Here is a 52580-nt window from a genome sequence, read left to right on the forward strand (position 1 = left end):
CGCGAAAGCCGCCACGGCGGCGACTGTACGGCACGCCACCACCGAGGCGGCGGGGTGCGTCACCGAAGGTTCACGGAAGATCGACGCAGCGCATATCCTGTGCCCCGAGCGAGCACCGGAAGGGACGTCATGCCGTCGCGGCAGGACCAGCTGCACTCGTACCAGTTCACCGTCCAGCGGGCCGTCGCCGCGCTGGTCATGCGGGAGACCGATCCGGCGCAGTCGCCGTTCCGGCGGCTCGCCGGGGCCGCGCTGGCCAGCGTGCTGGTCGCCGCGATCGGCCTGGGTGGCTTCGCGCTGTACGGGCTCTTCGCGGGCGGCGGGAGCAACTGGCGGGACACCGGCGCGGTCATCGTGGAGAAGGAGTCCGGCGCCCGGTACGTCTACCGGGACGAGAAGCTGCACCCCGTCCTCAACTACGCCTCGGCGTTGCTGATCGTCGGCGCCGAGCAGCCGAGGACGGTGCTGGTGTCTCGCCGGTCCATCGAAGGTGTGCCGCGTGGCCTGCCGCTGGGGATCGCCGACGCTCCGGATTCGCTGCCCGCGCCGGCCCGGCTCGCGAACGATCCGTGGACGGTCTGTTCGGTCACGCCCACCGACGTCGACCGCGCCGTCCCGCGCTCGGTGCTGCTGATCGGCGAGGACGCGCGCGGCGGCCGGCAGCTCGGCGACGAGGCACTGCTGGCACGGGATCCCGACGGCGGGTTGCACCTGGTGTGGCATGCGCGCCGCTACCTGGTCCGCGACTCCGCCCGCGTGCTCGCCGCGCTGGCCACCACCCGGGCGCGGGCCGTGCCGGTGGCGGCTGCGCTGCTCAACACGCTGCCGGCCGGGGCCGATCTCGCGCCGCCGCTGCTGCCTGGTCTGGGTCAGCGGTCCACCCGGGTACCGGGCGCCGAGATCGGTGACGTCTACCTGGTGCGAAACTCCGGCGGGGGCCGGCAGTACGCGGTGGCCGTCCGCGACGGACTGGCCGGGATCACCGAGTTGCAGGCGAGTCTGCTGCTGGCGCGCACCGGTCAGGGCGAGGCGGAAGCGATGACCCTCGGCCGGTTCGCCGAGCTGCCGGAGGTGGCCGACCTGGCCCCGTCCGGCCCGGCCGCCCCGCCGCCGGCGCCACCACGGTTGGCCACCGTCGACGGGGGCGGATTGTGTGCCCGGGTGGCCGACGACGCCGGGGTGGCCGAGCTGCGGGTGGGCGTACGCCCACCGGATTCCGCCGCCGCGCCTCGTTCGGGCCCGACGGGTGGCGCGGTGCGCGCCGACCAGGTCGTGGTGCAGCCCGGCCGGGGCGCCATCGTCGAGGCGGTCGCGGCGCCCGGTGCCACCGGCGGGGCGGTGTCGGTGGTGACCGACCTGGGCCGGCGGCACGTGGTGGCCGACCGCGAGGTGCTGGCCATGCTCGGCTACCGCGACGTGCGCCCCACCCGGCTGCCGGCCGGCGTGGTGAGCCTGGTGACCGCGGGGGCCACGCTCGATCCGGCGGCGGCGCGGGCCGTCGCCGCGCCGGGCTGACCGCTCGCAACCCGTCCGGCCCGAGCCGATGGGCCGCGCCGGCCTGCTCCTCGGTCGGCAGGCCGGTGCGCGGGGTCAGGCGGCGGGGCGGCGCAGCAGTGTGACGGCGAAGTCCGCGTCGTCACGCCAGGGGCGCAGGTCCCAGGTCGCGAAGCGGTGCTCCAGCCGCAGTCCGGCGGCGACCGCGTCGGTGTCGAAGTCGTTCAGTGGGTAGCCGCGGCCGGTGCCGAAGCCGACCGCCAGCACGCCGTCGGGACGCAGGTGTGCGGCGATGCGGCGCAGCACCTCCCGCTCGGTGCCGGGCGCGACGAAGGTGAGCACGTTCCCGACCAGTACCGCCGCGTCGAAGGGCTCGGCCTCGCCGACCGCCGGCAGGTCCAGCTCGGCCAGGTCACCGACCAGCCAACGCGGGCCGGGATGATCGGCCCGGGCGGCCTCGACCAGCGCCGGATCGGCGTCCACCCCGATCACCGTGTGACCCCGGGCGGCCAGCGCGGCACCCACCCGGCCGGTGCCCGAGCCGGCGTCGAGGATCCGGGAACCGGGCGGCACCAGCGCGTCCACCAGACGAGCCTCGCCGGCCAGGTCCGCCCCCTCAACGGCGAGTCGGCGGAACCGGTCGATGTACCACTGCGAGTGCTCGGGCCCGGTGTCGGTCTCCCAACGCGTCGCGCTTCCCATGCCGCTACCGTAACCAGCCCCACTCCCGCCCCCTCACGCAGACTGGGCCCTCTTTCACGGAAAGAGTGGCTATTCCGCGTGGAATAGCCACTCTTTCCGTGAAAGTGCGCGCCTCTCGGTGGGGTCAGGCTTTTTCGGCGCCGGTGGTCAGGCCTTCGGTCAGGAGGCGTTCGGTGGCGAAGAAGAGGAGCACGATGGGCAGCGTGAGGACCACTGAGCCGGCCATCAGCACCGTCTTCGGCACCTCCACCCCGTCGGCGAGTTGCGCGAGTCCCAGCGACACCGTCCACCGGTGTGGTTTGTCGACGAGGAAGAGCAGCGCGAACAGGAACTCGTTCCAGGCGATCATGAAGTCGTAGAGAGCGACCGCCATGATCGATGGGGCGGCCAGGGGCAGGCTGATCCGGCGGATGATGCCGAGCCGGCCGGCGCCGTCGATCGCGGCGGACTCCTCGAGGCTGACCGGGATGGTCTCGAAGTAGTTCTTGAGCATGTAAACCGAGACGGGCAGGGTCTGCGAGATGTAGACCAGCACCAGCCCGACCAGCGAGCCGCGCAGCCCCGCCCGGGTGAAGACCACGAACAGTGGGATGGCGATCACGATGGACGGGAAGAGGTAGACCGCCAGGAAGAGGAAGTCGACCTGGCGGCGGCCGAAGAAGCGCAGCCGCGACACCGCGTACGCGCCGGGGATCGCCACGACCAGGGTGAGCAGGGTCGCGGCGAGGGCGACGAGGCCGCTGTTGCGGATGAAGGCGAGGAAGCCCTGGCCGCCGTCCTCGGTGGCCTTGAGCACCTCGGCGTACGTGCTGACGGTCAGCTCGCCGAGGCCGACCACCAGCGCGCCGGGGTCGAGCAGGAGCCGCTCGATCGGGCGTACCGAGAGCACCAGCATGTAGTAGAAGGGGAAGACGGTGACCAGCAGGAATGCGGCGATGACCAGCCGCCGCAGCCAGCGCAGTCCCACCGTCTCGACCCGGTCGCGGTCCATCAGTCCACCCTCCGGGCGAAGAAGCGCAGGTAGATCAGGACGAACACGACGAGCACCACGGCCAGCACCACCGCCTGCGCCGAGGCCGCGCCGATGTCGGTACGCGCGGTGAGGAACTCGTAGACCCGGATGCTGACGACCTCGGTGCCGGCGGCGCCCCCGGTGAGCAGGTAGACGTCGTCGAACTTGTTGAACGTCATGATGAACCGCAGCACGCCGAGCAGCGCGATCACCGGCATCAGTTGGGGGAGCAGGATGTGCCGGAAGCGCTGGGTGGGGGTGGCGCCGTCGACCCGGGAGGCCTCCTCCAGTTCACCCGGCACCGCTTGGAGGCGGGCCAGCAGGAAGAGGAACGCGAACGGGAAGTAGCGCCACGCCTCGAACGCGATCACGGTGGCGAGCGCGGTGGACTCCTGGGACAGGAACGGCACGGCCGTGTCCCAGCCGAGCAGCCGCTGACCCCAGTGGTTGACGATGCCGAGCTGCGGGTCGAGCATCACCTGCCAGACGAAGGTCATGGCGACCACCGGCGCCACGTACGGCAGCAGCATCGACGCCCGTACCAGGGTGCGGCCCCGGAACGGGCGGCGGACGACCAGCGCCGCGACCAGGCCGAGCGCGATCGACCCGGCGGTGCTGCCGACGCTGTAGATCAGAGTGGTGACCAGGGTGTCCGCGAAGCCGGGGGTGTGCAGCACCCGTTCGATGTTGTCCAGGGTGAACTCGCCGAAGAGGCCGGTGCGGCGCAGCGTGGCGAGCCGGACCCGCTGGAAGGCGAGCACCACGGTCCAGACGATGGGGATGCCGATCACGGCGAGCACGACGAGCAGGGTCGGCGCGACCAGCGCGAGCCCGGCTCGGGACTCGCGCCTGCGCAGGGTCAACGGGCGGCGTGGCCGCCGGCCGGCAGGCTGCTCCAGGGTGGGGGAGCGGCCGGTGCCGGGTGCGGTGGTGGTCAATTGACGCCCGCCTTGATCGCGTCCACGTCCTTCTTCGCGCGGCCGGCGGCCGCTGCGGCGTCGGACTTGCCGGCGATCACGTCGTTGAGCGCCTTCGGCACCGGCAGCTCACCGAGGATCGCGCCGACGAGCTTGCCCTGCCCCTGGGTCAGGCCCCAGCGTTGGAACGTGTCCGGGCTGGTGCGTAGCGCGTCGAGGACCTGGTCGCCGTACACCTCGGCGAGCGGCTTCTTGGCGTCGACCCCGGCCTGGCTGGTGTTCCACGCGGTGAGGAACTTCTCCGGCTCGCTCAGGGTGCCCTTGCGTACCGGGAACCGGCCCTCCGGAGACATGCCGAACCAGCGTGGGTAGGCGTCGTCGAGCAGGTACTCGACGAAGCTCTTCGCCGGGTCGGCGGCGGCGCCGTCGAGCACCGCCCAGGAGCTGATCTCGCCGTACTGGGCCGGCGCGGTGCCGTTCGGGCCCTTGATCGCGGTGACGAATCCGCTGTTCTTCGCGAGGAAGGCGGGGTCGGCGGCGCACTGCGGGCAGGTCGGTTTGGCGTCGTTGCGCAGACCGGCCAGCTCGTCGAGGACGAACGGCGACCAGATCAGCATGGCGGCCTTACCGGCGAAGTATGTGGCCCGGGTGGTCTCCACGTCCTGCGCGCCCTTGACCGAGTGGTCGCGCATCAGATTGCCGTAGAAGCGGAACGCTTCGACGCACTCCGGCGAGTCCAGCTTCACCGCCCCCGAGTCGTCGGTGAGCTGGCAGTTGTTGGCCAGCGCCAGGTGTTCGAAGGTCTGCTGGGTGAACACGTCGCCGGGAGCGGTCGCCGCGGTGATCCCGGCGATCCCGCCGGTGTTCAACCGGGCCGCCGCGGCGGCGATCCGTTCGTACGTGTCGGGGGCGGGCAGCCCGGCCGCGGCGAAGAGGTCCTTGCGGTAGACGAGCAGCTGGCCCCAGCCGTCGCTGGGCACGGCGAGCTGCCGGCCGTCGTCGGAGGTCAGTTCGACGGCCCGGGCCGAGAACGTCTGCCGTCCCAGCTCCTCGACGACCTCCGCGTTCGCCGAGGGGTGCAGCAGTTCGTTGCCGGCCAGGGTGCGTACGCCGGCCAGCGACACCGAGCCGACCACGTCGGGCAGTTCCCCGGCGGCGGCGCTGGACGCGATCAGGGACGGGAACTGGTCCTCGTTGACGGTGACCAGCTCGACCTGGATCCCGGTCCGCGCGGTGAAGTCGGCGATGATCGCCCTGGTGGCGGTGACCCGGTCGGCGACGTCCTCCAGGCTCCACACGGTGATTTTCTTGTCGTCGCTGCCGGGCTCGTCGTCGCCGCAGGCCAGCAGGGTGGCTCCGGCGAGTGCCAGGGCCAGGGTGGCGGTGAGCGTCCGCATCGGAGCGAATGACATCGGTGGCACTCCTCTCGAAGGGTACATCGGGGATTCAACCCCTTCGATTGATCAATTACAAGACATATGCCGATTTTTTGTTTTACGATGGAGCCCGGCGCTACCGGGATGTGACTCATGGTCAATTGGGTTGTCTCTCTCGCCGGGCCCCGACGGATCAGCCTGGAGCCCTGCCCCGTGGACCCACTCGGTCCGGGCGAGGTCCGCGTCCGCACCCGCTACTCCGGCATCTCCGCCGGCACCGAACTCACCCTCTACCGCGGCAGCAACCCGAGGCTGAGCAAGGACTGGGACGACGTCACCCGGATGTTCGTCCCCCGTCAGACCACCGTGCCGTACCCGCTGGTCGGCTTCGGTTACGAAGAGGTCGGCGAGGTCGTCGAGGTCGCCCCCGACGTGGTCGACCGGCAACGCGGCCAGACCGTCTGGGGCATCTGGGGGCACCGCGCCGAGGCGGTCCTGCCCGCCGACGCCGTCCAGCCCCTGCCGCCCGGTCTCGACCCGCTCGCCGCCGTCTTCGCCCGCCCCGGCGCGATCGCCCTCACCGCCGTGCTCGCCGGCGACCTGCACCTCGGGGACTGGGTCGGGGTCTTCGGGCAGGGCGTGATCGGGCTGCTCGCCACCCGGCTGGCGGTGCTCTCCGGAGCGCGCGTCGTGGCCGTGGACCGGGTCGCCGCCCGGCTCGGGCACGCCTGTCGCTACGGCGCCCGGGCGACCGTCGACGCGGGCGTCGAGTCTGCCGCGGACGTGCTGCGTGGCGCCACCGGTGGCCGGGGCGCCGACGTCTGCCTCGAGTTGTCCGGGGCGTACCCGGCACTGCACGAGGCGATACGGGCCACCACCCACGCCGGCCGCGTCGTGGCCGCCGGCTTCTACCAGGGGCAGGCCGCTGGCCTCGGCCTCGGCGAGGAGTTCCACCACAACCGGATCCAGTTGGTGGCGGCCCAGGTCTCCGGGCCGACGCCGGCGCCCGGCATGGCCGGCCGGTGGACCGGGACCCGGGTCGCCCAGACCTTCATGGAACTGGTGGCCGAGGGAGACGTGGACCCGCTGCCGCTGGTGAGTCACGTCGTCGACGCCGGCGCGGTGGCCGATGCGCTGGCGTTGCTCGACCGCGGTGACGGTGACGTCCTCCAAGTGGTGCTGAGGTTCGCATGACCATCCACATCGCCTGCCAGGAGCAACTCCTGCCGGGCACCGACCTGATCCAGAAGTACGCGTTGGCCACCTCGCTCGGCTACGACGGGGTCGAGCTGCGGGGGCGTGGCGATCTGGCGTTCGCTCGCCGGCTGCCCGAACTTCGCCGGGCCCGCGCCGCAGGCGTGGTGATGCCCACCGTCTGCGTCGAAATGGACCATTTCATCGGCGACTTCGACCCGGCACGTTCCGCCGACGCCGTGCGGAACCTGCGTTCCCAGCTCTCGGTGATCGCCGAGCTGGGCGGGACCGGCGTCATGACCCCCGCGGCGTGGGGGATGTTCTCCCGGCGGCTGCCGCCGTTCGAGCCGCCCCGGCCGCCGTCCGGCGACCGCCAGGTGCTGGTGGACGCCCTCGGCGCGCTCGGCGAGCACGCCCGCGCCGAGGGGGTCACCGTCTTCCTGGAGCCGCTCAACCGGTACGAGGACCACATGGTCAACCGGCTCGACGAGGCGGTCGCGCTCTGCGCCGCGGTCGGGTTGCCCTCGGTACGGGTGGTCGCCGACACCTTCCACATGAACATCGAGGAGGACGACGTGCACCGGGCGCTGCGCTCCGCCGCGCCGTACCTCGGGCACGTCCAGGTGAGCGACTCCAACCGGTACCAGCCGGGCGCGGGTCATCTCGACTGGCCGGCGCTGGTGCGCACCCTGCTCGAGATCGGCTACCGGGGATGGCTGGCCCTGGAGTGCCGGCTCCGTGGTGACCCGGTGCGGGCGTTGCAGCAGGCCGTCACGGTGCTGCGGCACGCCGAACCCCGGCAGGCGGCGGCGTGAGCACCGGCGGCCCGCCCGACGGTTCGCCCGACGAGGTGAGGAGCGCACCGCCTGACGGCGGGGCCGTCGACGGGCCGGGTGGCGACGTCGAACGGCTGCGCCGGGTCGCCGTGGCCACCCTCGAGGCCAACTGGGAGCACGACCACACCGTGCCGTCCCGCACCCTCTATCCCCACCAGTGGAGCTGGGACTCGGCGTTCATGGCGATCGGGTGGGCCCACCTTCGCCCCGAGTACGCCTGGCGGGAGCTGGAGAGCCTGTTCCGGGCCCAGTGGGCCGACGGTCGGGTGCCGCACATCGTGTTCAACCCCCGGCTGCCGGTCGGGGCGTACTTTCCCGGGCCCGAGTTCTGGGCATCGGAGCGGGCCGAGGCGGCGCCGACCATCGCCACCTCCGGCCTGGTCCAGCCGCCGGTGCACGCGCTCGCGGCCTGGCTCGCGTACCGGCGGGCCCCCTCGGACCCGGCTCGCGCGGCGCTGCGCCGGCTCTATCCCCGGCTGGTGGCCCAGCAGCGCTACCTGGCCACCCGGCGGGATGTGGGCGGCGCGGGGCTGGCCTGTGTGGTGCACCCGTGGGAGTCCGGGCTGGACAACAGCCCCGCCTGGGACGCCCCGATGGCGGCGGTCGCGGCCGACGAGGCGGTGATGCGGGCGTACCGCCGGCACGACACCGCCCACGCTCCGGCCGCGCACCGGCCCACGGACCTGGACTACGCGCGGTACGTGACGATCGTCGCCTCGTACCGGGACGGCGGCTACCGGGACGCGGAACTGGCCCGGCGGCATCCGTTCCTGGTCGAGTGCCCGCTGTTCAACGCGGCGGCGGGGGCGGCCGAGCACGCGCTGGCCGCGATCGCGCCGCTGGTCGACGCCGACCCGGGGCCGCACCGCGAACGAGCCGCTCGGATCACCGAGGCGCTGGTACGCCGGCTGTACGACCCGGCCACCGGGACGTTCCAGCCCCGGGACCTGCGGACCGGGCGGCTGGTACCGGCGCGGACGGTGCTGGGCCTCGCGCCGTTGATCCTTCCGGACCTACCGGCCTCGCAGGTCACGGCGGTCGTCGCCGAGGCGTGTTCGGCCCGGTTCGGGGTGGCGGGGCGGATGTCGCGGCCGCTGCCCAGCTACGACCGGACCGCGCCGGACTTCGAGCCGCTGCGCTACTGGCGCGGTCCGAGCTGGATGAACATCAACTGGCTGGTCCGCCGTGGCCTGCTCGGCCACGGGCGGGCCGACCTGGCAACCGGACTGGGGCGGTCCATGGCCGAGCTGGTGGCGACCGCCGGCTGCCACGAGTACTTCCACCCGGACACCGGGGCGGGGCTCGGCTCGGCAGCGTTCGGCTGGACCGCCGCGCTCCTGCTCGACCTGCTCGCCGACGAACGCGCGCCGGCTCCCGCGATCTGAACCGGCAGTCACCCGTGTCGGCGCGTGCCGGTCGGTGCACCGGGTGGGCGCGGGCCCCCAGCGCACGCGCCCACCCGGTGGTCTCTGTCGCGGGCCGACGGCCCGGACGACGACCGGTGTACGCGATGGAGCATCGACCAGATGGCCGCTGCCGACGGTCGAACAGCCGCGGCGGACTTGCGTCGTGTCGCACTTCCGCCACCCCGGCTGCCGCCGGAAGCCGGCGCGGGCGGGTGTCTACGATGTGCGCCGAGGGCGGAGGGGGCGTCATGACCGGAATCGACAAGGTCGCCTGGATTCTGTTGACGGACGGGCAGATCCTCAGCACCCGCTCGCAGGGCCGGGATGTCTGGTACCTGCCCGGCGGTAAACGGGAGCCGGGCGAGAGCGACCGGGACACTCTGCGTCGCGAGATCGCCGAGGAGCTCAGCGTCGAGGTGGACGTGGCGAGCGCGGTGCACGTCGGGACGTTCACCGCGCAGGCGCACGGTCACGCCGCCGGTGTCGAGGTGCGGATGACCTGCTACACCGCCGGCTATCGAGGTACCTTGCGTCCGGCCGGCGAGATCGCCGAGTCGGCCTGGCTCGGGTACGCCGACCGAGACCGGGTCTCCGCGGTCGACCAGATCATCTTCGATCACCTGCACGCCGCGGATCTGCTGCGCTGATCCGGCTCTGGTTTGCCGGTCGTGGGCAGGGGTAAGCGCCGGGCCGGTGACGAAGGAGGCGCGGCGTGCGGTTTCCCCGCTTCATCGACGCGGTGTCCCGGCGGTCCGGGCTGCCGCCGGAGCAGGCCGCCACGATCGCCCGCGCGGTGCTGCAGACGATGGCGGAGCGGGTCACCGGGCGCCCGGCGGACGATCTGGCCGGGCGGCTCCCGGACGAGCTGGACGGCTACCTCTCCGGACCGGATGCGGACGCGGGACCGACGCCCGCCGGCCCCGGTGAGTTTCTGCGCCGGGTGGGGGAGCGGGCCGGGGTGGACGAGGTGACCGCCCAGGTGGGTACCGGCGCGGTGTTCGCCACTCTCCGGGAGGCGGTCACGGTCGCCGAGTTCCGGGAGATGGTGGCGCGACTGCCGATGAGCGCCGACGGTGCGGTCGAGCCGCTTCCTCCGTCGTACGATGGTTGAGCGCGGACCACCCGCGCGTTCCTGTCCAAGGTCCGACATCCGGCGAAGTTCCGGAAATTTGTCGGCGACATGGCACGCGAGCCGGAAGATTGACCGTTTCTTGCGCTCTATGCCCCAATTACTCTGGGTGCTAGAGGGATGATCGGTCTGTTTCCCCCGCCCCTCGTCTGAGGCTCCGGTCGGCTCTTCGGTCGAACTCTCATCGACGAACTCTTCTCCCAGGCATCGAGACTTATGCTGCTGTCAATGTGAAGTCCTGGGGGGATCATGATCACGGCTGTCTATTGCCGCGCGTCTGTCCATAGTGGACATAACTCCACGTCCTGACATGAGCGACGAGACGCTGATCCATCGCTTCGGCGATGTCGCCGCCGCCTGTGCCGAACATGCCGCAGTGCTCACCGAGACCCGGCGGCTCACCTACGCCGAGCTGGCCGGCCTCGCCGGCGGGTACGCCGAGGCACTGGTCGCGGGCGGGGCCCGGGCGGGCGACCGGGTCGGGCTGCTGACCGCGCACGGGCACCACACCATCGCCGCCGTCCTCGGCACGCTCGCCGCCGGCTGCGCGTACGTGCCACTCGATCCGGGCTACCCGCACCACCGGTTGCGGCACATGCTCGACGGCGCCGGAGTGACCACCATCCTCTGCGCCGCCGAGCACGAGGAACTCGCCGCGGCGCTCGCCGCCGGTCGGCCGGACACCCGCGTCCTCGTCGTGGCGGACCCCCGCCCCGCCCCGCTGCGCCCGCAACCGGTCGACCCCGACGCGCTGGCGTACGTGCTGTTCACCTCGGGCTCGACCGGCGTGCCCAAAGCGGTCGGGCAGACCCACCGCAACCTGCTGCACGTGGTGCGCAACCAGATCGACACCCTTCAGATCGGACCCGACGACCGGCTCAGCCTGCTCGCCTCGTTCAGCTTCGACGCGGCCATCCCCGACCTCTATCCGGCGCTGCTCACCGGCGCCGCGGTCGTCCCCGTCGACCTGCGCCGGCACGGGCTGGCGTACGCCGTCGAGCAGCTCGCCCGCCACGGCGTCACCATCTACCACTCGACGCCCACGGTCTACCGCTTCCTGCTGGACGTGCCCGGCGTCGAACGGCTCGACCGGGTACGGGTGGTGCTGCTCGGCGGGGAACAGGCCAGCCACGCCGACGCCGCTCGTGGACGGGGACGGTTCGCCCCCGGATGCATGCTGGTCAACGGCTACGGCGCCACCGAGATGACCTTCGCGGCCCGGTACGCGCTGCCGCTGGCGCAGGCCGACCCGGCCGCCACCGGGGCGTTGCCGATCGGGGCCGCGCTGCCCGGCTACCAGCTGCGGCTGGCCGAGAACGGCGAGATCGTCGTGCGTAGTGCCCACCTCGCCCCCGGCTACCTCGACCGGCACAGCGACCGGTTCTTCACCGACCCCGACGGCGTGCCGGCGTACCGTACGGGCGACCTGGGCGAGTGGCTGCCCACCGGCGAGCTGCGCTGCCTCGGCCGGCTGGACCGGCAGGTCAAGGTGCGCGGCTTCCGGATCGAACTGACCGAGATCGAGGCGCTGCTCGCCGCCGAACCGGGCGTCGCAGGCGTCCGGGCCGTCGCCCGCGACGGCGAGTTGCTGGCGTACGTCCGACCCGCCGCCGGGCCGCTCGACCCGGCCGCGCTGCGTACCGCGCTCGCCCGCCGGTTGCCCGAGTACGCGCTGCCCCGCGCCGTGGTGCCGGTCGACGATTTCCCACTCACCGTCACCGGCAAGGTCGACGAGCGGGCGCTGCCGGACCCGGAGCACACCGTGCCGCCCGGACCGGGACCGGCCACACCGACCGAGCGGGACGTGCACGACATCTGGCGCGCGGTGCTCGGGCGCGACCACGTCGGGCGCACCGACAACTTCTTCGACGTCGGCGGGCAGTCCCTGCTCCTCGGTCAGGTGCAGCAGCGCCTCGCCGAGCGGTTCGGGGTGCGGCTACCCATGCTGCGCCTCTTCGAGCACCCCACCGTGGCCGCGCAGGCCCGGCTGCTCGACGAACCGCGGCCTGCCGACCGCGTACCGGCTTCCGTGCCGGACGTGCCGGCCGCCGATCGGGCATCGGCTCCCGTGCCGGACGTGCCGGCCGCCGATCGGGCGCCGGCTCCCGTGCTGGTCACGCCGCTCGCGCCGTCGGTGGCCGCGCGCGCGTACACCGGCGACGAGATCGCCGTGGTGGGTCTCGCCGGCCGATTCCCCGGCGCTCCCGACGTGACCACCTTCTGGTGGAACCTCTGCGCCGGGGTGGACTCGATCCACGATCACACCGACGCGGAACTGGCCGAACTCGGCATCGGGCCGACGTTGCGCGCCGATCCCCGGCACGTACGGGCCGCCGGCCGGCTCGACGGTGTCGCCGACTTCGACGCGGAGTTCTTCTCCTTCGGTGCGCAGGAGGCGGCCCGCACCGACCCGCAGCACCGGCTCTTCCTCGAGACCGCCTGGGAGGCGCTGGAGGACGCCGGGCACGACCCGACCCGGTTCCCCGGCCTGATCGGCGTCTACTCGGCCACCTCCGCCAACCGTTACTTCCTGTTCCACCTCATGGACAACCCGGTGGTGGTGGGTGAGGTGGACCCGGACGACTGGGAGGCCCGGCTGATCGGCCGCCAGTTCACCGACCACCTGCCCGGGCAGGTCTCGTACCGGCTGGGGCTGACCGGGCCGGCGGTGGCCGTGCAGAGCGCCTGCTCCAGTTCCCTGGTCGCGGTCTGCCTCGCCGCGCAGAGCCTGGCCGACTACCAGTGCGACATCGCGCTCGCCGGCGGCGTCAACGTCACCTGGCCCCGCTACCGGCACACCCCTGGCGGGCTCGCCTCCCCCGACGGTCGGTGCCGCGCCTTCGACGAGGCGGCCAACGGCTCCGGGTTCGGCTCGGGCGTCGGCGTGGTCGCGCTGCGCCGGCTCGCCGACGCCCAGGCCGACGGAGACCGGATCTACGCGATCCTGCCCGGCTGGGCGGTCACCAACGATGGCCCGGACCGCGCCGGATACGCCGTACCCGGACCGGCCGGGCAGGCCGCCGCGGTGGCGAACGCGCTCGCCGCCGCCGAGGTGGCCCCCGGCGAGGTCCGCCTCATCGAGACGCACGGCAGCGGCACCCCGCTCGGTGACGCCATCGAGGTGGCCGCCCTGCACGAGGTGTACGCGGGTGGGCCGGCCGAGAGCTGCGCGCTCGGTTCGGTGAAGACGAACATCGGCCACCTGGACGCCGGCGCCGGGATAGCCGGCCTGATCAAGGCGGTGCTCGCCGTCCAGCACGGCACCATCCCGCCGAACCTGCACTACACGCGCCCGCATCCGGAGATCGACCTGGCCAGCGGTCCCTTCTACGTGCCCACCAAGGTGCGGGACTGGCCGGAGGCGCCGCGCCGGGTCGCCGGCGTCAGCTCGTTCGGGCTGGGTGGCACGAACGCCCACGTCGTGGTCGAGCAGCCGCCGCCGGTCGAACCGGTCGACGGGCAGCCGTCCCCGACGGCGCACCTGCTGCCGGTCTCCGCGCGTACGCCGGCCGCGCTGCGCGACGCACTGACCCGGCTGCGGCGGCACCTCACCGGCGCCGCCCCGGCCCTGGCCGAGGTCGCCGCCACGCTCGCGCTCGGCCGACGGGCGTTCGGGTGCCGGGCCGCGATGGTGGTCAGCGACCCGGCGGGAGCGGTCGCCGCGCTGGACGAGCTGCTGGAGACCGGCGCCCGGGTCGCGGGCGAGCCCGGAGCGCTGCGCGAGCTGGCCGGTGCCTGGGTGGCGGGGCAGGACGTGGACTGGGCGGCGCTGCATCCCGAGGGTCGCGTCCGCCGCACCGGCCTGCCCACCTACGCCTTCCAGCGGCAGCGGTACTGGATCGATCCCCCTCGGAAGGGCACCCGGTGAACTGGTTCGTCTCCGCCGGCGGCCGTGGCGTGGCCCCGGTGCAGCTCTTCTGCCTGCCCTACGCCGGTGCCGGTGCCAGCGCCTTCCGGCGCTGGCAGGCCGGCCTCGGCCCGGGCGTGGAGGTGCTGCCGGTGCAGCTGCCGGGCCGGGAGAACCGGATCACCGAGGATCCCCGCTTCCAGGTGGTGGACGTCGCCCGGGCCATCGCCGAGCGGGCCACCGGCCCGTACGCCGTGTACGGCCACTCGATGGGCGGTCGGCTCGGCTTCGAGGTGGTCCGCGAGTTGAGCCGCGAGGGGCGACCGCTGCCGTTCCGGCTCTACGTCGGTGGGGCACGCGCCCCGCATGTCACCGCGCCCAGCCTCTTCGACGGTCTCTCCAGAGTGGACGACGACGAGCTGCTGCGCCGCCTCGGTCAGGGCGGCGGCCTGCCCGCCGAGGTTCTCGAGCACCCCGAGCTGGTGGAGCTGTTGCTGCCGCTGCTGCGTGCCGACTTCGGCCGGGTGGACAGCTACCGCTACATACCCGGTGATCCGCTGCCGGTGCCGATCGTGGCGTACAGCGGCCGGCACGACCGGGCGGTCACGCGCGAGCACAGCGAAGCCTGGGGCCGGCACAGCGCGGTCGGCTTCACCCTGCACGAGATCAGCGGCGGGCACTTCTTCCTGCACGACGCGTTGGACGAGCTGCTCGCCGCGATCCGCGCCGACCTGGCAGCCGTCGTCGCGGGGACCGCCGCCGGGCCCGGTCCCGTCCCGGCCGCCGCGCCACTCGGCGCGCACCGGGTGCCGCTGGGCGACACCGGCTGGTCGGTCTGGCGGGACGCCATCCTGCGTACCACCGGCTTCCCGGCCGATGGGCTCACCAGGTTCTCCGCACCGCAGGCCGCGGCCGCTGCCGACGAGCTGCTGGCGACCAGGTCGGGAGCCGAGCACTTCGACAAGGAGTTCGCCGCGGCGGTGGCGGTCGGTGCCGAGCGGCTGAGCGAGCTGGCCGACGACCGGCTGTTGGCAGAGGCGATCACCTGGCAGAACCGCAACATGCTGACGGCCCTCGACGCGTTGCGGCGAGACGGTGCGGACGCGCCCCGTAACGCGCGCCGACGGGAGCGGGAGCGAGTGCTGCTCAGGTACTGGCAGCGTTACTGCGGCAAGAACGAGACGATCGGTTTCTTCGGGCCGGGCTGCTGGGTGACGCTCGACCCGACCCGGCCGGCGACCGTCGAGGTGCGCCCCGGACCCGCCCTCACCCGCCGTCGCCGGGTGTGGTTCGAGTCGTGGGCGCTGGCCGCGTACGCCGACCGGATCGGGCGGGACCTCGCCGTGCGCGCCTGGTGGCCGCCGTGCCTCGCTGCGCACCTGCGCCTGGTCGGCCGTGCCGTACATCGTCCCGGTCGACCACCGGTGCCGCTCACCCCGGTCGAGGCGGCGCTGCTCGCCGCCGCCGACGGCCGGCGCAGCGCCCGGGAGTTGGTCGCCGACCCGGCGATCGGGCTTCGCCGCCCCGAGGACGGGTACGCGCTGCTCGACCGGTTCGTCGAGCGGGAGCTGGTGACCTGGGACGCGGCACTGCCGGTGAGCCCCGCCGCCGAGGATGTGTTGCGGCAACGGATCGAGTCGATCGGCGACGGCCCGGCGCGGGAGTCGGCCCGAGCCGGCTTCGACGCGCTGTGCGCCGCCCGCGACGAGGTGGCCGTCGCGGCCGGTGACCCGGACCGTCTGCGGGTCGCGCTGGACGCGCTCGACGGGACGTTCACCGCGCTGACCGGTATGCCACCCCGACGGCGAGCCGGTCAGATGTACGCCGGGCGGACACTCTGCTACGAGGACACCGGCCGCGACCTCGACGTGGTGTTCGGCGCGCCCCTCCTGGACGGGATCGCGGCACCGCTGGACGTGCTGCTGCGGGCCGCCCGCTGGCTGGCCGGCGCGCTGGAGCAGGCGTACGTGGCGGCGTGCCGCGCACTCTACGAGGAGCTGCGGGCCGAGGCGGGCGGCGGGCAGGTGGCCCTGTCCGACCTGTGGTTCCTGATGCAGGGGCTCTTCTGGGGCGACGGGGAACGCCCGGTGGACACGGTGGCCGCCGAATTCGCCGCCCGCTGGGCGGGACTGTTCGGGCTCGCCGACCTGCCACCGGGTACGACACATGTCCGGCTACGGGTGGCCGACCTCGTCGACCAGGTCGCCGAGGTGTTTCCGGCCGTTCGCCCGGGGTGGAGCGGCGCCCGGGTGCACAGCCCGGATCTGCAGATCTGCGCGACCGACGCGAAGTCCCTCGCCCGAGGTGAATACACCGTGGTGCTCGGCGAGATGCACACCGCCTGGCCGTCCTTCGACTGCGAGGCGCTCGCCCTGTCCCATCCCGACGGGGAGCGGCTGCGCTCGGCGTTCACCGAGGACCTCGGCGAACAGCGGATCCGATTGCTCTTCCCCACAGACTGGCCGCGCCGCACCGGGCGGGTCGCCGAGGCGCTGACCGGCCCGACCGACCGGCAGTTGGCGTTCGGGCCCGCTCCCGGCGCCGACCCCGCACGGGTGCTGCCGACGGTGGCCCTGACCGTCGGCGAGGTGGCGGGAGAGCTCGTCGCGACGGCACCGGACGGGCAGCGCTGGCCGCTGATCGAGATCTTCGCCGGCGTGCTCGCCGCGCACGCCGTCGACGGGTTCAAGCTGGTGGCCACCGCGCCGTACACCCCCCGGATCACGCTGGACAGGTTGGTGGTGGCCCGGCAGACCTGGCGGACCACGGTGGGGGAGAGCGGGCTGGCGGCGGTGACCGGAGAGCGGGAGCCCTTCCTGGCCGTCCGCGCCTGGCGTAGCCGGCTCGGCCTGCCCGAACAGGTGTACGTGAAGTTCGCGACCGAGGCCAAGCCCTGCTTCGTGGATCTGAGCAGTCCGGCGTTCGCCGCCATGTTGTGCGCCATGGCCCGGGCCGCCGGCGACGAGGTGTCCCTGGCGGTCAGCGAGATGCTGCCGACCCCGGACGACGCCTGGGTCCCCGACGCCCAGGGACGGCGCTACTTCAGCGAGCTGCGTCTGCAGATCACCGATCCGATGAGTTACCGGGGAGAGAACGGGTGACCGACATCCTGACCATCAGCGCGGCGCAGGGGGAGTCGCTGCCCTGGCCCGACGCGACGCTGGCCGAGTTGATCGTCGCGCAGGCCGCCCGTACCCCCGACGCGGTGGCGGTGCGCCAGTGGGACGACCGGCTCAGCTACCGCGAGCTGCTGGACAGGGCAGGCGGGGTGGCCGCGGCGCTGCGAGCACGCGGCGTCGGCCGGCAGAGCCGGGTCGGTGTCTGCGGCCAGCGGCGGCCGGAGCTGGTGGCGACGGTTCTCGGCGTGCTGCTCGCCGGGGCGTGTTACGTGCCGTTGGAGCCGGGCGGTCCGCGCCGGCGGCTGCGGGAGATCGCCGCGGACGCGGGCGTGACCGTGGTGATCGGGGACGCGGCCGAGACCGAGTTCGCCGACGTCGCGGGTATCGAGGCGCTCGGCCTGCCCGGGCCGGCGCCCCTCGTACCCTGCCCGGCGCGGCCCGAGGACCTCGCGTACGTGCTGTTCACCTCCGGCTCGACCGGCCGCCCGAAGGGGGTGCTCACCACCCACCGGAACCTGGTCGAGTTCCTGCACGGCGTGGTGTCGTTCAGTGGCGCGGACGCGGGGGTGCGCAGCCTCGGCATCGCCTCGCTGGGCTTCGACACGGTCACGATGGACCTGTTCGTTCCGCTGCTGCTCGGCGGCTCGGTCCAGCTGATCGGCGCGGCGGACCGGGCCGACCCGGTCCGGCTCGGCCGCTTCATCGCCGCGCACGAGGTCAACTGGGGCTTCATCACGCCCACCGTGCTGTCGATGCTGGACCCGGACGAGCTGCCCGGCTGGCGGGTGGTGTTCTGCGGCGGTGAGGCGGTGCCGGCCGAGCTGGCCGCCCGGTGGGCGCCGGGGCGTACGTTCCTCAACGGCTACGGGCCGACCGAGACGACCGTGCTGGCGCTGAGCTGCCGGTTGACCGCCGACGAGACCGATCCGGTGCCGATCGGCCGACCACTGCCCAACCACCGCGCGTACGTGGTCGACGCCGACCTGCGTCCGGTGCCGCCGGGGGCGACCGGCGAGCTGCTGATCGGTGGACCCGGCCTGGCCGACGGTTACCTCAACCGGCCGGGGCTCACCGCCGAGCGGTTCGTCCCGGACCCGTTCTCCGAGGTGCCGGGGGCGCGGTTGTACCGCAGCGGTGACCTCGTCCGGCAGCTTCCGGACGGCCGGATCGCCTACCTCGGCCGGGCCGACCGGCAGGTCAAGGTCCGTGGCCAGCGGATCGAGTTGGGCGAGGTGGAGGCGGTGCTGGCCGAACTGCCCGGGGTGGACCGGGTGGCGGTCGAGGCGATGCCCGAGCCGGCCGGTACGGAACTCGTCGCGTTCGTCACCCCGGTGGACGCGCCCGACGACGAGCGGCTGCGTGACTACGCCGGCCCGCGGCTGACCGCCGCGATGCTGCCGGCCCGGGTGCTGCGCCTCGACGATCTGCCGGTCAGCCCGATCTCCGGCAAGCTGGACCGGTCGGCGCTGCGCGCCCTGGCCGCCGCCGCCCGTGCGGACGGCCCGGAGCAGGCGCCGGACGAGCCGCTCGACGCGGCGGTACGTCGCATCTGGACCCGGCTGCTCGGCAGCGCCCCCACCCCGGAGACGGACTTCCTCACCGCCGGCGGCAACTCGATCGCGGCGATGCGGCTGGTCGCCGCGATCCGTGCCGAACTCGGCCGGCACGTCGACACTCGGGACGTCCTCACCGACCGGACGTTCACCGGCCTGGTCGAGCGGGTCGCCGCCGCCCCGACGGCGGACGGCGACGGGCTCACCACCGGCAACCCGCCGACGCTGTCTCCACCCCAGCGGCGGCTGTGGTTCGTCGACCAGCTCGCCCCGTCCAGCGCGCCGTACAACATCGCGTTGGCCCATCGGCTGCACGGCCCGCTCGACGTCACCGCGCTCGGGGCGGCGTTGCGGGCGGTCGTCGAGCGGCACGACGTGCTGCGCTGGCGGATCCCGCAGACCGGCGGCGTGCCGTACGCCGTCCGTGAGGAGCCGACCGACGTGGCCGTGCCGGTGGTCGACCTGGCCGGCGACGACGACCGCGAGCGGAAGCTGGCGGGGATGCTCGCTGCCGGCGCCGGGCACACGTTCGACCTGGCCACCGGGCCGCCGTGGCAGGTGACCGTCTACCGGCTCGCCCCGGCCGAGCACGTGTTGGCGATCACCCTGCACCACGCGGTCTTCGACGGTTGGTCCGAGACGGTCCTCTACGACGACCTCGGGGCCGCGTACGAGCAGGCGGTGGCCGGGCGGACGCCGCGGCTGCCCGCGCTGACCGCCGGCTACGCGGACTACGCGGTGTGGCGGGCGGAACGGGACCGGCGCCGGGGCGAGGCCGACCTGTCCTGGTGGACGGCGCATCTGCAGGGCGCGCCGACGGTGCTGGACCTGCCGCGGGACCGCCCGCGCCCGGCCGTGCAGACGTACACCGGGGCCGAGGCCGCCGTGCGGTTGCCCGTCGCGACCGATCGGGCGGTGCGCAGCCTGGCCGAACGGCTGGGAACCACGGTCGCCGCGGTGCTGCTTGCCGGTTTCGGCGAGCTGCTCGCCCGGCTCACCGGCGGCGACGACCACGTGCTCGGCGCGATCGTCGCCGACCGGAGGCTGGCCGCCTTCGACGACGTGGTCGGCCTCTTCATCGACACCGTGCCGGTCCGGGTACGCACCGGCGGGGCGAGCTTCGCCGAGCTGGTCGACCGGTGCGCCACCGAGCTGCACGAGGTGACCAACCATCCGGCCGCGCCGCTGGAGCGGATCGTCGAGGCGCTCGGCGTCGGCCGGGACACCTGCCGCGCGCCACTGGTGCAGGTGCTGTTCAACGTGCTCAACTTCGTGCCGCCGAGGCTGGCGCTGACCGGACTCGCCGGCGAGGCGGTCCCGGTGCCGAAGCCCGGCTCACCGTTCGACGTGACCGTGTACGTGGTCGAGGGCGCCGGCCGGATCGGCGTCGAGGTGGTCCACAACCCGGACCTCTTCGACGGCGAGCGCATCGACGCGCTGCTGGCCGACCTGGCGGCCCTGGTCGGCGCACTCGCCGCCGACCCCGACGCGCCGGCCCGCGAGGTCGCCGCCGGGCTGCCCCGCCCGGCCGTCCGGATGGCCCAGCTCGGCGCCATGACCGTGGCCGCCACCGAACCGCCACGCGCCGTCCTGCCCGCCGGACCGGACGGGCTCACCGAGACCGAGGAACTGGTCGCCGGCATCTGGCGGGAGGTGCTGGAGCGCGATCGGATCGCCGTCACCGACAACTTCTTCGACATCGGCGGGCACTCGCTGGCGCTCGCGGAGGTGCACGCCCGGCTGGCCGCCGCCACCGGTCGCTCGATCAAGATGCTCGACCTGTTCCGCCACCCCACGATCCGCGCGCTCGCCGCCAGCCTGGACGGCGCCACCGACCGGCCGGAGCTGGCCCGCGCCGCCCTGCGAGCCGCCGCCCGGCGCGGCCGTACCCGTCGAAACCCACCCCGCCGCCCCGGCGGCACCACGCACTGAAGGAAGCCGTGATGGACGTTCCGACCGCAATCGACAGGTCCGGCGACGGCGACGGCATCGAGCCGATCGCGATCGTCGGGATGGCCGCCCGCCTGCCCGGCGCGGCGGACGTGAACGAGTTCTGGCGCAACCTGGTCGACGGGGTGGAGTCGGTCACCGAACTCAGCCGCGAGGAGCAGCTGGCCCGGGGCGCCACCGTCGAGGAGGTGGACGATCCGGGCTGGGTCAACCGGGCCCCGCTCATCGACGGGTACGACGAGTTCGACGCCGCGCTGTTCGGGATGACCGAACGGGAGGCGGCGATGACCGACCCCCAGCACCGGCTCTTCCTGGAGTCCTGCCATACGGCGCTGGAGGACGCCGGCTACGACCCGTCCCGCTACGACGGCGCGGTCGGCGTGTACGCGGGCACCGGCGGCAACACGTACCTGCACCGCTACGTGCTGCGCAACAAGCGGGTCGGAGGCAACCCGCACAGCGCGGTCTCCATCGCCGCCGGCAACTCGCCGAACTACGTGGCGACCACCGTGTCGTACCGGCTGGACCTGCGCGGCCCGAGCCTCACCGTCCACACCGCCTGCTCGACGTCGCTCGTCGCGTTCCACCTGGCCTGCGAGGCCCTGCGCAACGGTGAGTGCGACATGGCGCTCGCGGGCGGGGTGAACGTCGAGCTGCCGCACGTCGGCTACCTCGGCATGGACGGCTTCACCTCGCCCGACGGGCGGTGCCGGCCGTTCGAGGCCGGCGCGAACGGCACCGTGTGGGGCAGCGGCGTCGGCGTCACACTGCTCAAGCGCCTCTCCGACGCGATCGCCGACGGTGACCCGATCCGCGCGGTGGTGCTCGGCAATGCGATCAACAACGACGGCGCCGGCAAGGTCGGTTTCACCGCGCCGAGCGTCGACGGGCAGATGGAGGCGGTCGCCCAGGCGGTCGCGATGGCTCGCGTCGACCCGCGCACCGTCAGCTACATCGAGGCGCACGGCACCGGCACCGCCATGGGGGACCCGATCGAGGTGGCCGCGCTCTCCGCGGTGTACGGCAGCGAGACCGACGACCGGGGCTGGTGCGGCATCGGCTCGGTGAAGTCCAACATCGGCCACCTCAGCCAGCCCTCCGGCATCGTGAGCGTCATCAAGACGGTGCTCGCGATGGAGCACGGCCTGATCCCGCCGACGATCAACTACGAGACCCCGAACCCGGCCATCGACTTCGCCGACACCCCGTTCTACGTGGCGAACACGCTCACCAAGTGGGACACCGACGGTGGTCCGCGTCGGGCCGGCGTCAGCTCGTTCGGGATCGGTGGCACGAATGCCCACGTGGTGCTGGAGCAGGCGCCGGCGGCGTACCGGAGCGCCCGGCGGGTGCGTGCGGCGCAGTTGCTGCACGTCTCGGCGCAGACCGCCACCGCGTTGGAGAGCGCGGTGCGGCGGCTTGCGGAGCGCCTCGGTGAAGCGGCCGACGCCGGCCCGGAGTACCTCGCCGACGTGGCGCACACGCTGCGGGTGGGCCGGCGGGAGTACCCGCACCGGGCGGCGGTGGTGGCCGTCGACCTGCCCGGCGCGGTGGCCGCCCTCGGCGATTCGCGGCGCCTGCAGCGCGGTGTGACCGACGGTCCACCCCCTCGGGTGGGCTTCCTGTTCTCCGGTCAGGGCGCCCAGTACGCCGGCATGGGCGCGCAGCTCTACGCCGAGGAGCCCGGCTTCGCCGCGGTCGTCGACGAGTGCGCCGAACTGCTGCACCCCGAGTTGGGGCTGGACATCCGGGACCTGATCCTGGGCCGGGAGCCGGATTCCGGCGAGAAGCTGACGCAGACCCGCTACACCCAACCCGCCCTCTTCGTGGTCGAGTACGCCCTGGCCCGCCTTTGGCAGGACGCCGGGGTGAAGCCGGCCGCGATGATCGGGCACTCCATCGGCGAGTACGTGGCCGCGACCGTGGCCGGCGTGCTCAGCCTCCCCGACGCGCTGCGGGTGGTGGCCGCCCGCGGCCGGCTGATGCAGTCCCTCCCGGCCGGCTCGATGCTCGCCGTCGCGCTGGACGAGTCGGCGGTCGCCGAGCGCCTGCCCGAGGGGCTGGCCGTCGCCACGGTCAACGGCCCCGGCACCTGCGTGGTGGCCGGCGAGACCGAGGCGGTCGCCGCGTTCGCCGAGACGCTCAAGGGCAGGAGCAAGCTGCTGCGCACCTCGCACGCCTTCCACTCGCCGATGATGGAGCCGATCCTGGGCGAGTTCACCGCCCTGATGGCGTCGGTGACCCTGCGTCCGCCCACGGTCCCGTTCCTGTCCAACGTCACCGGCACCTGGATCACCGACGAACAGGCCACCGACCCGGCGTACTGGGCGTCGCACCTGCGCCGGCCGGTGCGCTTCGGCGACTGCGTGGCCACCCTGCTCGGCGAGGGCACCTGGCAGCTCGTCGAGTGCGGTCCCGGAACGCAGCTGGCCAACCTGGCCCGGATGCAGGTCGCCAAGGCCTCCGCCGAACAGCGCAAGCTCACCCCGCTGGGCAGCCTCCCCGGCCCCGGCGACTCCACCGGCGACCTGGCCACCCTGCTCGGCGCCGCCGCCGTGCTCTGGTGCGCCGGCACGCCGGTGCGACTCGGGGCCGATCCGCAGGCGCGGCGGGTGCCGCTGCCCACCTACCCGTTCCAGCGGCGTCGCTACTGGGTCGACCCGGACCCGGAGCAGCAGGCGGCGGCCACGGTGGAGACCGGGCCGCGGCCGCTGCCGGAGTGGTTCGCCGTGCCGGTCTGGCGGCAGGCCGCCCCGCAGCCGCGCACCGAGCCGTTGGGTCGCTGCCTGGTCCTCGTCGACGGGCCGCGCGGCGAGGCGCTGCTCGCCGGGCTGCGGGCCGGAGGCGCCGACCCGATCGAGGTACGCCCCGGCGACGACTTCGCCGCCACGCCGACCGGTTACCGGCTGCGCCCCGGATCGCGGGAGGACTACGACGCGCTGGTCGCCGCGCTGACCGCCGACGGCGTACCAGCCCGGATCGTGCACGCGTTCACGTTGGGCGGTGCGCCGACCGGCACCGACATCACGGCGACCTGGGCCGCGCAGGAGCGGGGCTTCTTCAGCGCGCTGCACCTGGTGCAGGCGCTCGCCGGCGCGGGGCTGACCACCGAGGAGGACACGCGCACGCTGGACCTGGTCACCGCCGGCGTCGGCGACGTACGCGGCGACGACCTGGTCCGGCCGGAGCACGCCACCCTCGCCGGACTGGCCCGGGTACTCCCGGCCGAGCTGCCCGGGCTCGCCGTGCGGCTGATCGACGCCGACCCGGCCGACGACGGCGGGCGCGCCCTCGTGGCCGAGTTGCGCCGCCCCCGTGATCCGGCGCGGGCGGAGCTGGCGCTGCGGGGGGCTCGCCGCTGGGTGGCCGACTACGAGCAGGTCACCCTCGACGCCGAGGGTGAGCCGGGCGCGCTGCGCGACGGCGGCCGGTACGTGATCACGGGTGGTCTGGGTGGCATCGGCATCACGCTCGCCGAGGACTTCGCCCGGCGGGCGCGGGCCCGGCTGGTGCTGCTGGCCCGCTCCGGGCTGCCGCCTCGGAAGCAGTGGGACGACCACCTCGCCGTGCACGGCAGCGACGACCGGGCCGGCCGGGCGATCGCGGCGATCCGCCGGATGGAGGCGGCCGGCGCCCAGGTGCTGGTGCTCGCCGCCGACGTCACCGACCCCGACGACCTGCGCCGGGTGCGGGCCGCGGCCGAGGAGGCGTACGGCGGGATCGACGGCATCGTGCACGCGGCCGGCCTGCCCGGCGGCGGCATGGCCGAGGTCAAGGAGCGGAGCGAGGCGGAACGGGTGCTCGCGCCGAAGCTCGCCGGCACCCTCGCGCTGGCGCAGGTCTTCGGTGACCTGCCGCTGGACTTCGTGGCGCTCTGCTCGTCGATCACCGCGGTGATCGGTGGGTTCGGGCAGGTCGACTACTGCGCCGCCAACGCCTTCCTCGACGCGCACGCCCGCGCCGGGCAGGGCTGGCGGGCGCCGGTGCTGTCGCAGAACTGGGGCGGCTGGGCCGAGGTCGGCATGGCCGTCGAAACCGACGTGCCCGCGGGCTTCCGCGCCGCCGGACGGGACACGGTGACCAGCACCGTCGACCACCCGGTGCTCACCACCCGGGTCACCGGGCCGGAGGGGACCGTGCTGCACGGGCTCGTCTCGGCGAGCACCCACTGGATGCTCGACGAGCACCGTATCGGCGGGGTTCCGGTGGTGCCGGGCACCGCGCACCTGGAGTCGGTGCGCGCGGCGGTGGCCGCGGCGGTGCCCGCCCCCGCCGCGGATGCGGTGGTCGAGCTGCGCGACGTGGTCTTCCTGGAACCGTTCGCCGTGCCGGACGGCACGATCGCGCAGTACCGGGTCGAGTTCACCGCCGCCGAGGACGGCCTGGACTTCACGGTGCGCAGCCTCGCCGGCGGGCGGCTGCGGACGCACGTGCGAGGTACGGCCGGCTGGACCACCGAGCCGGCCTCGCCGGCCCGGCGGGTGACCGTCCCGGGCCGCCGCGTCGACGACGACGCCTCGTTCGGCCGCGGCCGTACGAGCATGCTGACCTTCGGTCCACGATGGAAGGCGCTGCGGGAGCACCACCTCGGTGAGGGCGAGGAGCTGGCACGCGTCGAGGCGCCCGCCGAGGCGGCCGGCGACCTGGCCTCGTGGGGTCTGCACCCGGCCCTGCTCGACGTGGCCACCGCGTTCGGCCGCGGCCAGGGCTCCGGCACCTACCTGCCGATGTCGTACGGGCGGATCGTGGTGCGCGGGCCGCTGCCGGTGCGCTTCACCAGCCACCTGCGGCACCGGGCCGGCGCCACCGACGAGGTGGTCGCCGCCGACCTGACCCTGCGCGACGAGGCGGGCCGCGAACTGGTCGCGATCAGCGACTTCGTGTTGCGCCGGGTCGACCAGGGAGCGGTCACCGGCGGACTGGCCGCGACCGCGCCGGCCGAGGAGGCGCCGGCCGGGCCGAGCGAGGACATCCGGCCGGTGGACGGGGCGGAGGCATTCCGCCGGAGCCTCACCGCCGGGCTCGGAGCACAGGTGGTCATCGCCACCCGGACGGTCGCCGCCATCCGCGAGCGCGCCGGTCGGGTCACCACGGAGAGCATCGAGGACGGGCCGGAGGCCGCGGCCGCGCCAGTGGTGTCCGGCGGGGGATCGGCCGCGCCGAGCACCGAGCTGGAGATCGCCATCGCCCGGGTGTGGCGGGACGCCCTCGGTGTGACCGAGGTGGGGGTCGACGACGACTTCTTCCACCTCGGCGGCAACTCGCTGGTGGCGGTGCAGCTGATCGCGGCGATGCGCAAGGCCACCGGCGTCCGGCTGCCCATGCGCAGCCTCTTCGAGACGCCCACCGTGGCCGGCCTGGCCGCCCGGATCGAGGAGCTGCGCGCCGCCGCCCCCACGACCGACGAACCGCCGGCCCCGGCGGCCATTCCCGCCATCCCGCGACTGCCGCGCGCCTGACCACCCAGAACAGAAGTTGGAGAGACTCATGAGCGACACGATCGCCACACTGCCGGTGGTCGTCGAGAACGACGGCCGATCTCTCACCGATCTCATCACCGACCGTCGGGTGGAGCTGCGCGCCGCCCTGGTCGAGCACGGCGGGCTGCTGTTCCGTGGCTTCGACGTGGGTGGGGTGGACGGGTTCGACCAGGTGGTCCGTGCCCTGTCCGGGGAGCCGCTGACCTACACGGAGCGTTCGTCGCCCCGGCACGCCATCAAGGGCCGGGTCTACACCTCGACCGACTACCCGCCGGACGAGGAGATCTTCCTGCACAACGAGAACTCGTACCAGGCCCGCTGGCCGCTGACGCTGTTCTTCTACTGCATCACCGCACCCGAGACGCAGGGCGCGACGCCCCTGGCCGACGTACGGCGGGTGTACCAGGAGATCGACCCGCAGGTACGGGAGGAGTTCGTCCGGCGCCGGTGGATGCTGGTGCGCAACTTCCACGAGGACTTCGGGACTCCGTGGCAGCACGTGTTCGGCACCGACGACCGGGCCGAGGTCGAGGCGTACGCGGCGGCCAACCGGATCCGGCTGGAGTGGCGGGGCAAGGGCGGGCTGCGTACCCGGGCGGTACGCGACGTCGTGCACCACCGTCCCGGCTCGGACATCCCGCGCTGGTTCAACCACGCGACGTTCTTCCACCTCAGCACCCTTCCGAAGGACTACCAGGAGGGGCTGCTCGACATGTTCGGCGCCGAGGACCTGCCGTCGAACACCTACTACGGCGACGGCGGTGAGATCCCCGCCGACGTCATGGACCACCTGCGGGCCGCGTACCGGGCCGCGAGCGTCCGCTTCGACTACCAGCGCGACGACGTGCTGGTGGTGGACAACATGACCGCGGCGCACGGTCGTGAGCCGTTCACCGGCCCCCGCAAGATCGCCGTCGCGATGGCCGAGCCGCACACCCCCGAGAGCACTGGAGCGATCTGATGGCCGAACCCCGATTCCTCGTCGTCCGCAACGACGAGGAGCAGTACTCGATCTGGTCGAGCGACCGGGAACTGCCCGCGGGCTGGCACGAGGCCGGGTTCACCGGCAGCCGCGAGGAGTGCCTGGCGCACATCGACAGCGTGTGGACCGACATGCGTCCGCGCAGCGTGCGGGAGACGGTGTAATGGCTCAGGAGTGGAGCTTCCCGGCGTCGTACGCCCAGGAGCGGATCTGGATCGCCAACCAGCTCGACGCGGCCTCGCCGGTCTACAACATCTCCAACCCGTGGGTCTTCCCCGCGGGGGTGACGCCGGAGCAGGCCACCGACGTGCTCAACCAGGTCGTGGCCCGGCACGAGACGCTCCGCACCCACCTGCGGGTCGACGACGGCACACTGGTGCAGGTGGTCCGCGCGGCGGAGCGTTTCGAGCTGCCCGTGGTCGACCTTCGCGGGCTGAGCGGCGCCGAGCAGGAGCGGCGGTACGACGCCGAGCTGACCGAACTCGCCCGTACGCCGATCCCGCTGGACGCCCCGCCGCTGTGGCGGGCCCGGCTGCACCGGCTCGCCGACGACCGGGTGACGCTGCTGTTCGTGGTGCACCACGCGGTCTTCGACAGCCACTCGTCGGTGCTCTTCGCCGCGGAACTGGCCGCGTTCAGTCGGGCCGCGCTGACCGGCGCGCCCGCCGAGGTGCCCGAGCTGCCCATCCAGTACGCCGACTTCGCGGTCTGGCAGCGCGAGCAGCTCACCGGCGCGGAGCTGGAGCGGCAGCTCACGTTCTGGCGCGAGCGTCTGGCCGGGGCGCCCGCCGCGACCGGGCTGCCGTTGGACCGCTCCCGCCCGGCCCAGCTCGGCTTCGCCGGCGACGAGGTCCGCTTCGACCTGCCCGAAGGGCTGCTCGAGCGGGCGACGGCACTCGGCGCCGCCAGGGCAGCCACGCCGTACATGGTGCTGCTGGCCGCGTTCGCCGCGCTGTTGTCCCGGACCGCCGGCGAGGAGGACCTGGTGGTCGGCGTCTCCACCGCCGGCCGGGACAGCACCGAGCTGACGTCGCTGATCGGCATGTTCGTCAACCCGGTGGCGCTGCGGTGCGACCTGACCGGCGACCCGACGTTCGGTGACCTGCTCGTCCGGGTGCGCGACGGCCTGGTCGACGCGCTGGAACACGGGCAGACCCCGTTCCAGCGGCTCGTCGAGGCGGTCGCGCCGCAGCGGGACCCGTCGGTGCAGCCGATCTTCCAGACCGCGCTGAACTTCATCCCGGACTCCGGGCTGGACGCGGTGGCGCTGGGCACCACCAAGGACGACCTGGCCTTCGACATCACCGCGGAGACCAGCCGGCTGGTCTACCGCACCGCGCTGTTCGACCGGGCCACCGCGGAAGCCGTCGTCGCCCGCTACGTCCGCCTGCTCGACGCGGCCGTCGCCGACCCGCAGCAGCGGGTCTCGGCGCTGCCGCTGCTCGACGACACCGAACGGGAACGGGTGCTGGTCACCTGGAACGACACCGCGCACGAGCTGCCGGCGTCCACGGTGGTGGCGGAGCTGCAGCGGCAGGCGGCGGCCACCCCGGACGCCACCGCGCTGGTCCACGAGGACGTCGCGCTGTCGTACGCCGAGCTGAACGCCCGGGCAAACCGGCTCGCTCGACTGCTGGTCAGCCGCGGCGCCGGCCCCGAGAGCCGGGTGGCGCTGGCGCTGCCCCGTTCGGCGGAGCTGGTGGTGGCCATCCTCGCGGTGCTCAAGTCCGGGGCCGCGTACGTCCCGGTGGACACCGGCTACCCGGCCGGCCGGATCGCGTACCTGCTCGAGGATGCCGAGCCGGTGCTGGTGCTGACCACCGCGGAGACCGCCGGGCTGGTGCCGGCCGGGGCGCTCGTGCTCGACGCGGGCACCGGCGCCGAACTGGCCGACGGAGACCTCACCGACGCCGACCGGCTCGCCGCGCTGCGCCCGGAGCACCCGGCGTACGTGCTCCACACCTCTGGTTCGACGGGGCGGCCGAAGGGAGTGGTGGTGGAGCACCGGGCGGTGACCGCGTACCTGGCCTGGGCCCGGCACACCTACCCCGGGCTGGCCGGCACGGCGTTGCTGCACTCGCCGGTCTCGTTCGACCTGACCGTCACCGGCCTGCTCGGCACGCTCACCGCCGGCGGCACGGTGCGGCTGGCCGCGTTCGACGCCGCCGCCGCCCGCACCGGCGGCCGCCCGACGTTCCTCAAGGTCACCCCGAGCCACCTGCCGCTGCTGGAGCCCGAGCTGTCGCCCACCAGTGACCTGGTGATCGGCGGCGAGGCGCTCACCGGAGAGCAGCTGGCGCGGTGGCGGGAGGGCCACGCGGACGTCGCGGTGATCAACGAGTACGGCCCGACCGAGGCGACCGTCGGCTGCGTCGCGGCCGGGATCGCGCCGGGGGAGCCGGTGCCCGCCGGTCCGGTGCCGATCGGACGTCCCACCTGGAACACCCGCGCGTACCTGCTCGACGCGGCGCTCAACCCGGTGCCGCCGGGGGTGGTCGGAGAGCTGTACGTCGCCGGTGACCAGCTGGCCCGCGGCTACCTGCGCCGGCCGGGCCGCACCGCGGAGCGCTTCCTGCCCTGCCCGTACGGGGCGCCGGGGCAGCGGATGTACCGCACCGGGGACCTGGCCCGCTGGCGGCCCGACGGGACGCTGGAGTATCTCGGCCGCCGCGACGACCAGGTGAAGATCCGGGGCATGCGGATCGAGCTCGGTGAGATCGAGTCGACGCTGCTCGCCCGGCCGGACGTGCGGGAGGCGGCGGTGGTGGTGCGCACCGACTCCGGCGAGCCGGAGCTGGTCGGCTACCTGGTCGGCACCGCCGACCCGGCGACCCTCGCCGTGGACCTCGCCCAGGAGTTGCCCGCGCACCTGGTGCCGGCCGCCTTCGTCGCGGTGGACGCGCTGCCCCTCACCCCGAACGGCAAGCTCGACGTGGCGGCGCTCCCCGCGCCGCAGGCCACCCCCACCGCCGGTGGCTACGTCGCCCCGCGCACGGAGGCCGAGGCGCTGGTCGCCGAGATCTACGCCGAGATCCTCCATGAGGACAAGGTCGGCGCGTTGGACGACTTCTTCGTCCTCGGCGGCAACAGCCTTCGCGGCATGCGGGCGATGGCCCGCATCCGCGCCGAGGTGGACGTGGACCTGCCGATGCGGGCGCTGTTCACCAGCCCGGTGGTGGCCGACCTGGCCGCCCTGATCGAGCAGCGGATCGCCGCCGAGCTCGACGGGCTCTCCGAGACCGAGGTCGCCGCGCTGCTGGCGGCGGAGAAGGACAAGCCCTCATGACCGACCTGAAGGATCCGGCGCGGGACCCCGCCCGGCAGGCGCTCATCGCGCAGCGGTTGCGGCGGCGGCAGTCCGCCGCTCCCGCGGCGCGGATCACCGTGCGTCCGCCCGACGTGGAGGTGCCGCTCTCGTACGCTCAGGAGCGGGTCTGGTTCATGGACCAGCTCGCCCCGGGTGAGGCCGCCTACCACATCGCGGTGCCGTTGCGGGTACGCGGCCCGCTGGACGTGCCGGCACTGCGCGCGGCGCTCGACGGCCTGACCCGGCGGCACGAGTCGCTGCGTACCCGTTTCCCGGCGGACGCCGACGGCCGGCCGACCGTCGTGATCGAGGAGACCGTCGAGGTGCCGCTCACCGTCGTGGACGCGGCCGACGCGACGGCGGCGCAGGAGCTGGTGGAGGCGGCCTCGGTCGAACCGTTCGACCTGGCGCACGGTCCGCTGCTGCGTGCCCTGCTGATCCGGCTGGCACCCGAGGAGCACGTGCTCTTCCTCGGCAAACACCACATCGTCGGTGACGGCTGGTCGGTGGACCTGCTGCTACGTGACCTGGTCACCCTGTACCGGGGGGCCGAGCCGCCCGCCCTGCCCGTCCAGTACGGCGACTTCGCCGTCTGGGAGGCGCAGGAGCTGGCCGGGCCGGCGGCGCAGGGCCACCTCCAGTGGTGGCGGCAGCGCCTCGCCGGGGTCACCCCGCTGGAGCTGCCGCTGGACCTGCCGCGCCCGGCCACCCAGACCTACCGTGGTGACTTCGTCGAGTTCACCCTCGACGGAGCAACCCGGGACGGCCTGTACGCGCTCACCCACTCCTACGGCGGCACGCTGTTCATGACGCTGCTCGCGGCGTACCAAGTCCTCCTGGCTCGCCACGCCGGCCAGGAGGACTTCGTGGTCGGCGCCTCGGTCGCCGGCCGCTCCGTCCCGGAGCTGGAGAACGTGGTCGGCATGTTCATCAACATGCTGCCGCTGCGCGCCGAGTTGGCCGGCGAGCCCACCTTCGGCGAACTGCTGGAGCGGACCCGGCACAGCGTCCTCGACGCGCTGGAGCACGGCGAGGTGCCGTTCGCGAAGGTGGTGCACGAGCTGGGACTGCCGCGCGACGTCAGCCGGTCGCCGGTGTTCCAGGCCATGTTCGTGCTGCAGAACTACGACATCGGCCGGTACGCCAAGGTCCCCGGCGACAGCACCGTGACGTTCACCTGGACGCCGATGGAGCTGCGGGCCACCCGGTTCGACATCGAGCTGCACGCCGTGGAGACCGTCGACGGGCTCTGGGGCAAGTTGGTGTTCAACACCGACCTGTTCGCCCGGGAGACCGTGCAGCGGATGGCCGACCGGTTCGGCACGCTCCTGCGGGCCGTGGTGGCCGCGCCGGACACCCCGGTCTCCGCGCTGGACCTGCTCGCCCCGGTCGAGCGGGAGCTGCTGTCGGTCTGGAACGACACCGCCGCCGACTTCCCGCGTGAGCAGACCCTGCACGCTCCGATCGAGGAGCGCGCCGCCCGTACGCCGGACGCGGTGGCACTCCGGTTCGAGGGCCGTTCGGTGACGTACGCCGAGCTGAACGCCGCCGCCAACCGGGTCGCGCACCGGCTGCGCGCGGCCGGTGTGGGCCCGGAGACCCTGGTCGGGGTCTGCGCGGAGCGCTCGGTGGAGCTCGTCGCCGGCCTGCTCGGCGTGCTGAAGGCCGGCGGGGCCTACCTGCCGCTGGACCCGGAGTATCCGGCCGACCGGCTGGCGTTCATGGTCACCGACGCGGCCGCGCCGCTGGTGCTGGTCCAGGAGCATCTGCGTGGCGTGCTGCCGGAGACCGGCGCCACCGTGCTCGTCCTCGACGACGAGCGGACCTGGGCGGACCAGCCGACGACCGATCCGGCCCCGGCGAGCGGCCCCGAGCACCTCGCGTACGTCATCTACACGTCGGGCTCGACCGGCCGCCCGAAGGGGGTTCCGAACACCCACCGGGGCATCGTCAACCGGCTGGACTGGATGCAGCAGACGTACCGGATCGGCCCGGACGACGCGGTGCTGCAGAAGACGCCGGCGAGCTTCGACGTGTCGGTGTGGGAGTTCTTCTGGCCGCTGCGTGAGGGCGCCCGGTTGGTGCTGGCGAAGCCCGGCGGGCACAAGGACGCCGGTTACCTGCGGGACCTGCTGATCGCCGAGGCGGTGACCACCACCCACTTCGTACCGTCGATGCTGACGGTCTTCCTGGCCGAGGAGGGCGTCGAGGCGGCGGCCGCGCTGCGTCGGGTGATCTGCTCCGGCGAGGAGCTGCCGCTGACCACCGCCACCGACTTCACCGCCCGGCTGCCCTGGTGCGGCCTGCACAACCTGTACGGCCCGACCGAGGCGGCGATCGACGTCAGCTCCTGGCACTGCGACCCGGCGCTGCTGGCCGGTCTGACCAGCGTGCCGATCGGCGCGCCGATCGCCAACATGCGGCTGCACGTGCTCGACGCGGCCGGCAACGAGTGCCCGGTCGGGGTCGCCGGTGAGCTGCACATCGGCGGTGTGGGGCTGGCCCGCGGCTACCACCGCCGGCCGGCGCTGACCGCTGAGCGGTTCGTGCCGGACCCGTTCTCCGGTGAGCCGGGCGCCCGGCTGTACCGCACCGGTGACCTGGCGCGCTGGCGGCTCGCGCCCGGCGCGGGCGGCAAGGACCGCCCGGACGGGGTCATCGAGTTCCTCGGTCGCGTCGACCACCAGGTCAAGCTGCGCGGTCTGCGGATCGAGCTGGGCGAGATCGAGAGCGCGCTGCGCGAGCGGCCCGGAGTGACCGAGGCCGCGGTGATCGTCCGGGAGGACACCCCCGGCGACAAGCGGCTGACCGCCTACCTGGTGGGGACGGCTGAGCACGGTGAGGTGAAGGCAGCGCTGAAGGAGACGCTGCCGGAGTACATGGTGCCCGCCGCGTTCGTGACTCTCGACGCGCTGCCGCTAAGCCCCAACGGCAAGCTGGACCGCCGGGCGCTGCCCGCGCCGGTGGTGACCCGCGAGGCGTCGGTGGCGCTGGTGGAGCCGCGCGACGACACCGAGCGACTGCTCGCGGCGATCTGGTCGGAGGTGCTCGGCGTTCCGACGCTCGGCATCGACGACGACTTCTTCGACCTCGGCGGGCACTCCATGCTCGCCACCCAGGTGGTCGCGAAGATCCGCAAGGCAGAGCACGGCGGCCGGCCGGTCGGCGTGATGGACCTGTTCCAGCAGCGCACCATCCGGGAACTGGCCGCCTTCATGTCCGGCGCGACCGGCGAGGAGGGGCCACGCCGGCTGCTCTACGAGCTGACCAAGCCGATCCCGGCGAGCAAGCGCGTCGTGTCGTACGTCTGCGTGCCGTACGGCGGCGGTAGCGCGATCGTCTACCAGCCCCTCGCGGACGCCCTGCCGGCCGGGCACGCGCTCTGGTCGCTGGCCATCCCGGGGCACGACGTCGGGCTCACCGAGGACGCGGTGCCCTTCGACGAGCTGACCACGCGGGTGGCCGAGGAGATCCTCGAACGCATCGAGGGCCCGATCGTGCTCTACGGCCACTGCGGCGTCGGCAGCGCGATCGTGACCGAGGTGGCGCGCAAGGTGGAGGCGACCGGCCGTGAGCTGGAGGCGCTCTACATCGGCGCGATGTTCCCGTTCGCCCGCCCGAAGGGCCTCTTCGCGGCGGTCCGGACCCGGCTGGAGGCGCTGCGCAGCAACCGGCACTACGCGAGCTGGCTGAAGTCGATGGGGGTGGACACCGACGAGCTGGATCCGGAGCAGGCCGACCGGATCATCAGCAACATGCGGGCCGACTCCCGTGCCTCGGAGGAGTACTTCACCGGTCTGCTCGACCGTCGGGTGACGAAGTTGCGTACTCCGATCGTCTCGGTGGTCGGCTCCGAGGACCCGGTCACCGACTACTACACCGAGCGGTACGCCGAGTGGCAGTTCCTCAGCGACACGCTGGCGCTGGTGGTGCTCGACCAGGCCGGGCACTTCTTCCTCAAGTACCGGGCGGACGAGCTGGCGGAGATCGTCACCCGCACGCACCGCGCCGTCGGCGAGGGGACCGTCGCCGAACTCAGCCGAGAGGCGCGGGGCGAGGACGCGAGCTGGGCGGTCCACGACACGCTGGCCGTCGGCGTCGAGGAGCAGCCCGGACGCGACACGGTGAAGCCGAGCATGGCCCGCTTCGTCGCGGTCACCGCCGGGCAGCTCGTCTCCACCACCGGGTCGGCGCTGACCGCGTTCGCGCTGCCGATCTGGCTGTTCAACCGGACCGGATCGGTGGCCGACCTGGGCCTGCTCTGGGCGCTGGCACTGCTCTGCGGCGTGTTGATGCTGCCGATCGCGGGGGCGATCACCGACCGGGTGAGCCGGCGGAAGATCATGATGATCGCCAGCAGCAGCGCCGGCTGCGTGCAGGTGGTGCTCGCCGCGCTGCTCTGGACGGACAGCCTGGCGCTGTGGCACATCTACGGTCTCGTGGCGTTGAGCCAGGTGGCCGGGTCGTTCCAGCGGATCGCGTTCCAGTCGGCTGTGCCGCAGCTCGTGCCGAAGCGCTACCTCGGGCACGCGATGGGCATCACGCAGCTCTCCAACGGCTTCGCCATGCTGCTCATGCCGGTGTTCGCCGCCGGTCTGCTGGCCGCCATCGAGCTGAAGGGCATCGTGCTGCTCGACGTGGCCAGCTACGTGCTGGCCGTACTCACCCTGGCGCTGGTTCGCTTCCCGAACGCGCTGGGCTGGCGGCCGAGGGAACGGCTGCTCGTGGCGATCGCCAACGGGTTGCGTTACTCCTGGCAGCACCGCGGGTTCCGGCTGATGCTCGGCTACTTCGCGCTCGGGAACATCTTCCTGGCCCCGGCGCTGGTGCTCATCACGCCGCTGGTGCTGTCGTTCGGCACCGCGACCCAGGTGGCGCAGGTGGCGCTCGCCGAGGCGCTCGGCGCGGTGGCCGGTGGCGTGCTGATGTCGCTCTGGGGCGGCCCTCGGCGCCGGCGGATGATCGGCGTGCTCATCGCCAACCTCGGCACCGCGATCGGCTGCGTCCTGATCGGCCTGGACGCCTCGCTGGTGATGATCTGCGTCGGCGTGTTCTGGCTGGCCACGGCGATGACCACGGCGCAGTCCATCTACGCCACCATCGTGCAGGTCAAGGTGCCGCAGCGCTTCCACGGCCGGGTGTTCAGCCTGAACCAGACCATCTCCTGGTCGACCCTGCCGATCGGGTTCGCACTGCTCGCCCCGGCGGCCACCGGCCTGTTCGAGCCGATGCTCGCCCCCGGTGGCGCGTTGGCCGGGTCGGTGGGCGCGGTGATCGGTACCGGACCGGGCCGGGGGATCGCTTTCGCGTACGTCTGCTTCGGCGCGGCCCTGGTGCTGATCACCCTCGGTGGCTTCGCGATCCGGCTGCTGCGTCGCTTCGACCTCGAGGTCGAGGACTCGTTGCCGGACGACCTGGTCGGTGCACAGGAGCGGGAGCGGCGCATCGCCGCCCGCGCTGCCGAGCGGGAGGAGAAGGCGCTGGTAGCGGCGTGAGCGGTGGGGGCCTCCCGTCGCGACCGGAGGCCCCCACCGCCGCCCCGCCGATCGGTCACGACAGCAGGTCGGGCCGATCGGCCAGGTCCGCCTCGGGCAGTTCCTCCGGCCGAGCGACCCACGCCGAGTAGACCGGCACGCCGTGCCACGGCCCCGCCGGTAGACCGTCGCGGGTGTCGGTGGCGACGGCAACGACGGCGTACGGATGGCCGAAACGCAGGTCGGCGACGCGCACGACGGCTTCCGGCGGCAGGCCGGTGACTGCGGCGAGCGCGGTCACCGCGGCTGCCTCGAAGCCGTACCGACCGTAGCGGGCCGTCGCGGCCTGAGCTGCCTCGTAGCCCAGGCCAGGGGCACCCATCAGCTCGCCGAGGGCGCCCACTGCCCGGTCGAACCCGAGCCCCTTCGTGGTCAGGTCGTGCCGGCTCTCCGCCGTCCAGCAGGGGAGCACCGCGCTGAGCCGCTCCTCACGTCCGAACGCCCGGGTCTGCTCTTCACGAAGTGTCCAGAGCGGGGTCTCACCCAGCGGTAGGTCGTAGAGGGAACGGCGTCCCCTCCCGGGGAACGTCGTCGCGTTGATCGCCACCTCGTGTGCGGCGGCGAGCACGTCGGACGCGGGCACCTCCGGCAGCGCGGCGACCGAGACGACCAGTAGGCCTGCCGCGCGGCCGTCGACGGTCTCCGGCTTCGCCTGCGCGGCGTGCACGGCCACGTCGCCGGCCCGGGCGGTGCCGGCGATCCAGCAGGTGTGGCCGTGCCACGGGGTGCGCAGCACCCGGCGCAGCTCGCCCGCCCAGGTGCTGCCCGGTCCGAGCGCGTCGGCCGACGCCACCTGGAACGGGCTGGCCCACGTGATCCGGGTGGCCAGTGCGGTGGCCATGACCAGGAGCGTGTCCGGCTCGACCGTGAGCGGGAACTTCTCGATCATGCCCATGGTGCGCTCCCGCGCCCACGCATCCAGGGCCGCCTGCTCGGGCAGCGGCCCCGTCTCGGTGCTCTTCGGCAGCGCGGCCCGCCACTCGGCCAGGGCGTCGGTCGCTGTGCGCTCCCACAGCGCGCTGGCCGAGGCGACCAGCGGGTGCGGCGCGTCCAGCAGTGTCCGCGCCGTCGCGGCGGCCCGGTCGGCGTCGGCGCCGAGCACCTCCTCCAACTCCGTACGCGTCCGGCCGGTGGCGGCCGGGCCGACCAGGGCGAGCAGCAGCCACGCGCCGAGCGGGGAGGCGATGTGGTGCCCGGAGCCGATCAGGTGGTGCATCCGTTCCGCGTATCGGGCCACGGGCCCGGTGGAAACCATCATCGCTCCACTGTGCCCGCCGGCCGCCCTCGCGTCAGCCCGTCACTCCGGGTCGGCGCCGACGACCTCTGCCACCGGAGCGGGCAGCGGGTACGGGCGCTCCGGCGGCAGTAGCGCTTCTGCGGCCGCGGCTGCCGACGGTTCCCTGGTTGGGCTCGCGGGAGGCGTTGTGGATAGGCTTCCGGGCCGTGGCAGGTCTGTTGAGAAACATGGCGGCACGCATCAGCCGGGCCGGTGGAGCGATGGTTCCCCGCCAGCGACGTGGGGAGCCCACGCCGGCTCAGGTCGCGCGCCGGCGTCACGTCGCCGCCCTGCAGCGTCGCGAACTGTCGTACGCCCCGGAGCTGGACGGGCAGGCTGACCCGGGCGAGATCGTGTGGACCTGGGTGCCGTACGAGGACGACCCGCGCCAGGGCAAGGACCGCCCGGTGCTGGTGGTCGGCCGCAAGAGCCGCACCCTGTTCGGGCTGATGCTGTCCAGCCAGAGCGCCCGGGACGGGCAGCGGCACTGGCTCGCGCTCGGCCCGGGCGACTGGGACCGGGACAAGCGGCCCAGCTGGATCCGGCTGGATCGGGTGCTGACCATGCGCGAGGACAGCATCCGTCGTGAGGGCGCGATCCTGGACCGGGCCCGCTTCGAGAAGATCGGCAGGGCGCTGCGCGCCGGCTACGGCTGGCGCTGATCCCGACCGGTCATCTCCGACCGGTCACCTCCGACTGGGCATCGACGATTCGGCGCGGTCCTCGTGCGGTTTGCCGGGCGCAGGTCGAACACCTCCTCCGGGGAACGGCACTCGTACACCCCGCGCCGCGGCGTCGGCATCGACTCCTTGGCCCACCTGGCCGGCAGGCGCATCGCAGTGAGGTTGATACCGCAGAGTCATTTTGATGACTGTGCGGTATCAACCCCACGTGGGGATGGCGCCGGAACGCCCTCCTGGCGCAGTCGTGGTGCGCGGGCGTCAGGCGGCTTCGCGGCTCGGCCCGACCGAGGCCGACCGGGGTGTCCGGCCCCCTCGCCGCCCGGAACCCCCCACCCGTGAATGCGCGATTCCGCTTGACCAGGCGTACGTGCGGCGTATATTCAACCTATCGGTTTATCAACCAGCTGGTTTAGAGAAGGCGATGACAGCAGATCAGGTCAGCACCGTGTTCGCCGCCCTCGCGGACCCGACCCGCCGGGCGATCCTCGCCCGGCTGGCGGCCGGCGAGGCGACGGTCAACGAGCTGGCGGCGCCGTTCCCGATGAGCGTCCAGGCCATCTCCAAGCACCTCAACGTGCTGGAGCGGGCCGGTCTGATCGTCCGTACCCGGGAGGCGCAGTGGCGGCGGTGCCGGCTGGAGCCGGCCCCGTTGCGCACCCTCGCCGAGTGGGTCGACCAGTACCGAAGGTTCTGGGAAGACCGTTACGACACGTTGGACGAGTACCTCAACGAACTGAAGGGGAAAGACGATGAGCCAGCTCAGTGACCTCGCGATCGACCTGCCGTCGGACCAGGAGATCACCCTCACCCGTGCCTTCGACGCGCCACGCGACCTGGTGTTCGCCGCACACACGCAGGCGGAGCACCTGAAGCACTGGTGGGGGCGGGGCAACCCGCTCGACGTCGAGATCGACTTCCGGGTGGGCGGCCGGTACCGGTTCGTCGAGCACGCCAAGGATGGCAACTCCTACGCGTTCCGGGGCGAGTTCCGGGAGATCGTGGTGCCGGAGCGCATCGTGCAGACCTTCGAGTACGAGGGCATGCCCGGGCACGTGGTGGTGGAGACCCTCGTCTTCACCGAGCAGGACGGCCGCACCGTCGTCACCGGCACCAGCCGGTTCGGCACGAAGCAGGAGCGCGACGGCATGCTCGACACCGGGATGACGCAGGGCGCGGCCGAGTCGTACGCCGCTCTGGATCGGCACCTGGCCGGCCTGGCCTGACGTACGGCGGGGTATCCGACGGGGTGCCCCGCCGTACCCGAACCGTCTTCGTAGGATGTGTTCGTAACGCTAGCCAGGTCGCGAGCGCCTTTCATTACGCCACTGGGGAGCAGTTCCGGATTCCGCACCGCACGGGGACGGCGACAGGATCGCCGTCGGAGACGGAGAGGAATGCCGCGATGAACGGTGGCGCACGTCCACACCCAGCCTTGCCTGACGATCATCTGCCGGTCACGCCGGACTGGATCTGCTCGACCTGTGGTACGGACTGGCCCTGCTCCACGAAGCGGAGCCGGCTGTTGGAGGAGTACGGCCGCGATCGGGCGGCGCTCGGTGTCTATCTGGCGGCGTGTCTCGCCGCAGCGTCCGCGGAGCTGCGCCGCGTTCCTGTGGACGTACTGCAGCAGCGCTTCACCGGCTGGCTTCCCCGGCCGCGGCGCCCCTTCTGACCGGCGAGACGGGCCCCGGCGTAGCAGCCGGAGCCCGTTCCGCATGCACCTCCTTCCTGCTGTGACCCGTGGTCAGGTCCAGATGCTCGCCCGGACCTGCCGCGCTGTGGCGGGGACCGACGCGCGTATGGCGTGCGTGGTCGCCGCGGGGGTGCGGGTCGGCCAACCGACCAGCCGGGGACGCCGTCGAGCGCTCACGTCCTCGACCCAGCCGACCAGCAGCACGACGACGAAGAGCAGTAGAAGCGCCACCGCCAGGTATCCGGCCCGCCCGAGCCGCCAGGCGTCGAGCCGGTCGCCGACGACGAAGCAGACCGCGATCGCCGCGTTGTGCCAGAGGTAGATGGTCAGAGCCCGGCTGTTGAGCCAGGTGACCAACTGGTCCAGTGGCCGCGCTCGGGCCAGCCACGCCATCGGGGGGCGTGCCCGGAGCAGCAGGAGTACGAAACCCAGCGAGTAGAACGCCTGCGCGGGCGGGATGTCGTTCAGGTCGAAGCCACCCGCCGGGTTCGTCATCGTCCACGCGGCTCCGATCCCCAGGCACACGGTCGCCACCAGAATCAGCGCCGGCAATGGAACGCGGTGCAACGCGCCGTCGCGATGAGCGAAGCCGACGAGCCAGCAGGCGCCGAAGGTGGCCAGGTCGACGACGACCGAGTGGACGTTGCCGCTGAGCGGTGGTGACGTGGTCTGCAGCAGCACGACGGCGGCGAGAGGCAGCAGCACGGTCGGCAACGGCCAGCGGCGGTAGAGGCCGAGCAGCACGGGCGAGAGCAGGACGAGCCAGAGATACGTGACCAGGTACCACAGCACCCCGGTGACGTCCTGCGCCCAGGCGCTGCCCGCAGGCTGGGCGATCGGCACCAGCCACGTCAACAGCCCGGGCCACGCCGGCCGGTCGGACCAGCCCTGCCAGACCATCAACGGCACGAGCACCGCGCCCAGCATCCACAACGCCGGCAACAGCCGCCGGAGCCGGCCGTTGACCGCCTGAACCGACGTACGGTCCAGGGAGCGGGCCATCAGCGAGCCGCCGAGCGCGAACATCACACCCATGGCGGGAAACGCGAAGCTCAACCAGGCGTAGCCCCACATGTGATAGACGATCACCCGGGTCAGGGCCAGCGCGCGGAGTGTGTCGAACCAGCGGTCCCGGCCTGCTCCGGCACCGACTGGCCCGGCGCTCCGACCGGTCGCCTCCGGCTGCACCTGGCGCTCGTCCATCACACTTCCGTCCACCACGCTTCCGTCCACCACGCTTCCGTTCATCACGGTTCCGTTCATCACGCCGGCGTTCACCACGGTTCCGCCCACCACGTCTCCGGAGCGACCGGTCGGCGGGTCACCGGCACGCTTCAGTTTCCGCCATCGAAGCCGGGCACCGGTCAGCGCGGTGATCATCGACCGGAGCAGGACCAGGTACATCAACTGCCGGTACGCGAACTGCTGCAGGGGGAGCGCCAGCAGTGGCAGTAGGCGCTCACGGTCGAGGCGGAAAGCGACAAGCGCGGTGACCGCTTGCACGGCCAGCATCAGCAGCCACGCCACGGCGGTCTCGGTGGCGCCGAGAAAGAACAGTCCGTACAGGGCCATCACGTCCAGTACCGGACCGAGCAGTGGCAGCGCCACACCGAACAGGGCGAGCATCGGCAGACCGAGGCGGCCGAACCGGCCGGACGGGCCGTTGTCGAGCGCCGCCCGGCGGTGCTTCCACATCGCCTGCATGGTGCCGTAGCTCCAGCGGTACCGTTGCCGCCACAACTGCGTCAGGGAGGCGGGCGCCTCGGTCCACGCCCGGGCCCGCTTCTCGTACACCACACGCCAGCCGGCCCGGAGAACGGCCATCGTGATGTCGGTGTCCTCGGCGAGGGTGTCGTCACTCATGCCGCCCGCGGTGAGCAGCACCCGGCGACGGAACGCCCCGATGGCCCCCGGCACGGTCGGCATGCAGCCGAGCGTCTCGTACAGCCGGCGGTCGAGGTTGAAGCCGATGACGTACTCGATGTGCTGCCACCACCCGAGCGGGCCTCGCCGGTTGGCCACCTTGACGTTCCCGGCGACGGCACCCACCGACGGGTCGGCGAACGGCTGCACCAGCCGGCGTACGGAGTCCCGCTCGAACACCGTGTCGCCGTCGACCATCACGATGATCTCGTGGCTGGCGTGGGCGATACCGGTGTTGAGCGCGCTCGGCTTGCCGCCGTTGGGCTTGCGGATCACTCGCACGTTGCGCAGTCCGAGCGCCTCCACCAGGTCGGCGGTGCCGTCGGTGGAGCCGTCGTCGACGACGACGACCTCGATCCCGCGATGGTCGCCGTGGGCCAGTGACCGGACGCTCGCGACGATGCCGGCCTGTTCGTTGTAGGCCGGCACGATTATCGAGACGGGCTCGGTGACCGGCGGCCCCCAGTAGCCACGCCGGCGGCGCCAGGCCAGCCGGGGCGCCAGGACGAGCAGCAGCAGCGTACGGGCCAGCATCAGGAGCCCGACCACCACGAACAGCACCCGGAGCGTGGCGATGAACAGGTCGGCGACCTGCACCGCCGTGACGACCGACCCGGACCGCCAGCGTGTGGCCTCTGACACCGGCCGGTTCGCGGGAACCGCGGCCACGCCGTCCTCGTCGGTCTCGTCCCGGGTCGCGTTGACGCCGTGTCCGACGGTGACGAAGTCGTAGCCTCGCCCCAGCATCGCGGGGATGAACCGGTCGAGCGCGGCGACCGTCTGCGCGCGATCGCCGCCCGCGTCGTGCATCAGCACGACGGCGCCCTGCCCGTCCGGCGGGGTCATGTTCCGCATGATCGCGTCCACTCCGGGCCTGGCCCAGTCCTGACTGTCGGTGTCGTTCACGGCCGTGAGGTAGCCGAGCCGGCCGGCCTGCTGGATGGCCGCCCACGCCTCGTCGTCCACGGCGTCGGCCCGTGACGAGTACGGGAAGCGCAGCAGGTTCGTCCGGACGCCCGCGGCGTTCATGATCGCCATCTGGGTCTGGGTGTACTCGAGTCGCCGTTGCCAACCGGGTAGCACTGTCGCGTCCGGGTGGCTGAAGGTGTGCACCCCCAGTTCGTGGCCCTCGGCGGTGATTCGGGCGACCAGGTCGGGATGGCGTGCCACCTGGCTGCCCACCACGAAGAAGGTCGCCTTCGCCCCGTGCCGTCGCAGCACGTCGAGGATTCGGGGTGTCCACACCGGATCCGGGCCGTCGTCGAAGGTGAGGGCGATGGTGCGCGGCGGCATACGGTAGGAACGCGCCTGACCTCCGGTGGTGTCGATCACCGGCCCGCCCGAGATGATCTCGGCTGGCACCGTGCCCTGGTCGCCCGTCTCCCGAACGTGGTCCGGGGTGAACTCGGAGTTCGCGTACGCCTCGACCAGCAGCAGGCTGACCAGGACGGTGACCAGGGCCCCGGAGACCACCCAGCTCGTGCGCGGCGCGAGCCGGACCCGACGTCGCCGCCGCGGCGGCGAGGACGTGGGACGCCTCATCGTCACGGTCATCGGCCCCTCCCTGCCGCATAGAGGAGGCCGGGCGCGGTCGGCGGTAGCTGGGGCGAGGGAACCTGGGTGGACGGGCTCGGCGTCGCGCCGGACGGTGACGGCGGAGTGGGCGCCGCAGTCGAGGGGGGCGGCGGGGAGGGCTCCTCGTCGGACCTCGACGGTGGCAGGGCCGGGACCTGCTCGTCAGGTCGTGGCTCCGGTTCGGGCATGAGGGACGGCCGGGGCCGTGTCTTGTTGGGCGGCGTGGGGGCGGCGCCCGCCAGCTCGTCGTCGGCTGCCACCACGTGCGGAACCAGCGGGCCGCCCTGCTCTGGCGGTTGGTCACCGATCTCCATGCCGGTCTCGTCGCCCGGAAGTGGCGCGACGCGGGGCACCGAGGGTCCAGTCAGGACGGCGATCCCGACGATCGGCACGTACACGAGGCTGCCGGCCGCCAGGAGCAGCCCACACCAGCGCATCAGGCGCGCCCGTCGTCCGGTGGCGTCGACGAAGACGGGCACCGGAGTGCGGGAAGCGGCGGTTTGATCGGGGATCGTGGGCGAGTTGCCAGCGGGATTGGGAACGACCACCCGGACGACGCTAGGGATCCGGAAAGCCGCCTATGTCCTCTTTTGTGGAGGGTTAGCTCGTAGGTGGAATTTCATATTCCGCACAACAGGATGAACCGCGATACATCGGCCTTTAACGTTTCCATGTTCATCTTCATGTAATTCGGTGACAAGTAGTCCGATCTATAGACATCAGTAACATATAGGGCCTAACGGGACAAACCCCGATGAGGCGGAAAAACTAGGTCAGACCGGACGAAGCGCTAAGGGGCGACACAAGGCGGGCGAGGCGTTCGCGATGCGAGGTGGTCGTCGGTGTGGCCGTCACGTTCCACCGTCCCGCTGAGTTGAAGGAAGGTCGGCTCGTGGGCGATCGGGCGCAAGGGTCACTCAGGCAGGTGTCCGATGTCGACGAGCTGACGGGCCTGCCGGCCCGAGTTGAGACTCTTCGCCCGGTACATCGAGGCGTCCGCCTGGCGTAGTGCCTCGGGTAGCTGGGTCGGGCCGGTGACCGGCGCGAGGCCCACCGAGGCCGTGACCCGCAGGGTGAAGCCGCCCATCGAGATGGGCGCGGCGAGCATCTCGTAGAGCCGCCGGCTGGCATGGTCGATCCAGCGCCGGTCGAGGGTCGGAGTAACCAGCAGGCCGGCGAACTCGTCACCACCGAGTCGGGCCACGAGGTTGTCGCCGGCGAACGCGGCCAGGCGCTCCGCCATGCTGATCAGCACCTGGTCGCCCGCCGCGTGCCCGTACTGGTCGTTGACCTGCTTGAAGTCGTCCAGGTCGAGCACGACGGCCACCACCGACCGTCCGGAGGCGTCGGTGAGCAGCGCCGCCGCCAGCCGGTAGAAGGCGCGGCGGTTGGGTAGGCCGGTCAGCGGGTCGTGGCTGGCGGCGTGTCGCTCGGCGGCAAGTTCCGCCTGCAGGTGCTCCAGCTCGGCCTCGGCCTGTAGCGCCCGGCGGCGCAGTTGCCACGAGGAGATCAGTGCCCCCGCGGCGCAGATGCCGGACGCCACACTCACCGGATCCGGCACCCCGAGCCCTCCCGTCACGCCAGCGCCCGGGTTCCGACATGCCCGGGCGGGCCTTCGTTGTCCCTGGTCACGGCCCAGGTTAGGTAACTCAACGTGAACAGATAAGTACTGTTCACGTGGGTTATCATGCTCGCCGTCCGATGCAGATGCAATAGCAGATGCACGTGCAGCAGCGTCCGATGTCGACACTCTCTCCGCGCCGCCACCGCTCCTCCCCACGGCATCGGCCGGCTCCTGAACAGAAAGACCCCTCCTCATGCAGCAGCCGATGAACGGTGTCCCCGCCGACCAGCTCCCCCCGCTGGACTGGCAGAAGAGCCGCCGGAGCAACCCCAGCGGCAACTGCGTCGAGCTGGCGGAGCTGCCCGGGGGTGGCGGCGTGGCCATTCGCAACTCGCGCTACCCGGACGGACCCGCGCTCATCTACACGGTCGACGAGATCACCGCCTTCGTGCTCGGCGCCCGCGACGGCGACTTCGACCATCTGATCGCCTGACCGTCACCGCCGGTGCGCGCGTGGTACACCTCCTGCGCGCGTCCGTGGCATGCTTACTGGTCGGTCGGGCCGGGTGCCCGACCGAGCTGGTACGCGGAGGTCGGCACGTGACGATTGTTCCCGCCGACGGCGGCCCGACGACCGGGCCGACCGTGCTGCGCATGCTGCTCGGCGCCCAGCTGCGCCGCCTGCGTGAGTCCAGCGGGGTCACCCGTGAGGGCGCCGGATGGGAGATCCGCGCCTCCGAGTCGAAGATCAGCCGGATGGAGCTCGGCCGGGTCGGCTTCAAGGAACGCGACGTCGCCGACCTGCTCACCCTCTACGGCGTCAAGGACGACGAGGAGCGGGAGGTACTGCTCAAACTCGCCCGGGACGCGAACAGCCCCGGCTGGTGGCACCGGTACGGCGACGTGCTGCCCAGCTGGTTCCAGTCCTACCTCGGTCTGGAGGCCGCGGCGGCGCTGATCCGCACGTACGAGGTGCAGTTCGTTCCCGGGTTGCTGCAGACCCCCGCGTACGCCCGGGCGGTGGTGCTGCTCGGGCACGGCACGGCGGCGCCCGATGAGATCGACAGGCGGGTGGGCCTGCGCGTTCGGCGCCAGGAACTGCTGCGCCGGGCGGATCCACCGCAGCTGTGGGCCGTGCTGGACGAGGCGGCGCTGCGCCGCCCGATCGGCGGCCCGGAGGTGATGCGAGGCCAGCTGAGCGCGCTCATCGAGGCGACCCGGTCGCCGAACATCCGGTTGCAGATCATCCCGTTCACCGCTGGCGGGCACGCCGCCGCCGGGGGAGCGTTCAGCATCCTGCGCTTCGGCGACCAGGACCTGCCCGACATCGTCTACATCGAGCAGTTGACCAGCGCCATCTACCTGGACAAGCGTGACGACCTGGACCATTACGCGCTGGCCATGGAGCGGCTCTGCGTCGAGGCCGAACCGCCGGAGCGTACCCCGGAGCTGCTCACGCGCCTGCGCGACGACCTCTATCCGGGCTGACCGTCGCGCGGACGCCCCGGATTCGCGCACCGAGCCGATCTCGTACCGGCCATCCGGGCACGAGCGAGCCAGCCGGTGCGGAATCGGGCACCGAAAGTGGTGGCGTACGGCGGCGGCCAGGCAGACTGGACGGCCATGTCGCCGTTCACGCCCGCACTCCGGTTGCACGATCGGTACGTCCTGCGCGAGCGCATCGGCCTCGGCGGGATGTCCGAGGTGTGGCGCGCCGACGACGAGGTGCTCGGCCGGTCCGTCGCGGTCAAGGCCCTCGCCACGGAACTCGCCGCCGACCCGGAGCTGCGGGCCACCATCCGGCGCGAGGCTCGCGCCGCCGCCCGGCTGACCCACCCACACGTCACCCAGGTGTACGACTACGGCGAGGCGACCCTGCCCGGAGGCGAGGTGGTGCCGTACCTCGTCATGGAGCTGGTCGACGGCCACAACCTGGCCGACCGGGTCGCCGGCGGCCCGCTCCCGTGGCCCGAGGCGGTCCGGACGGCCGGGCAGGTCGCCTCCGCTCTCGCCGCCGCGCACCGGATGGGGGTGGTGCACCGCGACATCAAGCCGGGCAACGTGATGCTCACCGAGACCGGCGCCAAGGTGCTCGACTTCGGCATCGCCACGCTCGCCGGCCCGCAGCACCCGCTCGCCGGGCAGACCGCCGAGCTGCTCATGGGCACCCCGGCCTACGTCGCCCCGGAGCGGCTCTCCGCCGGCCCGTCCGACCCGGCCAGCGACGTGTACGCCCTCGGCGCGCTGCTCTACCGCACCCTCACCGGCCGAGCGCCGCTGCCCGTGCAGACCTGGGAGGACGCGGTCGAGGTGCACCAGCGGCACCGCCCAGTGCCGCCGCTGCGCGTTCCCGGACTGCCGGCCGACATCGCCGACCTGGTCCTGTCGTGCCTCGCCGCGGATCCGGACCGGCGGCCGAGCGCGGCGCAGCTCGCGACCCGATTCGGCGCCGTCCCGGCCGACCCGCCCACCGCGGTCCTGCACAACTCGCTTGCCGATCCGGCCACCACCGCCCTGCGACCCCGTCCGGCCGGGCGGGCGGCTGTCGCGTCCGCGCAGGCCCCCACCCTGATCGACCAGCCGCCCAGCGCGCCCCGGCGTCCCGTCCCGGCACCCCGACGGCGGTCCCGCAGCCCACTCGCCGCGATCATGGCCGCCGCTCTGGTGCTCGTGATCGCCCTGGGGGTGATGCTCGCCCTCGACAACGACCGGGGAACACCATCGGCCGCCGGTACGGCGAGCGCCACCCCACAGTCACCGTCGACCTCCGCCGCGCCCGAGCCGCCGCCGTCGACGTCCCCACCCGCGCCGGCGACCGAGGCACCCGGGCCGATCGACCTGCGGCAGCTCGCCACCGAGTTCGTGGCACTTCTCGTACAGGCGCAGGCGCAGGACCAGGTCGACCGGCGGACCGCCGACGACCTGCGCGACGAACTGACCGACCTCGTCCGCGGCAAGCCGAAGGACCGGGCCAAGCACGTACGGAAACTGCGCGAACGGATCGCTGAAGCGGCCAAGCGGGACGAACTCTCCTCAGGGGTGGCGGACCGGCTGGACGACCTGCTCGAACGCGTAGAGGTGCAGGTCGGTCGCAACGACGGCTGAGCCCTTTCCGATCCGCTCAGATGTCACCGGCCGCCCGCCGCCACCGCGGCATCGGCCGCGCGGCCGATCGGCGCTCAGTCCAGCTCCACCGCAGCACCGACAGCCACTCGGCCGGGCGTGACCACCTGGGCGTACGCGCCGACGCACGGCAGCCGCCCGAGGCCGGGCAGCGGCTCGATCCGGTTCAGACGAGCCGGCGCCCGCAGCGCGTCCGGCCGCTGGGGCAGCCGGCCGTGCGCCAGGGTCGGCACCGCACACCGTGGCGTCGGCGCGAGCACCCGCAGCACCAGGTCCCCACCGATCCGCAACCGGCGGCCCACCCAGCCGTTCTCCACGAACCCGGTGTCCGACGTCGCCACGACCAGGTTCGGTCGGTAGCGCTCCGCCTCGGGCGTACCGTCGGGCAGCTCGACGCCGAGCCGGTCGAGCGTGGCGGTGGTGATCAGGTGGACCGGGGCGAAGTCGAAGAAGGTGCCGGGTGCGGCGCTGCCGAGCGGGCTCTGATCCACCGGCACGACGGCGGTGACGCCGGCGTCGAGCACGGCCTCCGGAACGGCCCGGTCCAGGGTCGCGCCCTCGGGTGGCGTGCCGGTGAGTGTCACCGGCGCGCGGAGCATCGAGGAGAGCAGGTCGTCCACCTGCTCGTCCTGGGCGGACACCGTGCGACCGTCGGGCAGGGTGATCCGGACCGGGCCCGGGGCGGCGCCGGCGGCCTGGAACGTGAGCAGGTCGCGCCACCGTCGTGGGTCCTTCGCGCTGACCACCCGCCCGGTCTCGCGGTGCAGCAGTGCGAGCCGACGGTCGCCCTGTACGCCGCTCGGGCCGACCGTCGCCGTGATCAGCCGCTCACCGAGCATCGACTTGATTGGATATCGCCAGAGCTGCGTCACCCGGCCGCCCACCCGCTCACCCGACACGCGCCCACTCTAATCGCCGTTGATCTCCGACCCGTAGCCGCCGGACGTCGGGGGCTGCGGTTTTCCGCAACCCGGTGCTGTGGCTTCACCGCGCGCTTGGAAGGCCATCCTCATGTTCGCCTCCCAGGAACAGTTCGTAGCGTTGACCCATGATTCGAACCCCGCACGCCCTGCTCGCCACGGGAGGTCTCGCGGCGGACGCCCCGCCGCAGGACGGGATCGTCGGCTACGTCACGGACCTGGTGGAACGGCTCGGTGGACCGGGCGCAGGCCTGGCCGTGGCGCTGGAGAACCTCTTCCCGCCGATCCCGAGCGAGGTCATCCTGCCGCTGGCCGGTTTCGTCGCCGGCCAAGGCCGGATGAGCGTGGTCGGGGCGATCTTCTGGACGACGCTCGGCTCACTGCTCGGCGCCCTGGCCCTCTACGGGATCGGAGCCGCGCTCGGTCGCGACCGGATTCGGGCGGTCGCGGCGAAGCTGCCACTGGTCAAACTCAGCGACGTGGACCGGACCGAGGCCTGGTTCATCCGGCACGGTGTGAAAGCGGTCTTCTTCGGGCGGATGATTCCGATCTTCCGGAGCCTGATCTCCATCCCGGCCGGCGTGGAGCGGATGCCGATCGCCATCTTCGCCCTCTACACGACACTCGGCAGCCTGATCTGGAACAGCACGTTCGTGTTCGCCGGCTACCTGCTCGGCGACAACTGGCACCTGGTCGAGGGCTACGTCGGCATACTCCAGAACGTCGTGATCGTGGTGTGCGCGGCGGCGGTCGCCTGGTTCGTGGTGACCCGGGTGCGTCGCGCCCGCCGCGCCCGCCAGGAGCCGGAACCGGCGACGGTTCCCAACCCGGGGACGGGTGTCCCTGACCCGAGCGGGCGGGGCACCCTCTACCGCAGTGGTGGTTGGGACGACGGCGGGCACGGCGGGGCACGTTGACCCACCCTGCCCGGGTCGGGGCCGGCGTCGCCGCCGGCGTGCTGACCGCCGCCGGGGACCTGGCCTTCCTCCTGGCCGCCGCCGTCGCCGCCACCGGGTCCGTGCTCGTGCCGCCGGCCCGCCGCCGGGTCGGCGCGCTGATCCCGCAGTACGCCACGGCGCTGGTACGGCTCGAACGTCGCCGGCTCGCCGAGCTGCTCGGCGCGAACGAGCTGCCGCCCATCCGTACGGCCGGCTGGCGGGACGTCACCTATCTCGCGGCCCGGCTGCTCCCGGGTGCGCTGGGCGCGCTGGCGTACCTGCTGCTTGCGATCGGCGCGGTGCTCGCCTGGATCCTGCTGTCCGCCACCGTGCGCGGTGACCTGTCAGTGGCGGAGTTCCTACTGCAGGTCGTCATCGGCACGGTGTTGCTGATGTTGAACGTGCAGGCCATCGGCAGCGTGGGCGCGCTGGACGTCCGGATCGCCCGGTGGCTGCTCGACCAGGGCGCCCGTGCGGCGCTGGAGGATCGGGTTCGCGAGCTGGCCAGCACCCGGGCGGGTGTGATCGCCGCAGTGGACGCCGAACGCCAGCGCATCGAACGGGATCTGCACGACGGACTACAACAGCGGCTGGTCGCGCTCGGCATGCTGCTCGGCCGGGCGCGGCGCAGCCAGGACACCGAGCGGACGTACGCCCTGGTCAAGCAGGCCCACGAGGACGTGCAGCGGGCGCTCGAGGAGTTGCGGGAGGTGGCCTGGCGGGTCTACCCCTCCGCGCTCGAGGAGAGCGACCTCGGGCAGGTGCTCGGCATGGTCGCCCAACGCTCCACCGTGCCGGTACGGATCCGGTGCGACCTGCCCGTACGACCCGATCGGCAGATCGAGACGGTGCTCTACTTCGTGGCCTGCGAGGCGCTCACCAACGCCGCGAAACACGCTGCGGCTAACCTGGTCACGATCGACATCGAGCCGCGGGAGGGGACGATCCGGATGCGCGTGCGGGACGACGGCACGGGCGGCGCGGACCCCTCCGGCCGCGGCCTGTCCGGGCTGGCCCGCCGGGTCGCCGCGCTGGACGGGCAACTGCGCGTGGACAGCCCGGCCGGCGGGCCGACGACCGTACTGGCGGAACTGCCGTGCGCGTGACGCTCGCGGAGGACTCCACGCTCCTGCGGGAGGGGCTGGCACGGCTGCTCGTCGAGGAGGGCCACGTGGTGGTCGCCTCCGTCGGCAGCGCCGATGAACTGCTCGAAGCGGTCGACCGCGAACGCCCCGACGTGGTCGTCACCGATGTCCGGATGCCACCCAACCACAGCGACGACGGCCTGCGCGCCGCATTGGAGATCCGCCACCGCTGGCCCGACACCGCCGTTCTCGTACTGTCCCAGTACGTCGAGAAGCGGTACGCCAGCCGCCTGCTCGCCGACCGCCCCGAGGGCGTCGGGTACCTGCTCAAGGACCGGGTCGCCCAGGTCGACGACTTCCTCGACGCCCTGGACCGGGTGTACGCGGGGGCGACCGCCTTGGACCCGGAGGTGGTACGCCAGGTCGTGTCCGGCTCGGACCGCACCGATCCGCTCAACCGGCTGAGCGCGCGCGAGCGGGACGTCCTGCACCACATGGCCCAGGGGCATATGAACGCCGCGATCGCCGAGCGCCTGCACGTATCGCTCAGCGCGGTCGAGAAGCACGTTAACGCGATCTTCGACAAGCTCGACCTGTCCGACGTCACCGGCTACAGCCGCAGAGTGCTGGCGATCCTCCGCTACCTATCCGCCTGACCCGTTTCAGCAGGCCGGCGGGCCTGCCCGTGCCTCGAAGGCGATCGACGCGGGTCGGGCCGAGTGGGTGGCGCCCCTGATCCGCCTCGGGTCGGGGTCGTGTCGGTGGCCCGGGCGGTTGATCGCCTCGGGTCGGGCTGTGTGGCCCCTGTGTGGGTTGATCGCCTCGGTCGCGGCCGTGCGGGTGGCCCCGGGAGTGATCGGCTCGGGTTCAGGTTGGATCGGTTGCCCCTGGGTGGTTGATCGGGTCGGGTTGGGGTCGGGTGGGTGGCCTGGGTGGTTGATCGGGTCGGGTTGGGGTCGGGTGGGTGGCCTGGGTGGTTGATCGGGTCGGGTTGAGGCCGCCTGGGTGGCCTGGGTGGTTGATCGGGTCGGGTTGAGGCCGCCTGGGTGGCCTGTGGGTGGCTTGATCGACTCGGGTTCCTTGATGTCGGGGTGTCCGGGTCGCGTGGATGCCCCGACTTCATGGAGGTCGAGTCGATCATCAGGCGCGCCTGGGGTGAATGACGTGTGGTGTCCGGTTCGTGCCCGGGTCGGGATGGCCCGATCCGCCCCGTTGCGTGGTTTGATGGGATTCTGGGGTGTGACCGGTGGCATCCTCGGGCCGGAATCGTGGCGGGGCCGCCGGCGTTGAACACCCCCTGACGGCCGAGGTAGCAGCCCGGCCGCGGCAGGTCCTCAAGCCGGTCCGGCAGGGTCCGGAATGATGGTGGCCGGCGGCTCGTTGAACGGGGTCCCCGGCCACGGCCTGCGACCCAGACCGGAAGGGCCCCCGGGAACCCCGGGAATGATGGTGGCCCGCCGGTCGTTGAACACGATTCACGCCGCACGCCGCCGGCCCCGTGTCACAGCGGAGCCCGCCCGGCAAGCCCCGGGAATGACGGCAGGCGGCCGGTCGTTGAACACCGTCCCGGCGCGGTGAAGCCCCCCGCCTCACCCCGGGACACCCGCCCCCCGTGAACACCCCCCCGTGTTTCACGGAGTGCCCACAGACTTCCCCCCTTTTTGCTTTTCGAAGCGCCGGTTCGTGGCGCTGACCCACACCCCCCCCCTGGTGGGTCATCACCCCTGAAGGAGCTTTGATCATGAACACGATCATGCGGAAGAGCATTCTCGGTATCGCTGGTCTCGCGTTCGCCGGTGGCATCGCCGGCGGCCCGATCGCCGCCCACGCCGCCACCCCGGCGGTGGACGCCAAGCCCGTCGCGGTGGTGCAGTCGGACAAGAAGCCGGCCGTGGACACCGCGAAGCTGATCCCCCACGGCACCCAGGGCGCCCAGTCGCACATCGCCGTGGACGACGAGCA

Annotated in this window: 34 protein-coding genes and 1 pseudogene (1 of these 35 only partly in view); 25 read left to right on the forward strand and 10 right to left on the reverse strand. The window is 72.8% G+C overall.

Annotated features, from left to right (window positions below; genetic code table 11):
- Positions 1–15, reverse strand: partial view of a hypothetical protein gene (locus BXA10_RS31630; protein WP_175649284.1) — the 5' portion only. 123 nt of this gene lie to the left of the window's left edge; 15 of the gene's 138 nt are visible here — the first part of the coding sequence; the start codon lies at positions 13–15; its stop codon lies off the left edge, out of view.
- Between the two features lie 114 nt (positions 16–129).
- Here BXA10_RS31630 and eccB point away from each other — a divergent pair, with 114 nt between their 5' ends.
- Positions 130–1515 carry a type VII secretion protein EccB gene (eccB, locus tag BXA10_RS23490; protein ID WP_076472986.1) on the forward strand — a complete coding sequence of 462 codons (1386 nt, stop codon included), beginning with the start codon at positions 130–132 and terminating at the stop codon, positions 1513–1515.
- A gap of 75 nt (positions 1516–1590) precedes the next feature.
- On the opposite strand, the gene BXA10_RS23495 is transcribed toward eccB, so the two are convergent.
- From BXA10_RS23495 to BXA10_RS23510, 4 genes are all read right to left on the reverse strand, one after another.
- Complete coding sequence (locus BXA10_RS23495) at positions 1591–2196, reverse strand: class I SAM-dependent methyltransferase (RefSeq protein ID WP_076472987.1); 606 nt, start codon at positions 2194–2196, stop codon at positions 1591–1593.
- A gap of 124 nt (positions 2197–2320) precedes the next feature.
- Entirely contained in the window at positions 2321–3187 is an 867-nt protein-coding gene (locus BXA10_RS23500; protein WP_076472988.1) for a carbohydrate ABC transporter permease, read from the reverse strand.
- Positions 3187–4146, reverse strand: coding sequence for a carbohydrate ABC transporter permease (locus tag BXA10_RS23505; protein ID WP_076472989.1), 960 nt, complete (start codon positions 4144–4146; stop codon positions 3187–3189). Before BXA10_RS23505 ends, BXA10_RS23500 begins: the two co-directional genes overlap by 1 nt.
- The gene (locus tag BXA10_RS23510; RefSeq protein WP_076472990.1) at positions 4143–5537 is read right to left on the reverse strand and encodes an ABC transporter substrate-binding protein; all 1395 of its coding nucleotides are present in this window, start codon (positions 5535–5537) and stop codon (positions 4143–4145) included. The genes BXA10_RS23505 and BXA10_RS23510 overlap by 4 nt, the downstream gene beginning before the upstream one ends.
- A gap of 117 nt (positions 5538–5654) precedes the next feature.
- Here BXA10_RS23510 and BXA10_RS23515 point away from each other — a divergent pair, with 117 nt between their 5' ends.
- The 13 genes from BXA10_RS23515 (at position 5655) to BXA10_RS23575 (ending at position 35799) form a co-directional block, all read left to right on the forward strand.
- Positions 5655–6695, forward strand: coding sequence for a zinc-dependent alcohol dehydrogenase (locus BXA10_RS23515; RefSeq protein ID WP_076472991.1), 1041 nt, complete (start codon positions 5655–5657; stop codon positions 6693–6695).
- Positions 6692–7510 carry a sugar phosphate isomerase/epimerase family protein gene (locus BXA10_RS23520; protein WP_076472992.1) on the forward strand — a complete coding sequence of 273 codons (819 nt, stop codon included), beginning with the start codon at positions 6692–6694 and terminating at the stop codon, positions 7508–7510. Before BXA10_RS23515 ends, BXA10_RS23520 begins: the two co-directional genes overlap by 4 nt.
- Positions 7511–7605: 95 nt before the next feature.
- Positions 7606–8916 carry an MGH1-like glycoside hydrolase domain-containing protein gene (locus BXA10_RS23525; protein ID WP_175649286.1) on the forward strand — a complete coding sequence of 437 codons (1311 nt, stop codon included), beginning with the start codon at positions 7606–7608 and terminating at the stop codon, positions 8914–8916.
- Positions 8917–9185: 269 nt separating this feature from the next.
- Entirely contained in the window at positions 9186–9584 is a 399-nt protein-coding gene (locus BXA10_RS23530) for an NUDIX hydrolase (RefSeq protein ID WP_076472993.1), read from the forward strand.
- 65 nt (positions 9585–9649) lie between these two features.
- Positions 9650–10048 carry a DUF2267 domain-containing protein gene (locus BXA10_RS23535; protein ID WP_076472994.1) on the forward strand — a complete coding sequence of 133 codons (399 nt, stop codon included), beginning with the start codon at positions 9650–9652 and terminating at the stop codon, positions 10046–10048.
- Positions 10049–10376: 328 nt separating this feature from the next.
- Entirely contained in the window at positions 10377–13934 is a 3558-nt protein-coding gene (locus BXA10_RS23540) for an AMP-binding protein (RefSeq protein WP_076472995.1), read from the forward strand.
- Positions 13931–17014 carry a thioesterase domain-containing protein gene (locus tag BXA10_RS23545; protein WP_076472996.1) on the forward strand — a complete coding sequence of 1028 codons (3084 nt, stop codon included), beginning with the start codon at positions 13931–13933 and terminating at the stop codon, positions 17012–17014. The genes BXA10_RS23540 and BXA10_RS23545 overlap by 4 nt, the downstream gene beginning before the upstream one ends.
- Positions 17011–20517: a non-ribosomal peptide synthetase gene (locus tag BXA10_RS23550; protein WP_076472997.1), complete on the forward strand. Its 3507-nt coding sequence runs from the start codon at positions 17011–17013 to the stop codon at positions 20515–20517. Before BXA10_RS23545 ends, BXA10_RS23550 begins: the two co-directional genes overlap by 4 nt.
- A gap of 11 nt (positions 20518–20528) precedes the next feature.
- Positions 20529–25994, forward strand: a complete 5466-nt coding sequence (locus tag BXA10_RS23555) for a type I polyketide synthase (RefSeq protein ID WP_076472998.1) — start codon at positions 20529–20531, stop codon at positions 25992–25994.
- A gap of 28 nt (positions 25995–26022) precedes the next feature.
- Positions 26023–26976 (forward strand): TauD/TfdA family dioxygenase, encoded by a 954-nt coding sequence (locus tag BXA10_RS23560; protein ID WP_076472999.1) that lies wholly within the window; start codon positions 26023–26025, stop codon positions 26974–26976.
- Positions 26976–27161 (forward strand): MbtH family protein, encoded by a 186-nt coding sequence (locus BXA10_RS23565; RefSeq protein WP_076473000.1) that lies wholly within the window; start codon positions 26976–26978, stop codon positions 27159–27161. Before BXA10_RS23560 ends, BXA10_RS23565 begins: the two co-directional genes overlap by 1 nt.
- Positions 27161–30283, forward strand: a complete 3123-nt coding sequence (locus BXA10_RS23570; RefSeq protein WP_076473001.1) for a non-ribosomal peptide synthetase — start codon at positions 27161–27163, stop codon at positions 30281–30283. The genes BXA10_RS23565 and BXA10_RS23570 overlap by 1 nt, the downstream gene beginning before the upstream one ends.
- Complete coding sequence (locus BXA10_RS23575) at positions 30280–35799, forward strand: non-ribosomal peptide synthetase/MFS transporter (protein ID WP_076473002.1); 5520 nt, start codon at positions 30280–30282, stop codon at positions 35797–35799. Before BXA10_RS23570 ends, BXA10_RS23575 begins: the two co-directional genes overlap by 4 nt.
- A 55-nt stretch (positions 35800–35854) precedes the next feature.
- Here the strand turns inward: BXA10_RS23575 and BXA10_RS23580 are convergent, their stop codons facing one another.
- Positions 35855–37096 (reverse strand): serpin family protein, encoded by a 1242-nt coding sequence (locus tag BXA10_RS23580; RefSeq protein WP_076473003.1) that lies wholly within the window; start codon positions 37094–37096, stop codon positions 35855–35857.
- 206 nt (positions 37097–37302) lie between these two features.
- Here BXA10_RS23580 and BXA10_RS23585 point away from each other — a divergent pair, with 206 nt between their 5' ends.
- The 4 genes from BXA10_RS23585 to BXA10_RS23600 all read left to right on the forward strand — a co-directional run bounded on the left by BXA10_RS23585 (position 37303) and on the right by BXA10_RS23600 (position 39469).
- On the forward strand, positions 37303–37776 hold the full coding sequence (locus tag BXA10_RS23585; RefSeq protein WP_175649285.1) for a type II toxin-antitoxin system PemK/MazF family toxin: 474 nt from the start codon (positions 37303–37305) through the stop codon (positions 37774–37776).
- Between the two features lie 442 nt (positions 37777–38218).
- Positions 38219–38563: an ArsR/SmtB family transcription factor gene (locus BXA10_RS23590; protein ID WP_076473005.1), complete on the forward strand. Its 345-nt coding sequence runs from the start codon at positions 38219–38221 to the stop codon at positions 38561–38563.
- Complete coding sequence (locus tag BXA10_RS23595) at positions 38547–39020, forward strand: SRPBCC family protein (RefSeq protein ID WP_076473006.1); 474 nt, start codon at positions 38547–38549, stop codon at positions 39018–39020. Before BXA10_RS23590 ends, BXA10_RS23595 begins: the two co-directional genes overlap by 17 nt.
- Positions 39021–39229: 209 nt before the next feature.
- Positions 39230–39469, forward strand: a complete 240-nt coding sequence (locus BXA10_RS23600) for a hypothetical protein (protein WP_245828404.1) — start codon at positions 39230–39232, stop codon at positions 39467–39469.
- Positions 39470–39541: 72 nt separating this feature from the next.
- Here the strand turns inward: BXA10_RS23600 and BXA10_RS32605 are convergent, their stop codons facing one another.
- The 3 genes from BXA10_RS32605 to BXA10_RS23615 form a co-directional block, all read right to left on the reverse strand.
- Positions 39542–42967 (reverse strand): polysaccharide deacetylase family protein, encoded by a 3426-nt coding sequence (locus BXA10_RS32605; protein ID WP_084753181.1) that lies wholly within the window; start codon positions 42965–42967, stop codon positions 39542–39544.
- The gene (locus BXA10_RS23610; protein ID WP_139338104.1) at positions 42964–43536 is read right to left on the reverse strand and encodes a hypothetical protein; all 573 of its coding nucleotides are present in this window, start codon (positions 43534–43536) and stop codon (positions 42964–42966) included. The genes BXA10_RS32605 and BXA10_RS23610 overlap by 4 nt, the downstream gene beginning before the upstream one ends.
- A 365-nt stretch (positions 43537–43901) precedes the next feature.
- Positions 43902–44549, reverse strand: a complete 648-nt coding sequence (locus tag BXA10_RS23615) for a GGDEF domain-containing protein (protein WP_076473010.1) — start codon at positions 44547–44549, stop codon at positions 43902–43904.
- A 256-nt stretch (positions 44550–44805) separates the two neighbouring features.
- Between BXA10_RS23615 and BXA10_RS23620 the strand changes: the two genes are divergently transcribed.
- From BXA10_RS23620 to BXA10_RS23630, 3 genes are all read left to right on the forward strand, one after another.
- Positions 44806–45045: a DUF397 domain-containing protein gene (locus BXA10_RS23620; protein ID WP_076473011.1), complete on the forward strand. Its 240-nt coding sequence runs from the start codon at positions 44806–44808 to the stop codon at positions 45043–45045.
- Between the two features lie 107 nt (positions 45046–45152).
- Positions 45153–46040, forward strand: a complete 888-nt coding sequence (locus tag BXA10_RS23625) for a helix-turn-helix domain-containing protein (protein WP_139338105.1) — start codon at positions 45153–45155, stop codon at positions 46038–46040.
- A gap of 135 nt (positions 46041–46175) precedes the next feature.
- Entirely contained in the window at positions 46176–47657 is a 1482-nt protein-coding gene (locus tag BXA10_RS23630; protein WP_076473026.1) for a serine/threonine-protein kinase, read from the forward strand.
- 74 nt (positions 47658–47731) lie between these two features.
- Here the strand turns inward: BXA10_RS23630 and BXA10_RS23635 are convergent, their stop codons facing one another.
- Entirely contained in the window at positions 47732–48574 is an 843-nt protein-coding gene (locus tag BXA10_RS23635) for an MOSC domain-containing protein (RefSeq protein WP_245828407.1), read from the reverse strand.
- Positions 48575–48723: 149 nt separating this feature from the next.
- Between BXA10_RS23635 and BXA10_RS23640 the strand changes: the two genes are divergently transcribed.
- The 4 genes and pseudogenes from BXA10_RS23640 to BXA10_RS23655 form a co-directional block, all read left to right on the forward strand.
- The gene (locus tag BXA10_RS23640; RefSeq protein WP_076473012.1) at positions 48724–49512 is read left to right on the forward strand and encodes a DedA family protein; all 789 of its coding nucleotides are present in this window, start codon (positions 48724–48726) and stop codon (positions 49510–49512) included.
- The gene (locus BXA10_RS23645; protein WP_076473013.1) at positions 49509–50639 is read left to right on the forward strand and encodes a sensor histidine kinase; all 1131 of its coding nucleotides are present in this window, start codon (positions 49509–49511) and stop codon (positions 50637–50639) included. The genes BXA10_RS23640 and BXA10_RS23645 overlap by 4 nt, the downstream gene beginning before the upstream one ends.
- Positions 50630–51274, forward strand: a complete 645-nt coding sequence (locus BXA10_RS23650; protein ID WP_076473014.1) for a response regulator — start codon at positions 50630–50632, stop codon at positions 51272–51274. Before BXA10_RS23645 ends, BXA10_RS23650 begins: the two co-directional genes overlap by 10 nt.
- Positions 51275–52359: 1085 nt before the next feature.
- Positions 52360–52580: pseudogene (locus tag BXA10_RS23655) on the forward strand (hypothetical protein); the annotation flags it as partial.

Source organism: Micromonospora avicenniae, from assembly GCF_900156065.1.
GTDB lineage: Bacteria > Actinomycetota > Actinomycetes > Mycobacteriales > Micromonosporaceae > Micromonospora > Micromonospora avicenniae.

What these genes read in the sequence shown, in the direction of transcription:
- BXA10_RS23500 (WP_076472988.1), bottom strand. Translation starts at nt 3,187, where the DNA reads ATGGACCGCGACCGGGTCGAGACGGTGGGACTGCGCTGGCTGCGGCGG.
- BXA10_RS23570 (WP_076473001.1), top strand. Translation starts at nt 27,161, where the DNA reads ATGGCTCAGGAGTGGAGCTTCCCGGCGTCGTACGCCCAGGAGCGGATC.
- BXA10_RS23595 (WP_076473006.1), top strand. Translation starts at nt 38,547, where the DNA reads ATGAGCCAGCTCAGTGACCTCGCGATCGACCTGCCGTCGGACCAGGAG.
- BXA10_RS23530 (WP_076472993.1), top strand. Translation starts at nt 9,186, where the DNA reads ATGACCGGAATCGACAAGGTCGCCTGGATTCTGTTGACGGACGGGCAG.
- BXA10_RS23585 (WP_175649285.1), top strand. Translation starts at nt 37,303, where the DNA reads ATGGCGGCACGCATCAGCCGGGCCGGTGGAGCGATGGTTCCCCGCCAG.
- BXA10_RS23575 (WP_076473002.1), top strand. Translation starts at nt 30,280, where the DNA reads ATGACCGACCTGAAGGATCCGGCGCGGGACCCCGCCCGGCAGGCGCTC.
- BXA10_RS23540 (WP_076472995.1), top strand. Translation starts at nt 10,377, where the DNA reads ATGAGCGACGAGACGCTGATCCATCGCTTCGGCGATGTCGCCGCCGCC.
- BXA10_RS23580 (WP_076473003.1), bottom strand. Translation starts at nt 37,096, where the DNA reads ATGATGGTTTCCACCGGGCCCGTGGCCCGATACGCGGAACGGATGCAC.
- BXA10_RS23560 (WP_076472999.1), top strand. Translation starts at nt 26,023, where the DNA reads ATGAGCGACACGATCGCCACACTGCCGGTGGTCGTCGAGAACGACGGC.
- BXA10_RS23565 (WP_076473000.1), top strand. Translation starts at nt 26,976, where the DNA reads ATGGCCGAACCCCGATTCCTCGTCGTCCGCAACGACGAGGAGCAGTAC.
- eccB (WP_076472986.1), top strand. Translation starts at nt 130, where the DNA reads ATGCCGTCGCGGCAGGACCAGCTGCACTCGTACCAGTTCACCGTCCAG.
- BXA10_RS23590 (WP_076473005.1), top strand. Translation starts at nt 38,219, where the DNA reads ATGACAGCAGATCAGGTCAGCACCGTGTTCGCCGCCCTCGCGGACCCG.
- BXA10_RS23630 (WP_076473026.1), top strand. Translation starts at nt 46,176, where the DNA reads ATGTCGCCGTTCACGCCCGCACTCCGGTTGCACGATCGGTACGTCCTG.
- BXA10_RS32605 (WP_084753181.1), bottom strand. Translation starts at nt 42,967, where the DNA reads ATGACCGTGACGATGAGGCGTCCCACGTCCTCGCCGCCGCGGCGGCGA.
- BXA10_RS23620 (WP_076473011.1), top strand. Translation starts at nt 44,806, where the DNA reads ATGCAGCAGCCGATGAACGGTGTCCCCGCCGACCAGCTCCCCCCGCTG.
- BXA10_RS23640 (WP_076473012.1), top strand. Translation starts at nt 48,724, where the DNA reads ATGATTCGAACCCCGCACGCCCTGCTCGCCACGGGAGGTCTCGCGGCG.
- BXA10_RS23515 (WP_076472991.1), top strand. Translation starts at nt 5,655, where the DNA reads ATGGTCAATTGGGTTGTCTCTCTCGCCGGGCCCCGACGGATCAGCCTG.
- BXA10_RS23555 (WP_076472998.1), top strand. Translation starts at nt 20,529, where the DNA reads ATGGACGTTCCGACCGCAATCGACAGGTCCGGCGACGGCGACGGCATC.
- BXA10_RS23510 (WP_076472990.1), bottom strand. Translation starts at nt 5,537, where the DNA reads ATGTCATTCGCTCCGATGCGGACGCTCACCGCCACCCTGGCCCTGGCA.
- BXA10_RS23495 (WP_076472987.1), bottom strand. Translation starts at nt 2,196, where the DNA reads ATGGGAAGCGCGACGCGTTGGGAGACCGACACCGGGCCCGAGCACTCG.
- BXA10_RS23520 (WP_076472992.1), top strand. Translation starts at nt 6,692, where the DNA reads ATGACCATCCACATCGCCTGCCAGGAGCAACTCCTGCCGGGCACCGAC.